The sequence below is a fragment of the Cronbergia sp. UHCC 0137 genome, assembly GCF_034932285.1.
GTDB lineage: Bacteria > Cyanobacteriota > Cyanobacteriia > Cyanobacteriales > Nostocaceae > Cronbergia.
Map to the genome: position 1 here is coordinate 1 of NZ_JAYGHC010000029.1, position 40,986 is coordinate 40,986.

The window sequence follows — 40,986 nt, forward strand, 5'->3', positions numbered from 1 at the left end:
GGATCATTGACTGGTGGAACTTGACTAGCATTGTCGTAGAAATTAACTGTTACCGCACTGAAACTCGGATCAACTGTATACGCTGCATCAGGTTGTAGAGTGTAAATTACGCTTTGTTCACCTTCTGGATTCCCATCTGCAAAAATAGGTACACTGACAGTCGCAACTTGGGATCTAATGTTAAAGTAGAAGCCTGTAAAATCAAAATCTCCTTGTGGAACATCTCCACCAGAGAAACTGATTGCAAATAAATCTAGTTGAGTTAAAGATTGTGCAATATTGCCTTTTAGATAAACTCTAATCCCTGCTGCTGGTGGCGCTTCACTTAACTCAAATCTGAACGTAAGTGTAGTACCTTCAGTCTCTATTAGGGTTGTAGTATTGGTGGTAAATTTGATTGTGGTCATAATTAATTAGTTTGTGACGAATGAGTTAATTTGAAGGTTGAATATTTAAAGTTGGGAACTTTCTGGAATTTTGGTATCTGGAATTAGATCTTCTACTTGTCGCAAAGTACGCCAGGTGTAACCAAAGATTCCTACTAAGACTGTGCAGAGGGTCATGCTGACAAATAGTAAGGTCATGCCTGCACCAGCCCCAGTCCCAAAGATATGTCCGAAAATCGGGGCTAAACTGCCCGTAGGACGCATGGCAGGTTCAAATACTCGATCTGCAAGGAAACCGGCAATTAAGGGGGTAATGGCGGCTACGGTTACGCCTATGAGTTGATCTGCGGCTAGGACTCGTCCTTGTAAGCCTGGGGGAATTTTGGCATACCATATAGCGTTGCTGGAACTGTAGAACAGGGGAATGAGTGTAGATGAGAGAAAGTGGGCTACCATCCACACTGGTACTGTTTGCCCTAGTCCGATCAGGCTTCGGAAAATACCGTGGCCGATGAAACCGAGTAACATTCCGTTAATGCGGCGATGGAAACCTCCCCAAATACCCAGGGTTAATGCCCCGATGACACCCCCAATACCCGCAGCCGTGGTGACAGTGCCGAGAATTTCTGAGTTGCCGCCTGTTCGGGCTAGAATCATGGGGCTATAAAGGACTTTACTGATATCGTTGGGGATGGCAAATAATGTGAAGGCGATCGCCATCGCGGTTAATGATGGATTTGCCCAAATATAACGAAATCCAAAGGTGAGTTTTTTCCACAGGTTCTCAGTATTATCATTGTGAATTTGAGCGATCGCTGGCTGGGGAATTTTGACGATTAGTAAGGTGATAAAGGCCGCCGCAAAGGTTGTTAAGTCAATCCAGAAGATACTTTGCATCCCTAAACGTGGATAGATAAACCCGGCTAGGGCGGGAGAAAATATCGCTGCACTGTAGTTAACCGCAGAACCTAAACTTTCTGCACGGGTGTATTGTTCTTTGGGAACTAATAAGGAAATGGAGGCGGAATAGGCGAGAACTTGTAATTGTCCAAAGCCACCGTACAGCATGACAATTATGTATAAATGCCACACCTGTAGTTGTTGGTTAAGATATAGGAGGGCGATCGCTAGAGTACACAACATGGCCACAACTTCTGCCAAAATCATCAGGAAGCGACGATTAAACCTATCTACTGCAATACCGGCAAAGGTGGTAATCAGTATTTTTGGCAGTTGGGCAAAGAAACCCACTAAGGCCAAAGCTGTCGCTGAACCAGTTTTGTCCCATACCCAAATTGTTAGGGCAAAAACTGTCATAAAGCTGCCGATGGTAGATACTATCTGTCCTATCCAGATGATTAAAAAGGTTCGCATTATGGCAATGTGTTTAGGGGGATTTTGTTTCACGCAGAGGCGCAGAGAACGCAGAGAGGTTTAAAATTCAACGGAGATGCTACCTGTTAAGGTGAAGGGCGCACCTGGAACTATCCGCACAATGTCCCGCGCACCTTCGTAGTAATTTTCGTCTAATAGGTTTTGAATGTTGATGGCGGCACGGAATTTATCACGACGGTAGAAGATGGACGCATCTGTGCGCCAGTAACTAGGTAAGGTGAAGGTGTTGCGTAAGTCTCCTTGCCGTTCTCCTTGGGTGAAGACACCTAAACCCATCCCTAAACCTTTGAGGTTTCCAGATTGCAGTTCGTAGGTACTCCACAAACCAAAGGCGTTTTTGGGAACGTTTTGTAATTGCTTACCATCAAATTCGGCGCGGCTATCTTCGGTAATTTCTGTGTCTGTATAGGCGTAACTGGCTGTCAAGTTCCAACCAGGGAGTATTTCACCAGCTACGTCTAGTTCTATACCTTGGCTGCGTTGTTTGCCGATTTGAATCTGCGATAGGGGTTCGCTTAATCCTTGGGCTGCAACGTTGGTTCGTTCTAGATTATAAAATGCTAAAGTGGTGGAGAGGCGATCGCCTAATAAATTTGCCTTCAATCCTATTTCATATTGAGTTCCTTTTTCTGGTTCAAAGGGTTCACCAACTGTCGTTATTCCTGTGTCTACATCTAATACCCTGGTTCTCCCAACAACGGGCGTAAATGATTTACTGTAACTACCATATAAAGAAAGGTTTTCACTAGGTTTGTAAACAAGACCGACACGAGGACTAAACACTGTATCGCTACGTTCATAACTTTCTGCTGACGATAACAAATCTTCATAGTTTTGGTTAGCAAAATCCAAACGTCCACCCAATACTAAAATAATATTCTTCGATAGGGAAATTTGGTCTTGAGCATAAATCCCAATAGAATTTTTCTGTGTATTAGTATTACCAAAAGGAATCGCAAATGATGAAACACTCTCAGGACGATAGACGGGATTGAAAATATCAATAGCACTGAGTTGTCTAAAATCCAATCTATCTTTCGTTTGCTCTGTAGCAACTTCCACACCAAACAATAAACTATGTTCAATGTTACCCGTCCTGAATTTACCTAAAAGGCTATTATTAAAGGTTAAACTGGTTGTACTAGAAGGATTTTCTATTAAAAAGCGTCGAATTGTACGACCATCTGCATTTAATCCATCTGATGTAGCAGTGTTAGAAATAGGCGTTACTCCAGTATTTTCAGGAATATCTAAAAAAGCTGTAGAAAGTTCGCTTTTTATTTTCCAAATATCATTCAACCGATGGTCTAATTGATAGCCTAAACGAGTGACTAAGGACTCACTTTTAGATAACGATGGTTCACCTAAGTTAGCATCCCGTGAAACTCTACCATTAGGGTTAGAAATAACTGTTCCAGAAGCTGGTAAATCCGGTGCTGTCTCAAAGCTGCGGTATTTTAGATATTCTAAACTAGCTATTAAGGTTGTATCTTTGTTACTAATTAATCTGACCACGGGAGCGATAAAGAAAGATTCACTATTCTCAAATTTTTTGAAGCTTTCAGCAGTTTGATAAGCAGCGTTTAAACGATAAGCAATACCATCTTGATCTAAGGGTCCAGAAAAGTCAAGTGTAGAACGATGTAACCCAAATTCACCTACTTTATATTCTAAGGCATAATATGGTGTATCTAAAGGTTGTTTGGTTACTAAGTTCACTACTCCACCCAAATCACCTTGTCCAAACAGTACGGAAGCTGGTCCTTTAAGAACTTCGACTCTTTCAACGTTACCAATTTCACTACTATAGCGTAAGCTATCATCCCGCAAACCGTTACGCAACAGGTTACGAGATTCAAACCCACGAATTACAGGAGTTAACGCTGGCGCTTGAGAAGAGGTACGTCCAGAGGATGCGCTGCTAGTGTTTTTTAGGACTTCTCCAAGACTTCGTACACCTTGATCTTTGATCACTTCTTGGGGTATGACTTGAATGGCTTGGGGTACGTCAATTAGTGGAGTATCGGTGCGAGTACCAACTGAGGAATTAGGAATTTGATAGGTTGGTCGAAATTGATCCCCGACAACAGTGATTTCGATGGGTTCATCTTCTTCTGGAGTTGGAGTTTCTGGAGTTGGGTTTTCTGAAGTTGTGGGAGGTGGAGTTTGACTAATAGTAGTTAAAGGAATACTAACAATAAATTCTTGTCCATCTTGACGGAGATCAGCTTTAGGAACTGTACTGACACCAGTGATCTCAATTTGAATCGTATTCGGGTCAGACTGTTCGATAAAAATTTCAGCAATACCAGGGATGGGATCATTGGCAATTATAGGCGATTTTCCTTGCACCAATTGAAGTTGAGCATTGGTAATAATGATAATTAGAGTATTCTCTTCAGTGGTGGTTTCAGTGTTGAGAGATATTCCCGGTGGGGTTTTTAAAACCACTTCTAAACCTTGATCTGTATCATAGAGTTCTATTGCTGTTACAGGAACAGGAGTAGCCCAAACCGGTTGGGATACTAAAACAGTGATGATACTAGCAACACTAATATAGGGTTGCCAAGAATTCCATGCCATAGATATAGATTTTCCTAATTTAACTGGTGGTGGACTTTAGGAGATAAAAGATATACATCCTAAAATTAAGTATGAAAGCATGAGGTTCAATTAAGGTTGCTCATTGCTATAAAATTATTGAGAAAGTTTATTGAAAATACTATAACTTAGATTAGAGTAGTTTTTTTGTAAAAAATTATGTTTTTATTTGCTGTAAGCAGATCATTTCCATAAAAAGGATTTGTGGACTGCTAGTAAAATCGTCGAAAATCAGTTACACTAACTGAAAGTGAAATAATCTCTACTTAGTCATAACTTGTGTAATTAGCTATCTTTTATACTGGTGATAACGGAGATTTGAACTTTTACAAGATTACGAAAACCCTATTTTGTAAGGGTTTAGCAGTGCTAAGACTCTATCTGTACAATCAGACGATTGATCTATTTTAAGTATAGAGTAGGTCAAAACTCTTGATCTTAGCGTCTTCCCTCTATTGCGAATTTGCGCTAAAACCAGTTCATACTTCAATATATATAACCTCATCAAGTGCAGTTCAAAAGTGCAAATTTTGTACAAACACTTTTAGTTAATTCCATTCCTCAAGGGGAATTAGTGCAGAATGATTAAACAACAACGAGAACTATTATCAATAAAATTAGTCCATCCTCTAACACTTGTGGATATTTTACGGGCATGGACGCAAGAACGCGGTGACTCTCTAGGGTTTTATTTTTTACAAGATAGCAAACAAGAGAATCTTACTTATGGAGATTTAGACCAGAAAGCACGCGCAATATCAATACATTTACAAGCAATGCACTGGCAAGGAGAGCGTATACTATTAATGTATCCGCCAGGTTTAGAATTGATTGCAGCGATCATGGGTTGCTTTTATGCTGGTGTCGTTGCAGTTCCCGTTTATCCGCCACGTCGTAATCAGAACATGACGAGACTGTTGGCAATTGCTAAAAATGCCCAGCCCAAGGGAATTTTAACCACAGTATTCTTAGAACAATCTTTGGCGGAGGTAGCTAAAAATACTACAATTGAAGCTCTGCCTAAAGTCGCTACAGATGCCATAATCTTATCTTTCGGTGAAGCTTGGCAAAATCCTCGACTCACAGCCGATAGTCTGGCTTTACTACAATATACTTCTGGTTCGACCGGCACACCCAAAGGCGTGATGCTGAGTCATGGTAATTTGCTGCATAATTTAGGGCAAATTTATCAACGTTTTGGACATTCTGCTCATACTCACGTTGTCAGTTGGTTGCCACCTTATCATGACATGGGTTTGATAGGGGGAATTTTGCAGCCTTTGTATGGTGGTTTCCCTGTCACCTTGATGTCTCCCGTCGCTTTTCTACAAAAACCCCTACGTTGGTTGCAAGCAATTTCTCAAACTCATGCTACCACTAGCGGCGCACCCAATTTCGCCTATGAAATGTGTGTCCGCAATATTCGTTTAGAGGAGTGTCAAGATTTGGATTTGAATAGTTGGGAGTTAGCGTTTACAGGTGCAGAACCAATTCGTCGGGATACACTGGAAAGATTTGCTACGGTTTTTTCTCCCTATGGATTTAATAAAGAAGCGTTTTATCCTTGCTACGGTTTAGCTGAGGCAACTTTATTCGTTACTGGTAAAACTAAGGAAGATACAGTATTAAATAAAACTACTAAAACTTTGGTCAGTTGTGGTTCTCCCAGTGACGACCAAACTGTAATTATAGTTGATCCCGAATCTCGAAAACCTTGTACAGCAGGGGAAGAAGGGGAAATTTGGATAAAAGGTGCAAGTGTCGCCCAGGGTTATTGGCAACGTACCGAGGAAACAGAAGCAACTTTTCAAGCTACTTTAGCATTGGGAGGTGGTAGTTTTTTACGCACGGGCGACTTGGGGTATTTACGCTCAGGTGAGTTGTTTGTCACGGGCAGAATTAAAGATGTAATCATCATTCGGGGGCAAAACTACTATCCTCACGATATTGAAGCAACTGTAGCTAAAAGTCATCCGGCTTTAAGTGCGTTCTGGGGTGCGGCGTTTACTGTGGAAGTGGACGGGGAGGAACGGTTGGTAGTTGTTCAGGAAGTTGAGCGTAGTAGTTGGCGTAAGCTCGATCAAGATGGTATAATTAGGGCGATTCGGGGGGCTATTTCCCTGGAGTTTGGTTTGCAGGTGTATGGGATATGTCTGTTGAAGCCTAGTAGTATTCCTAAGACTTCTAGTGGGAAGGTACAGCGTTACGTTTGTCGGGAGGGGTTTGTTGGTGGGGGGTTGGATGTGGTGTTTAGGTGGGAATTGGCTCACGCAGAGGCGCAGAGGCGCAGAGAGGAGAATTGTCAGCAATTTACACCACCAAGAATAGATTTACCAGCAGTTAATACATCCTCAGAAATTCAAACCTGGTTGAAAACTTGGATTTCTCAAAAACTGCAACAACCAATTTACACTATAGATGTAAATAAAGCCTTTGCTGAATACGGTTTGGATTCCGTCACAGCAATAGAACTAACCCAAGATTTACAAGAATGGTTAAATATTTCCCAACCCTTAGATGTCACTATCGCTTGGAATTTTCCCACCATTACCGCTTTAGCTAACTACCTGGGAGAACTTTCCATAGAAAATCCTGCACCTTCTCAAAATAGCAACTTAGATAATTTATCTACTACAGATATAGCACAACTATTAAGCCAAGAAATAGCGATCGCACGTCACCGAAAACCACACTCTTGATTTCTCTCCGCGCCTCTGCGTCTCTGCGTGAAAAAATAACCTTAATCATTGTTTATGATCAACTCACCCAACTACCAAACATTACTCAAAGACGCGCTTTTAGAAATGCGACAACTGCGAGCCGAAATAACCGCTTTAGAAGCACAACAAACTGAACCTATAGCTATTATTGGCATGGCTTGTCGTTTTCCTGGTAGTGCGAACAACCCGGAAGCATTTTGGCAATTATTACAGAATGGTGTGAATGCAGTTGCAGAAATTCCTTCCCAACGTTGGGATGTGTTAAATTACTATGATCAAAATCTCGATATACCAGGGAAAATGTACACCCGCTACGGTCATTTTATCGACAAAGTAGACGAATTTGATCCTCAATTTTTTGGGATTTCTCCCCGCGAAGCCGCAGCAATTGATCCCCAACAAAGGCTATTATTAGAAGTTAGTTACGAAGCCTTAGAACGAGCCGGACAATCAACCCAAAAACTCAAAGGTAGCAAGACATCAGTATATATTGGACTGTGTTTTGATGACTACGCCAAATATAGCGTTTCCCCTCCCACCCGCATTGATGCTTTCAGCAGTTTGGGTAACACTCGCAGCATTGCCGCCGGACGCATTGCCTATGTGTTAGGATTACAAGGTACGGTGATGCAGCTAGATACAACCTGTTCCTCCTCCTTGCTGGGGGTACATTTAGCTTGTCAAAGTTTGCGGAGTTGTGAGTCTGACATGGCTTTAGCGGGAGGGGTGAATTTAATTTTAGCCCCAGAACCGATGATAGGCCTTTGTAAATTGCAAGCTTTAGCAGTTGATGGACGTTGCAAAACCTTAGATGCGGCGGCGGATGGTTACGGAAGGGGAGAAGGATGTGGTATAGTGGTATTGAAAAAATTGCGGGATGCGATCGCTAATCATGACCCTATCTTAGCAGTGATTCGCGGTTCGGCAGTCAATCACGACGGTAGCAGCAACGGTTTAACAGCCCCCAACGGCACAGCACAAGAAGCCGTCATTCGTCAAGCTTTGCAAAATGCCCAAATAGAACCACAACAAGTCCAGTATAGCGAACTCCACGGTACAGGAACAGTTCTCGGCGACCCCATCGAAGTTTTAGCTTTAACAAAGGTATTAGGTGAAGGTAGAAATAAAAATCAACCCTTATCCATTGGTTCGGTGAAAACCAACATCGGACATTTAGAAAGTGCAGCCGGTGTTGCGGGCTTAATCAAAGTAATTTTAGCACTTCAACATCAACAAATTCCTGCCCATCTCCACTTTCAAAAACCAAACCCCTACATACCTTGGGAAAAATTATCTGTTCAAGTCCCCACTCAGTTAACTCCGTGGTATGGTGAAAATGGTAAACGAATTGCGGGTATTAGTTCCTTCGGGATGAGTGGGACGAATGTACATTTAATATTAGAAGATTTTACCCCTGTTCAAAATTACCAGAAATCAGAGAAATATAACTTACTAACCATATCTGCTAAAACCCCCCAAGCATTGCGGGGACTGGTAGAAGAATATATTAAATACTTTGGATCTGAACCAGAGAGTAACATTGCTGATATTTGTTTTACTTCTCATATTGGGCGATCGCACTTCGTTCATCGTTTAGCGATAGCTATCAATTCTGATTATACAGCTTATCAGCAATTATTGAATTATTCAAAATCAACCCCAGAAATATTTTCCAGTCCAGTAGTTATCCAAAATCAGCCCAAAATTGCCTTTCTCTTCACCGGACAAGGTAGCCAGTATCTTAACATGGGTAGGGAACTCTACGAAAACCAACCCTACTTTCACCAACAAGTTGATAAATGTTGTGAATTATTATATCCCTACTTGGGTTTAGATTTGCGTGCGATTTTATTTGCAGAAGAAGCGAATACTTCTTTAAACCAAACCATCTACACCCAACCGGCATTATTTGTTTTAGAATACGCATTAACTCAACTGTGGCTACATTGGGGAATTACACCGGACTTTCTCATAGGACATAGTTTAGGGGAATATGTAGCAGCTTGTATTGCAGGTGTTTTCAGTTTAGCAGACGCACTCAAATTAATTCCTAACCGCGCCCGTTTGATGCAACAATTGCCTGAAAATGGCAAAATGTTAGCTGTTGCTACATCAATTACAGAAATTAAAACATATCTCCAACAATATTCTCAAAAAATTGCCATTGCGGCTATCAATTCCCCAGATAATATAGTAATTTCCGGTGAACAGACAGCAATTGAACAACTTGCAGAAAATCTGCAAAATCAAGGAATCAAAACTACTCCCTTATCAGTTTTCCATGCTTTCCATTCTCCCTTAATGGAGACAATGGTAGAGGAATTTAGAGAAGTAGCTGAAAGTATTAATTTTTATCCACCAAAAACGCCGATAATTTCTAACATCACAGGTAAAGTTATTGATACAGAAATTGCAAACGCTGATTATTGGTGTAATCACATTTTACAACCCGTACAATTTGCGGTGGGTATAGAAACATTAACCAAAGAGAATTGCGAAATCTTTTTAGAAATTGGAGTCAAACCCACCTTATTAAATATAGCTAAAACCTGTGTAAACGAAACAGAAAATTATTCCTGGTTGCCCAGTTTACGTCCTGGACAAAGTGATATACAAACAATCTTATCTAGCCTCGCATCATTATATATGCAAGGTCTGGATATCAACTGGGAAAACTTCAACGACAACCAACCACATCAACGAGTAATTTTACCAACATATTCATTTCAACGCCAGAAATTTTGGGTAGATAAACTTGAATTTACCCCACACTCCCCAACTTCTAACCTACATCCTTTATTGGGACAAAAATTACAACTAGCAAAATCCGAGAAAATATATTTCCAAAGTCAAATCTCTCGAAATAACCCAGACTTCTTACAGCAACATCAAGTTTTTGATAAAATCATAATGCCAGCCGCAGGCTATATAGAAATAGCAATCGCAGCCGCAACACAAATATTTAAATCTGACTCCTACAACCTGCAAAACATCCAAATCATCCAACCCTTAACCACCACCAACGAAACCACCCTCCAACTAATCCTTACCCCATTAGAAAAACAAACCTACCAATTTGAAATCCTCTCTCTCTGCGCCTCTGCGCCTCTGCGTGAGACAACCCACGTCACCGGAACCATCCAAACATCCCCACCCCCTCCAGATTCCCCCCAAATCCCAACAACCTGCACCCAAAAAATCGACCCCACCACCTACTACCAAACCTGCGAAAAAGTAGGAATACAATACGGAAAATCCTTCCAAGCAATTCAACAACTTTGGCGAGGAGAAAACCAAGCATTAGGCGAAATCAAACTATCACCAGAAATTGACACAACACCTTATCAAATTCACCCCATAATACTAGACGCTTGCTTACAAGTAATGGGAGCAATTTTCCTCGACTCCCAACCACCAACAGCTTACCTACCCGTAGCCATAGAACAATTCCAATGGTATGGAGAAAAATATCAAACTCACCTTTGGAGTTATGTTAAATTGCGAGAAAAATATATCGCTGATATTCAAATATTCAATGCTGATAATAAACTAATCGGCACTATCAATGGCTTGAAAATTCAACCAGTCAAACAATTAAATAACTGGAATGATTGGTTATATAGTATTGAATGGCAAGAAAAACCTCTTATAAATAATCGCTTACTAATTCCTACTACAAACTCATCAATATTAAATCAGTCAGACTTATACCAATTCTGTATAAAGATGCGCTCAATTTCAAGAGAAACGAACCACAGAGACACAGAGGACACAGAGAAAGAAAAGACAAGGTTAGGAAATTCGGCGCGGCCTCATCAAGAAATGGTATTAGATAATTACATATCCCTATCATCCCAACTAGAAAAGCTGAGTGTTGCTTGCATCTTAGAGACATTTCAAACACTGCAAATACCATTACCAACTGATGAAAAATTGTCTATAAAAGAAACAATGGAAAAATTTGGTATAGTAACCCAGCATAAAAAACTATATCAACATTTACTGCAAATTCTCCAAACCCAAGAAAACAGAGAAACACCCCCCAGCTTTACCCAATTGCGTCAAACATATCCCAACACCACATCAGAATTAAACTTACTTGAACGCTGTACCAGTAATTTAACAGAAGTTTTGCAAGGAAAAACCGACCCATTACAATTATTGTTTCCCAATGGAGACTTCAGCGACTTAACGCACCTTTACCAAAATTCACCCATAGCCAAAATGATGAATACTTTGGTAAAACAAGCAATTACCACAGCCATAGCCGACATTCCACCAGAACAACCCCTGCGAATTTTGGAAATAGGTGCGGGAACTGGGGGAACAACCGCATATCTCTTACCAGAACTCGCACAGAGAAACATTGAATATTTCTTCACCGACATTTCATCACTATTTCTCAGCAAAGCACAACAACAATTTGCTGATTATTCCTGTGTGCGATATCAATTATTTGATGTCGAAAAACCCCCCGCAACTCAAGGTTTCACAGAAAATAGCTTTGATATCGTCATTGCTGCTAACGTTCTCCACGCCACCCAAGATTTACAGCAAACAGTAATTCACATTAAGCAACTTTTGTCAAGAGGTGGTTTACTAATCTTATTAGAAGGAGTGCAGCCTGTATGGTGGCTAGACTTAATATTTGGACTAACTGAAGGCTGGTGGCGTTTCCAAGATTATACTTTACGTCCCCATCATCCCTTGATTTCCAGCAAACAGTGGCAGAAATTATTAACACAAGAGGGTTTTGAATCTCCAACTCAGTTAAATGAAACCACAGGAAATCAAGCGTTAATTGTCGCTCAGACCCCGGTTATACCAGATAATTGGTTAATTTTAGCAGATAAACAAGGCGTAGGAGAAAAACTTGCCACTCATCTGCAAAACCAAGGTATAACCTGTGATCTAATTTTTGCGGACTCAGAACTTTCCAACCTTCCCACAGCAGCATCACATCTTATCAACCTTTGGGGTTTAGACGTACCCCCACCGGAAGAATTAACCACCGAAGAATTGATAAAACAACAACAGATTCTCTGCGAAAGCCTGTTATATTTGCTACAAAATAACGTGAACCTTTCCCAATGGTGGCTAGTGACTCAGGGTGCAGTAAACACAGGTAAAGATGCTTCTATCAAAGGACTTGCAGCCACAACATTGTGGGGAATTAGTAAAGTAATACAACTAGAACATCCAGAAATCAACTGTCGCTGTTTAGACCTAGACCCAACCCAAACCCCCACACAACAACTAGATATTCTCCTCAAAGAACTCCTAACAAACTCCCCAGAAACACAAATCGCCTGGCGCACCAAAACCCGATACACCGCAAGACTCTCTCCCACTCCTCTCTGCGCCTCTGCGTCTCTGCGTGAAAAAAATCATCGCCTAAGCATCCAACAAAGAGGAACATTAGAAAACCTATCCTTCCAAACAGTTAACCGTCTTTCCCCAAAAAAAGGAGAAATAGAAATCCGCATTCAAGCCACAGGCTTAAACTTCCGCGACATCTTAAACGCCTTAGACTTGTACCCAGGCGAACCAGGAATGTTAGGCTGTGAGTGCGTGGGCGAAATAGTAGCCATTGGTAGAGACGTAGAACATCTGCAAATTGGACAAAGAGTTATGGCTTTAGCCAGTGGTAGCTTTAGCCAGTATGTCACCGTCAAGGCAGACATAACAATCCCCCTACCCCAACACTTAAATATCATAGATGCTGCAACCATACCAGCCGCCTTTCTCACCGCCTTTTACACCCTACACCAACTAGCCAAAATTCGCCCTCGTGACAAAGTTCTCATTCATGTTGCTGCGGGTGGAGTCGGACAAGCAGCGGTTCAAATCGCCCAACAAGCAGGTGCAGAAATATTTGCTACCGCCAGTCCCCAGAAGTGGGAAACGCTGCAAAACTTAGGCGTAACCAATATTTTTAACTCTCGCACTTTAGATTTTACTGAAGAAATTCTCGCCCAAACTCAAGGAGAAGGTGTGGATATCGTCCTCAATTCTCTCCGTGGTGATTTTATCGCTGCGAGTTTAGCTGTTCTCAAACCCCAAGGAAGATTTGTAGAAATTGGCAAAATTGATGTTTGGACAGAGGAACAGGTAAAACAAGTTAAACCAGTTGCAGATTACTTTTTAGTAGATTTATTTGAATTTTGCCACCAACAACCCGAACTGATACAGAATATGTTACAGCAGTTAGTAGAGGAATTTGAGCAACATCGCTTAAAACCTCTAGCTGCAAAAGTATTCCCCATGACTCAAATAGTAGATGCTTTCCGGTATATGCAGCAAGGTAAGCATATTGGGAAAGTGGTAATAGAAGGCAGGAGGCAGGAGGCAGGAGGCAGGAGGAAAGAGTTAGAAGGTAGTAGGCAGGAGGTTGAAATTATTACTTCTGCTTCATCTTTATATCCTCTCAAAGAAAATTGTACTTATTTAATTACAGGCGGTTTGGGTGGTTTAGGTTTACTCGTAGCGGAATGGCTGGTGAAAATGGGGGCTTGTCATCTGCTGCTATTGGGACGAAATGCACCTACAGATGATGCAGTGTCAAGGATTCAGAAATTAGAAACTACAGGTGCGAGAATAGCGATCGCCCAAATAGATGTATCACAAAAAGCAGCATTAAGCAATATCTTGACAGAAATCGAAAACTCTGCATATCCCCTAGCCGGAATTATTCACGGGGCGGGAGTATTGGATGATGGTGCATTATTACAAATGAACTGGGAACGCTTTCAAAAAGTCATGGCGGCCAAAGTCATGGGGGCGTGGAATCTCCATACATTAACCCAACACCTACCTTTAGATTTCTTCGTTTTATTCTCCTCAGCCACCGCCTTATTTGGTTCACCGGGACAAGCAAATCACGTTGCTGCAAACACATTTCTCGATACCCTAGCCCATTATCGAACCAGCAAAGGCTTACCCGCAATGAGTATTAACTGGGGGATTTGGTCAGAAATTGGTTCAGCTATTCAAGCTACAAGCCAAATGGAAGAAAGAGGGATTTTAGCGATCGCACCTGCCGATGGTATTCAAATTTTACAACAACTCATGACCCAAAACTTCACCCAAATTGGAGTAGTACCCATTAATTGGCAAAAATTCCCCATTAACTCACCATTTTTCGAGAGATTTTACCCAACCAACAACCCAGAAACCAGCCAAACACCACCCCCCAAAACAAACTTACTAGAAAAACTATCTCAACTAGATAAACAAGGAGGTTACGAACTACTCGAAACCTATCTCCGGGAACAGATAGCCAAAGTCTTAGGTTTCCCACCCCATCAAATCAACCCAAAAACCGGATTTTTCGACTTAGGAATGGACTCACTCACAGCCATTGAATTTAAAAACCGCCTCCAAACCGACCTAAAAATCACACTTCCCTCAACAATAGCCTTCGACTATCCCAACATTGAAAAATTAGCCCACCACCTCAACAACGAACTACAACCAACCCCAGAACCCTCCACAGCCGAAATCGCCCAACTACTAGCCCAAGCACTCAACTCTTAAAACTCCTCCTCTCTGCGCCTCTGCGCCTCTGCGTGATAAAAAAACCATGACACAAGACTACCGCCCCCTAATGCAAAACGCCCTCAAGCAAATCCAAGACTTGCGGGAAAAACTAAAAGCCCAAACCGAACCCATAGCCATAGTTGGGATGGGCTGTCGCTTCCCTGGCAATGCAGACACCCCCGAAAAACTGTGGCAATTACTACAAAACGGTCACGATGCAATTACGGAAGTTCCGAGCGATCGCTGGAATCTAGAAACCTTCTACCACCACAACCCCGCCACCCCTGGCAAAATGTCCACCCGTTACGGCGGTTTTATTGGACACCTCAAAGAATTTGATGCAGACTTTTTTGGTATCGCCCCAAAAGAAGCCATTTCCCTAGATCCCCAACAACGACTATTATTAGAAGTCACTTGGGAAGCCTTAGAAAATGCCGGTATCTTACCCGAACAACTTACAGATAGCAAAACCGGAGTTTTCATTGGCATGAGTAGCAATGATTACACCACTCACTTATTAAAACGCCCAGTTACAGACATTGATGCTTATTTAGCCACAGGTAATTCCCACAGTACCGCAGCCGGTCGGATTTCCTACATCTTAGGATTCACAGGCCCCTCCCTAGCCGTAGACACCGCCTGTTCCTCCTCCCTAGTCGCCGTACATCTCGCCTGTCAAAGCCTCCGCCAAGGAGAATGTCAACTCGCTGTAGTCGGTGGTGTAAATCGCATCCTCTCCCCAGAATTTACCATTAACTTTTCCCAAGCGGGGATGTTAGCGGCGGACGGACGGTGCAAAACCTTTGATGCAAAAGCAGACGGCTTTGTACGCGCTGAAGGCTGCGGTGTAATTATTTTACAAAGACTATCTGATGCCTTAACGGGTAACAATCCTATATTAGCAGTAATCCGGGGTAGTGCGGTTAACCAAGATGGACGCAGTAGCGGCTTAACAGTTCCCAATGGTGTCTCACAACAGACTGTTATTAGACAAGCTTTAGAAAATGCAACTCTAAAACCAAGTGATATTACTTATATAGAAGCCCACGGAACAGGTACAGCCTTGGGAGATCCCATTGAAATTGGAGCTTTAGGGGCTGTATTTGGCGAAAGTCATCAAAAATCGCCTTTATTAGTAGGTTCACTCAAAACTAACATCGGACACTTAGAAGCTGCTGCGGGAATAGCTGGGTTAATGAAAGTAGTGCTGGCGTTGAAACATGGAGAAATTCCGCCTCATTTGCATTTTGAAAAGCCAAACCCCCATATTTCCTGGGAACAGTTCCCCATTCATATTCCCACCACTTGCACACCTTGGCATGGAAAAAAAATAGCTGGGGTAAGTTCTTTTGGTTTTAGTGGGACTAACGCTCATGTTATTTTAGAATATGCAGAAATTCCCAATCAAAAGAAAGAAAATAATATAGAACGTCCTCTACAAATTTTAACTTTATCAGCTAAAACTGAAACCGCATTAAAACAACTAGCCCAAAGCTATATCAACCATTTCAATGATAATGATTGGGGAGATATTTGTTATAATGCAAATATTGGAAGAAGTCAACTTGAATATCGTTTAGCTATCATTGCCGATTCTCTCACCACAGCCAAAGAAAAATTAAATTGTTTCATCAAAAATGAAGCAACCACAAACATATTTACAACTAAAGTAAATTCTCAACCACGCCCCAAAATTGCCTTCCTTTTTACAGGACAAGGTTCACAATATCAAAACATGGGTTTACAGCTATATCAAACTGAGGCATTTTTTCAAAAAACAATAGATAAATGCTGTAAATTATTATTAGCTAACTCCGGCTTGGACTTACATTCATTATTATTTCAAGAAGACAACGAAAATAATCACAAATTACTTTCCCAAACTCTCTACACTCAACCCGCATTATTCATCCTAGAATACGCACTTTCTCAACTGTGGTTATCCTGGGGAATTAAACCGGATTTCCTGATGGGACATAGCGTTGGTGAATATGTAGCCGCTTGTATTGCTGGAGTTTTCAGTTTAGAAGATGGTTTAAAACTAATTGCTACTCGTGGGCGTTTAATGCAGGAACTACCACCAGGTAAAATGGTAGCAGTAGCAGCCAGCGCATCTCAATTACAAAATCTTCTATTACCTTATAATCAACAAGTTTCCATTGCGGCAATTAACGCACCTAATAATACAGTAATTTCCGGTGAACCTGCTGCTATTGATCAAATTATTGCTGTTTTAACAGCTAAAAATATCCAAACGACACCTTTATCAGTTTCCCATGCTTTCCACTCACCAATGATGGCAGCCATGTTAGGAGAATTTGAGAAAATTGCCCATACTATTAATTTTAATTCTCCGCAATATCCCATTATATCTAATGTCATAGGTAGCTTAATCAATTCAGAAATTGCTACTCCTGAATATTGGTGTAACCACATTCGCCAACCAGTACAGTTCCTTGCTGGAGTTGAAACTCTAATTCAACAAAATTGTAGCATATTTTTGGAAATAGGGGCAAAGCCAACTTTACTAAAAATGGCACATTCTATTACATCCCAAGCAGAAAAATATTTGTGGCTAACAAGCCTAGAACCAAAACAACAAGATTGGCAGGTAATACTATCAAGTATAGCCGCACTTTATGGAAAAGGAGTAAAATTTGATTGGCATGGATTTGAGCAAAATTATCAACGTAACCGTTTAGACTTACCAAATTATCCTTTTCAAAGACAGCATTTTTGGGCAGATATTAAACCAACCAGTAGAAACTATTATTCATCTACAGATAACACAATTCATCCCTTATTAGGACAAAAAATAAACCTATCTAAATCTACTGATATATACTTTGAACAACAACTTGCTACCAATAAACCTGATTATCTGCAAGATCATCAAGTATTTAACCAAATCATCTTACCAGGAACAGCATATTTAGAAATGGCTTTGGCTGCTGGAAAGGAAATATTTAAAGATGATAGGATTTCTATAGAAACAGTTTCCTTCCAAGAAACTTGTATTTTAACTCCAGATATTTCAAAAGTTATACAATTTATTCTGAAGAATAATCATCAATTTGAAATTGTCAGTATAGAACTCACTCTACCCCAAGGAGAGGGAGTAGAAAATGATTGGATAACTCATGCTACCGGTAAAATCAAACTTCACAATAATATTCCTCAAAACCAGCAGATAAATCTTGGAGAATTGCAAAATCAATTTACCCAAATTACAGATATTACTGACTTTTATCAAATCCTGAAACAAGTAGGAATAGATTATGGTGAAACCTTCCAAGCTATTACCCAAATTTGGCATTATGAAAACCAAGCATTAGCAGAAATTCACCTACCATTAGCTTGTAATAGTCGAGATAATTATCAATTTCATCCCATTATTCTCGATGCTTGTTTGCAAACCATAGCAGCAATTTTTTACAGTCAACCTACACCCTCTGTTTACCTACCTATTGGTGTAGATAAATTAGAAATTTATCAACCCATAGAAGAAAGGGTTTGGAGTTTAGTTAAATTACGTCCTCAAGATAAAGCCTCACCTATTTTAATAGCAGATATTCAGGTTTTATCCCCAGCAGGACAAATAATTGCTGTAGTTGAAGGATTGCAACTTAAAAAAATCCAATCATCCAATATTAAAGATTGGCAAAATTGGTTATATGAAATTGAATGGAGAATGCAATCTGTAAATATTACCTCTAATACTTCCCTGACAAATCCAACAGAAATTGCTCAAAAATTAGCGCCTAAATTTACAGAACTATTAGCAACAGAAGAAATTCAAACTTATGCCCAATTTCTACCACAACTAGAAGCATTAAGTCTTTACTATATTTCCCAAGCCTTACAAAATATCGCAGCTTTATCACCAAAAATTACTCCGCAGCATCAGCGATTATATACATACTTACTTTCTCTCATTACAAATCAACGTGAATACGAAAAACCCCAACTTTCCCCAAGCCAACAGCCACAAATAACCGCCGAATTAACTCTAATAGAACGTTGTGGTACAAATTTAGCTAAGGTGTTGCAAGGAGAATGTAATCCTATAGATTTGTTATTTCCCAAGGGAGACTTATCAACCCTTACCCAACTTTATCAAAATTCTCCTGGTGCAAAGGTAATGAATACGTTAGTAGAAAAAGCAATAAATTCAGCTTTAGAAAAATTACCTCCAGGGGAAAAAGTAAGAATTTTAGAAATTGGTGCAGGTACTGGTGGAACAACAGCTTATGTTTTACCTGAACTCGTCAACAAATCTGTAGAATATGTATTCACAGATATTTCACCTGTATTTTTAGCAAAAGCACGTCAGCAATTTTCAGAGTATAACTTCGTTAATTACCAAACTCTAAATATTGAACAACCTTTAAAAAATCAAGATATTAACCTTCAGAGTTTTGATATAGTAATTGCAGCTAACGTTCTACACGCAACTGAAAATTTAAGTCACACAATCACTAATGTTAAATCATTAATCAAAAATCAGGGTTTATTTATTCTTTTAGAAGGGACAGTTCCCAGTATTTGGATAGATTTAATTTTCGGTTTAACTGAAGGTTGGTGGCGTTTTCAAGATCATGATTTACGTCCATATCATCCCCTGATTTCTACTGGTACTTGGCAAAGTTTATTAAAACAACATGGTTTTACCAGCGTTGTGAATATTACTCCTGATTCAGTTCTTCCAGAAGCATTAGCCCAACAAAGTGTAATTGTGGCACAAAATCACACCCCACCCCAACCCTCCCCTTATAAAGGGGAGGGAGAAGAATGCTTGATTATTACAGATTTACCAGAATGGGGAGAAGCTATAATTCAACAATTACCATTTCCATCTTTTACCATCAAACATTCAAATAATATTCAAGAAGTTGTTCATAAATCTATCAAACACATCATTTATATTGCTGGTTGTGAAGACAGTATCAATGAATGTAATAAGATTCTTCACTTAGTCCAAACCTTAATTAAAACCCAACATTACCCCATTAATCTTTGGTTAGTAACTCAAGGCGCTGTTAGTCCCCACACCACCACAGGTTTAAATCAATCTTCTATTTGGGGTATGGGTAAAGTTATTCGTCTAGAACACCCAGAATTAAATTGTCGCTGTGTTGATTTAGATCCCACACAAGAACTATTTACCCAAGTTGAAAACCTTGTTACTGAAATTAACTGTCCTGGAGAAGAAACGCAAATTGCTTTACATAAATCTGGACGCAAAGTAGCTAGACTAACTCGCTGTTCTCTGCAAATTATTCCAGATGAACCTTATCATTTAACTATTACTAAACGTGGTGTGATCACATCTTTAAAATGGCAACCTTCCCCCCGTCGTCAACCCCAATCGGGAGAGGTGGAAATTCAGGTAAAAGCCACCGGATTAAATTTTATTGATGTTCTCGATTCTTTAGGATTACTACCTTTTGAACGTGATTGGTTTGGTGTGGAATGTGCTGGTGAAGTTGTCGCTGTTGGTGAAGGTGTCACACATTTAAATGTAGGTGATGCTGTGGTGGCTTTGGCTGCTGATAGTTTCAGTCAATATGTGACGACTAACGCTAATTATGTAATCAAAAAACCAGATTCTTTAAGTTTTGCTGCTGCTGCGACAATTCCCGCCAATTTCCTAACTGCTGCTTATGCTTTGCGGGAAGTTGCCAAAATTCAACCGGGAAAACGTATCCTCATTCATGCAGCAACTGGGGGAACAGGAATGGCGGCTTTACAAATCGCCCAACAAGCGGGTTTAGAAGTCTTTGCTACAGCTAGTTCTGGAAAATGGGAGACTTTACGCGCTTTAGGTGTGGAATATATTTTTAATTCTCGTACCTTGGATTTTGCCGAGGAAATTCTCGAAATAACTCAGGGGGAAGGGGTGGATATTGTCTTTAATTCCCTGTCTGGTGAATTTATCCCGGCTAGTTTATCGGTACTTAAACCCCAAGGAAAGTTTATCGAAATTGGTAAACGGGGAGTTTGGAATGCACAACAAGTTGCTCAAGTCAAGCCCCAAGTTGCTTATTATTTAGTGGATTTGATGAGTGTTGCTCAACAACAACCCCAAATAATCCAAACTTTGTTACATTGTCTCATGGAAGAGTTCCAAAATGGACAATTATTATCGCTTCCTCAAACCATTTTCTCCACCACTAAAATCGTCGAAGCGTTACAAATGATGCAGCAAGCCCGACATATCGGCAAAATCGTGATTACCCACACACCCACTGAGTCAGTACATCCCCATGCAACCTACTTAATTACAGGGGGAATGGGCGGTTTAGGTTTGCGTGTGGCGCGTTGGTTGGTAGAAAAAGGTTCGAAATATCTTGTACTTTTGGGACGTAACCAGCCAGATATCAGCGCACAGCAACAAATTGAAGCCTTAGAAGCAATAGGGGCTAAAATTATCATAAATCAGGCAGATATTAGCCAAAAAGACCAATTAGCAGCAGTTTTGACAGATATTCAGGATAACCATCCGCCTTTGCGGGGAGTGATACACGCCGCCGGAATTTTAGATGATGGAATTTTACAACAATTAACTCCAGAGCGATCGCACCGGGTCATGAATCCTAAAGTCACAGGTGCTTGGAATCTCCACCAATTAACCAAAAACATCCCCCTAGATTATTTCATCATGTTTTCCTCGGCAGCTTCCCTACTAGGTTCTCCAGGACAAGGGAATCACGTAGCTGCAAATACCTTTCTCGATGCTTTAGCCCAATATCGCCACCATCAGGGATTACCTGCATTGAGTATAAATTGGGGTGTATGGTCTGATATTGGTGCAGCCGCAAAAAGACAAGTTTCTCATCAAATGAGTTCACGGGGTATTGGTGAAATTATTCCCGACCAAGGTATAGATATTTTAGAATTTCTCCTCACCCAATCTTCTCCACAAGTAGGGGTAATTCCTATCAATTGGTCAGAACTTCTCAAGCAAAAATTATCCTCACCTTTCTTTGCAGATTTTTACAACCAAACTTCTGTAACCACTAATGAAAATCAAACTTCCCAATTAATACAGCAAATTCAATCTTTAGGAATAAAAGAACGGATTTCATATTTAAGAACTTACCTACAAACAGAAGTTAGTCGAGTTTTGGGTTCTTTGTCTTCTCAACTTCCAGATGTACAGTTAGGATTTTTTGATATGGGTATGGATTCACTAATGATGGTGGAGTTGCGGAGTCGTCTCGAAACAGGTTTACAGCAAACAATTCCTTCTACAATATTGTTTGAACATCCCACTATCAACGCCTTAGCCGAGTATATTGCTACTGAATTATTATCACCTGTAACTGTCATTCCCACCATAACTGAACAGCAGGATCTTACTTCTGAACAGGGAATTGAAATGTCGATTACAGCAGAATTAACAGCCTTAGAAATTTTGCTGATGTCATAATGAAAGTTGACACCTATTTTAGGACTTGGTGATAGCGTCTTGATCAGATTTAATACTATTATTCTCTTCTTCTAATCTTCCTCCTGACTCCTGACTCCTGACTCCTGACTCCTAGCCCTAACCAAAAGACTTTTTCCTCAAATCATATATTAGTTCTTTTATTTCCGGTTGTTTGAGAAATACACAACTCTGGCATCTAATTTACGCGATCGCAATACTATTTCCAACCTTTTAGCGGTAGCATAATCTTTAAATGCACCAACATGAATATAAGTACCTAAACGATTTCGGGAAATAAAGGCATCGGGTACACATTTCCGTACAGTCTTAAATTTTTTTTCCTCATTTCCTGGAATTACAACAACATAAGGATAACCGGATCTTTGTCCTAAAATAATTACTTTTCCCTGTTGAACCGTGTTGAAGTTTGATGACTTGGAAAATGGGAAACAATCATCTGCATAAGCAGTCATGACCATCAATCCCCAAGCAATTCCTGTAGCTATAAAAACAGACCAATTCATTTTTGCTAATATCGTCAATATATTACCCAGTGGAAAAATAAATCCCTTTCTCCTTTTACCAACATGAACCAAGTAGATTATCTACGGGTTAGTTTAACAGATCGCTGTAATTTTCGCTGCCAATACTGTATGCCAGAAGGCGCGGAACTTAATTATCTCATCAAACCACAATTGTTGAACGATGAGGAACTTTTGACCTTGATTAAAGAGGTGTTTATACCTGTTGGCTTTACCCGCTTTCGTTTGACTGGTGGTGAACCTTTATTGCGTCCCGGTGTGGTAGATTTGGTGAGAGCGATCGCTTCTTTACCCCAAACCCAAGACATCGCTATGACTACCAATGGGTTTTTACTAGCACCAATCGCCCAAAACCTCTATGATGCTGGTCTGAAACGCATTAATATTAGCCTAGATTCCCTTGATTCTCAAATTTTTGACGCAATCATTGGTAATCGTGGTAAAGGGCTTTGGCAGCAAGTTTGGCAGGGGATTCAAGCAGCTTATTCTGTGGGATTTGACCCGTTAAAATTAAATGTGGTAGTGATTCCCGGTGTGAATGACCATGAAATTCTAGATTTAGCTGCACTAACAATTGAGAAACAATGGCACGTCCGGTTTATTGAGTTTATGCCCATTGGGAATGGAGAATTATTTAGCGATCGCGGTTGGGTTGCTTCTGCCCAATTACGTCAAACTATTAGCGATCGCTGGGGTTTAACAGAATCGCAAATTCCTGGCAATGGACCTGCGGATATATTTCAAATTCCTGGTGCTAAAGGAACATTAGGATTTATTAGTCAGATGTCGGAATGTTTTTGCGATCGCTGTAACCGAATGCGTCTTTCTGCTGATGGTTGGTTACGTCCCTGTTTATTAAATGAAACTGGTCAAATTGATTTAAAAACTTCTCTCCGTGACGGTGTTAGTACCTCCCAACTCCAAGAACAAGTTAAGCAACTACTAACAATTAAACCAGAAATTAACTTTAAACAAAGGGACTCTGGTACAATTAATTCTTATAGTCGCACAATGTCCCAAATTGGCGGTTAAAAGTCATAGATAATAACTTGCTCAGAAAGTGTTCATCTGCGTTCAATTATTCTAAACATTGTATGCACTGATTCTCATAAACAATAATGAATCTACCAACAGAACTATCAATTTCAGTAATCATTCCCGTTCATAATGGTGGAGAAGCTTTCCGTCAATGTTTATCAAGTCTGAACATGGTTAAATCAATCATAACAGAAGTGATTGTAGTCGCTGATGGGGAAGCAGATAACTCTTGGCAAATAGCAGCAGAATGGGGAGCAAAGGTAATTCGAGTTCAGGAGAAAAGTGGACCAGCAAAAGCCAGAAATTTAGGGGCAAAATTGGCCAAAGGAGAGATATTTTTCTTTGTAGATGCTGATGTAGCGATCGCACCAAATACAATTAATCAAGTAAAATTAAATTTTCAAGAAAATGCCAATTTAGCCGCTTTAATTGGTTCTTATGACGATGCTCCAGGAGCGAGTAATTTTCTGTCTCAATACAAAAATCTGTTCCATCATTATACCCATCAAAATGCTAACGAAGACGCTTTCACTTTTTGGGGGGCTTGCGGTGCAATTCGCCGGGATATATTCTTAATTATGGGAGGGTTTGATGAAAACTATCGTCGTCCCTGTGTGGAAGATATTGAGTTAGGCTATCGGCTCAAAAATTCAGGTTACAAAATTAAATTAGACAAAACTTTGCAAGTCAAACATTTAAAACGATGGGAAATCATATCTTTAATTAAAGCAGAAGTGAGCGATCGCGCCTTACCTTGGACTCAATTAATTCTCCGTCAAGGAAAAATGCCCTCTGATCTAAATCTCGGTTGGTCAACCCGACTGAGTATAATTCTAGTCTACTCGCTTTTAATTACTTTAATTGCTTCTTGGTGGCAATGGCAGTTACTTTTAATCACCGTGCCTATCTGTATATTACTGCTCATAATTAACGCTCCCGTCTACCGCTTCTTTGTTTATAAACGTGGTTTTTTATTTGCTTTACAAGTTTTACCTTGGCACTGGTTTTACTACTTTTATAGTGGTTTAGCATTTATTCTCGGTATATTCTTCTTTAAATTTTCTAGTTATGCTGTACAGTAATATAAATATTTGATCCTAGTCAAAAAAAGAATTACGGGTATTGGTATTTATGCAAAATCAGACTGTACTAATAATTGGTGCTGGACCAGCAGGATTAACATCTGCATACGAATTAATTAAACAAGACATTCAACCAACCATCATAGAACAAGCGGACTGTGTAGGAGGAATTTCTCGTACAGAAACCTATAAAGGCTATCGCTTTGATATTGGTGGTCATAGATTTTATACTAAAGTTAGCGAAATTCAACAGCTTTGGGTAGAAGTATTAGGAAATGACCTACTCAAAGTTCCTCGTCTATCTCGCATCTATTACAAAAGTAAATTTTTCAACTATCCCTTAGAACTAAATAACGCCTTATTCACTCTGGGAATTATTAACAGTTTATTAATATTATACAGTTATCTGCAATCTAAAATTAAACCATATCCAAAAGAAGAAAACTTTGAAGAGTGGGTTTCTAATAGATTTGGCAAACGTTTATATCAGACATTCTTTAAAACCTATACTGAAAAAGTCTGGGGCATTTCTTGTACAGAAATTCGAGCAGACTGGGCAGCGCAACGCATTCAAGGGATGTCATTAAAAAGAGCAATTCTTAATAGCCTATTTAAAGATAACCGAACTAAATCATTGATTAAGGAATTTCTATATCCAGAACTTGGTCCGGGGATGATGTGGGAGAAATTTCAAGAAATTATTACCAATCAAGGGGCTAAAATTCATCTCAACACCAAAGTCAATCAGATTTATCATCAAAATAATCAGATTCAATCCATTAGTGTGGAACAGAAAAATAAAACTGCTTATTTCCCAGCCGATCATTTTATTTCTAGTATGCCATTGACAACTTTAATCCTACGACTAGAACCACCAGCACCACCAGCAGTTTTGCAAGCAGCACGCAGTCTGAAATATCGAGATTTCTTAATTGTAGCTTTAATCATTGATCAAGCAGATTTATTTCCTGATCAATGGATTTATATCCACAGTCCTGAATTTAAAGTAGGACGGATTCAGAACTTTAAAAATTGGAGTGCAGCAATGATTCCAGATAATCAAAAGACTTGTCTGGGAATGGAGTATTTTTCTTCCCAAGGGGACGATATTTGGTCAATGTCTGATAGCCAGTTAATTAGACTTGCTAGTAATGAAATTGTCGATTTAAAATTACTCTCAAATATTAAAAAAATTGAAGATGCTACAGTGATTAGACAAAAAAAAGCTTATCCTGTTTATGATCAGGAATATCGTCAGCATTTACAAGTTATTCAAGATTATTTACAGAATTTTGATAATTTACAAACCATTGGACGTAATGGAATGCACCGTTATAATAATCAAGATCATTCCATGTTAACGGGATTATTAGCAGCAAAAAATTTAATGGGAGAAAAACATGATTTGTGGAAAGTAAATACAGAACGCTCCTACTATGAAGAGTTTATCAAAAAAGACGTGAGAAATCTAAATGTTAACCTTAATGAAAATTTTGCTAATTAATGATTTTGTCTTTGCGAGATGGGTTAAAACAGCGAGGACATGATGCTCTTTGTTTTGCCATTTCTGCTCAATCTAGTGATTTAAACTGAACAGCGCTTTGTTGACCAATTCATTAAAATATACCAAAGAATGATTTGAACAAATTAGCTTTGGATTAGAATTGTTGATATTGCAAATCATATCAGGAGAAAATTAAGATGAGAATATTAGTAACAGGTGCATCAGGATTTATTGGTGGTTATTTAACTAAAATGCTAGTGGAAGCAGGACATAATGTTAAAACTCTTGTTCGTTGCCATAGTGATATTACACGATTAAAAGACTTAGATGTTGAGATTATATCAGGAGATATTAGGAACATTGAAGACTTAGAAAAAATAATGAAAGGCTGTGAACAAGTCTATCATGGAGCAGCACAAAGGACACAGCCAAAAATCCCCAAAAAAGATTATTATTCAGTCAATGTAGATGGTAGTAGAAATATAGCCCAAACTGCGATCAAAACAGATGTCAAAAGGTTAGTTTATTTAAGTACAGCCGGTGTGTATGGGACTATTAAACAAGTTAAAGTAGATGAAAATACACCATGCTATCCAAATACCTATTATCGGACAACAAAATGGTTAGGAGAAAAAGTGTTGTTAAGTTATTATCAACAACATAATTTACCTGTAGTCATAGCAAGATTGTCAGGAGTTTGTGGTGCAGGTTCTTTAAATTGGTTGGGGCTAGTTAAAGCGATCGCTACTCCAAATTTTCGTTTAATTGGTACAGGAAATAACGAGTATCACCTAACAGATATTCAAGATATTATCACAGGGTTAAAATTGTGTGCAGACAAACCCAATATTGAAGGTAAAACCTATAATATTGCAGCAAAAGAATCAATGAAAGTCAAAAATATTGTTAATCTAATTGCTGAAAATTTGAACATAGTTCAACCAAGCCAACATTTACCCTCTTTACCTTATCATACTTTTAGTACAATGACTGAATGGTTTTATACAACCTTTAAACGACAACTTCCTGGTCATCATCGTTATGATATGTTTGTTGGTAATCGTAGTCTGAATATTTCTAAAGCCATAGCTGAGTTAGATTATTCTCCCCAAATTTTACCACCAGCAGCAATTAAGATTTTAATTAATTGGTATCAGGAAAAAGACTATGTTTAAAATTCTCGTAGTTGTAATCATCAAGATTATTTTTTTTAACCCTGATCTATGACATTTCCTTTTTTTTCAATTATTATTCCTACTTATGCTCGTCCACAACAGTTGTCAAGCTGTTTACAAGCATTATCTAAACTCAATTATCCTGATGATAAGTTTGAAGTAATTATTGTCGATGATGGTAGTCCTATATCCTTAAATCAAATCATTTCCGAGTGGCAATCTCAACTTAACATCACTCTACTAAAACAACCTAATCAAGGACCATCTATAGCGCGAAATTTAGGAGCTAGTTATGCAAAAGGAGAATTTTTAGCCTTTACTGATGATGACTGTATTCCTGCTGCTGCTTGGTTAGAAGAATTTGCTAGTCAGTTGCTTAAAACTCCCAACTGTTTGATAGGTGGACAAATAGTTAATGCTTTGGTTGAAAATATTTATGCTACTAGCAGTCAACTATTAATTGATTACCTTTACGAATACTATAACAAACAAAATACTAAAACTCGTCAGACTAGCTTTTTCACCTCCAATAACTTTGCTATTTCTAGAGAAATATTTAATAGTCTTGGGGGTTTTGGTAAATTCAGATTAGCTGCGGCCGAAGATCGGGAATTGTGCGATCGCGCTTTACAATTAGGCTATGAAATGGTATATATTCCTGAAGCATTAGTTTATCATGCCCATCACCTAAACCTAGTTCAATTCTGGCAACAGCATTTTAACTATGGCCGTGGTGCTATCCATTTCAATCAAGCGCGAGCAAACCGGGGGTTAGGAAAAATTCAACCAGAACCATCCCCTTTTTACACAAACCTATTCCTTTATCCCTTTCGTCAAGGATTTTTCTATCGCGCTCCTTTGATCTCAGGATTACTATTACTATCACAAATAGCCCATAGCACAGGCTGTTTTTGGGAAAGACGTACAGCATATAAAAAATAATTACACATTCATAAAAACTTTGATGAAAAACCCTATTCTTGCCATTGGATTAGACGCAACCGATCCCGTATTTTTAGAAAAATGGATGGATCAAGGTTATTTAAAAAACTTAAATCAACTGCGATCGCAAGGCATCTATGGTCGTCTTCATAATACTATTGAATATAACAGAGATAAAACTGAAAAAATTACCAATACCGAATGCCTATGGACAGTTTTTAACACAGGATGCCTACCCAATAAAACCGGATATTGGAGTCCTGTTAAATACTCCCAAGAGAACTATACAGCCACCTACGATTCCATATATGGAGGCTATAACTATCAAGAATACCTCCCCTTTTACGCTTTACCAAAGAACAAACGAATTGGGATTTTTGATGTACCATTAACAACTTTGTGCCACCAAGTCCAAGGGTTACAAGTTCTGGGTTGGGGAGGACATAATTTTTTTACTCCCAGGCATTCTCTCCCCTCCGAACTTTTTGCAGAATTAGCTCAAAAACACAGTCAGGATTTAATTTATCAAAAAGATACAGGCATTTGGTGGGATAAGAAATACCAAAAATGGCTACCAGAAGCATTAAAAACTAATATTGCTAGACGTTCGGCCATTTGTCAAGACTTACTAAGTCGGGAATCTTGGGATTTATTTCTCACAGTTTTTACCGAAACTCATACAGCCGGCCATGATTTGTATAATCGTAGTCAACCTGATCACCCTTTATATTCAACCTCAAAACAAGATTATGGTTCATCAGATGTCATGTTAGAAGTTTATCAGCAAATTGACCATGAGATTGGAGAAATAATCAGTCAAGTTTCAGAAAACACTCATATTCTGATCTTTTCTGTTCACGGTATGGAAATCAATAATGATGATTTATTTGGAATGTTATTTCTACCGGAATTAATGTATCGCTTGAGTTTTCCTGGAAAAACTGCGATCGCTCCCGGTCATATTAACACACCACCACCTGCTATGATCACTCATCCTGTCAGACATTCTTGGTTAGGGGAAGTTTGGGCTAGAAATACACCCGAAAACTGGGCGCAAAAATTATTTGGTTCATGGACTCCTACTAACTTTCTTCATAATCCTAAAAATGGCTTAGATTGTCCATTTTCTTTATTAGAAGAAGAAGATAGTCTGGCCTGGATGCCAACACGTTGGTATCAACCATTGTGGCATCAAATGAAAGCCTTTGCTCTACCAGTATTTACTGGTGGAGATATTCGTTTAAACCTGAAAGGCAGGGAAAGTCAGGGAATAGTTGAACTACGGGAATATGATCAACTTTGTAACCAAATTACCCAATATCTCTTTGATCTTCGAGATGGGAGAACAGGCAAACCAATTGTTAAAGATGTGATTCGCACTCGTCCATCACCAATGGACAATGATACTAAAATATCTGATGGAGATCTGGCTGTAATTTGGCACGAATTAGCCACGGATGTGATTGATAGTCCTGATTTTGGACGGATAGGACCAGTTCCTTATTTTCGACCGGGGGGACATACAGCAAGAGGCTTTTTGATGGCAAAGGGTCCTGGTATTACTCCTAATTCCACTTTAGAAAAAGGAAGTACGGTGGATTTAAGTGCAACTATTTTAAATTTGATGAATGTGCCAATTCCAGACTATTTTGATGGTAAACCTCTGTTAAATTTAAATCTATGACTAATTTAATCGGGACAACTTCAATCCTAAACAAACAACAAGGAAGACTACCAAATTTGATTATAATTGGTGGTATGAAATGTGGAACAACCAGTTTACATTATTACCTTAATTGCCATCCTCAAATTTCTATGTCAAGAGAGAAGGAACTAAACTTTTTTATTGAAGAAAGAAATTGGCATAAAGGAATAGAATGGTATAAATCTCAGTTTAGAGGTAACGCCAAAATTTATGGAGAAACATCCCCCAATTATACTATATATCCTCATTACCAAGGAATATCCCAACGAATGTATGAAACTATTCCTAATACAAAATTAATTTATATTATCAGAGATCCTATCGAACGAATTATTTCTGAATATGTCCATAAATATAGTGATGGACGGGAAGACAGGACAATTACAGAAGCTTTGGCAGATATTGAAGATAATTTTTATGTATCTCGTAGTCAATATTATCGACAGTTAAAACAATATTTATTGTATTTTGCAAAGTCTAATATTCTAGTTTTAACAACAGAAGAACTATTTAATTTTCCGCAAATAACACTTCAAAAAATCTGTAGATTTTTAGGTGTAACTGATAATGTTGATATGATTAAATATAATAAAAAATTACATCTATCTATCCATAAATCCAAAAAAAATAATATAGGAAAATATATTTCTAAACTTCCTGTTATTAACCAGATTAATCGGTTGCCTTCCAATATTAGATTCCATATAAACAGAATTATTTATTTTCCATTTTCCAGTCCAGTAGAAAAACCTGTATTAAATCAGGAGTTAAGAATCCGATTGAACAACTACCTAAAAGATGATATTAAATGTTTACGAGAATACACAGGAAGAGATTTTGAAGAATGGAGTCTTTAAAATTATGAAAAATAATCAATTTAAGGAAAATATTGCAAAATTATTAGATGCTATCCAGCTTTATTTTCCTGCTGCTTATGGTGGTTTCATCAATCGAGTCCTTTGGAAAGATATCAAAACATACTGCTTATTTATTGGTTATCCAAGAAGTGGACATAGTTTAATTGGTGCATTATTAAATGCCCATCCTAACATGATTATTGCCCATGAATTAGGAGACTTAAAGTATGCTTATTTAGGATTTAGACGATGGCAACTTTATTATCTGTTAATGAAAAAAGCGCAATGGGCATCTAAGAAAGATATAACTTTAGGTGGATATAATTATTACGTTCCTAGTCAATGGCAAGGAAAAGTTAACCAATTACAAGTCATTGGAGATAAACAGGGAGAAGGAACTATCTTAAGAATTTCAGCCAATTGTGGACATTTGCAACAGTTACGTCAGATAATTAATGTTCAAATCAAATTTATCCATATTATGAGAAACCCCTATGATAATATTAGCACGATATCTAGAAAGACCGCAAAACTGAATTTTGATTTAACCGTGCTGAAATAGTTTTTAAATCCCCACAAAAAAGCCGTCATAGTATATATTGGACACCTGAATTAATTGCTTATGTAAAAATGAAAATTGAAAAGTATCCATTTTTAGAGGGTTATACTTATGAAAATTAGAGGTTTCAAATTCTATTTGATCAGAGCAAAAAATTGTTTGACTAGAAGATGAATATTAAAAATACCTGAATATTTTGACGGAAAACCCTTATTTTAATTTAACCAAACTTCTATGAGTCGAGAATTAACCGCCCGATTTTTAACCGAAAGTGAGTATGAAAAATGGACAAAATTTGTCTCAGATTCTCCCACTGGAAATATTTATAGTTTGCCTGACTATTTAGATGTCTTATGTCAAATAACGGGAGATAGTTTTCGAGTATTAGGAGTTTTTCAAGGAACAGAATTAGTGGGAGGCATTGCCCTTTATGAAACTTGGTCTCCTTTTTCCCTGGTAGCAGTAGCATCACCTCGATCGCTCTTATCCCTTCACAGTCCAATTTTGAAATATTATCCTAGTCAGTATCCTAGTAAAATTAGAGCTAAATATGTTGCTATTTTAGAAACTTTAATTAACAAATTATTAGAATTACCTTATGTTTATTTAAACCTGAGTATTTCTCATTTAATTAATGATCTAAGACCTTTTTTAAAAGTGAAATGGCAAGTTTTTCCTAACTATAGTTATATCATTAACCTTGAAGATATAGGGAAAGTTTGGCAAAAAATAGAGCAAAATTTACGGCGTTTAGTCGAACGAGGCATAAAAAATAATTTAAAATTTACCCATGACGATGATTTTGACAGTTTTTACAAATTACATTCAGAAACATATCAAAGAAAAGGACTTAAATTATATTTGTCAGAAAATCAGTATCGAAAATATTATCAACTTTTGCAAGAAAAAAACCTTTGTCAACTTCATCAAGTCCGTTTAAGTAATGGGCAATCTATCGGAGCTTTTTTGGTACTAACAGACTATAATTCTCATAGTTATACTGTTTGCGCTGGTAGTGATGATAATTACTTAAATCTTGGTAGTTCTCCTTTTCTACGGTGGAAATCATTTGAAAAATTAGCCGAGCTTGGTTATCAAAGTAATGATTTAAGAGGTGCTTCTTTGAGTACAGTTAATAATTTTAAAAATCAATTAGGTGGTGAACTAATTACAAATTGGATAGTAATAAAACCGCCACATTTTAGTTATATTATATATCGAAAATTGACTTTTAAACATTAAGGTAAAAACTTAAAAAATAAGCTCAATTGAGCAAGTCCAAACAAAGATTAATCAATATTCATTCCTATCAGGTTATACTTATGATAGTTAAAAACATCAAATGAACATTAAAAGCAAAACTATTCAGGGAGTTTTCTGGTCGGGGATTCAAAATTGGGGAAGTCAAGCTGGCTCATTTATTGTCTTTTTAATTTTAGCCCGTTTATTAAGCCCTAAAGATTTTGGTCTAGTAGCATTAGCCAATGTTTTTATTAACTTTATGCAAATCTTCTTGAATCAAGGTTTTGCTCATGCTTTAATTCAAAAACAGAACTTAGAAGAAAAAGATATCAATACAGCTTTTTGGACACAGGTTTTTGTGGGTTTTTTCCTAACTACTCTCACTTTGAGTAGTGCTAATTTTATTGCTTTTACCTTTAATCAACCTCGTTTAACTCTGACAATTCAAGTTCTTTCTATACTATTTATTATCGCTTCACTTAGGCAAACTCAAGTGACTTTATTGAACCGTGAGTTTAAATTTAAAGTCATGGCTACCTGTTCTTTATTAGGCATTTTCTTCGCTGGAATAGTAGGAATTTTAATGGCTTTTTGGGGTTATGGTGTTTGGAGTTTAGTAGGACAACAGTTAACCTATGAAATCATGGAGGTCATTGTTTTATGGACAGCTAGTACATGGCGACCTAAATTCCAATTTTCTTGGCAAGCCTTATCCCAATTATATAGGTTTAGTCTTAATCTTTTAGCATACAAATTATTAGAATTTTTTAATCAAAGGACAGATAATCTATTAATTGGTTATTTTTTAGGAGAAGTGGCACTAGGCTATTATGCAATTTCCCATCGAATTTTACAAGTTCTAACTCAATTATTAATTGGAACTTTAAATCAAGTTGCTTTACCGACTTTTTCTCGCTTACAGGATAACCCCAAACAGTTTCTATCTGCTTTTTATCAAGCTACTCAATTTACCAGTTTAATTGCGTTTCCCATCTTTTCTGCGATTATTCTTCTCAGTCCACAATTAGTAATAACTCTATTTGGTGAACACTGGAGAAGTGCTATTCCTATCCTACAAATTCTTCCCTTAACGGGAATTATTCGAGCCGTTTCTTTCTTTCAACGCTCTGCTTTTATTGCAATGGGTCAACCTTCAATACAGATGAAATTAGGCTTGCTGAATGCTATTGTTAATGTCATTGCTTGTTTGATAGCTTTACATTGGGGAATCTTAGCTGTTGCATCTGCTTATGTCATTAGTGATTATCTGGTTTTTCCTTTAGGACAATGGCTTTTAAGCAAATTAATTTCTCTGTCTTGTAAAACCTATTTATCTCAATTTTTAGCCCCAGTTACCAGTACAATAATCATGGTTTCAGTTATCTTTATCATTCAACAATCTCTCACCTCTATTCTTAGTCTTCAACTCAATTTAATCATTTGCTGTAGCATAGGATTTATTGTGTATACTCTTTCGATAAAATTGCTTTTTCCTGAGTTATTTTCCCATGTTTTTACGCTGGTCGCCTTATTACGATCTTCTCCTCAAACCAACTCCTAATAAAACGTATTACAACCATAGCGATGCTCACTTTTTCCATTATTATTCCTACCTATAATCGTCCTGAAAGATTAAAGACTTGCTTAGATTCCTTAACTCGTCTCAATTACCCATGCGATCGCTTTGAAGTTATTATTGTCGATGATGGTAGCGATCGCCCTCTTGATATCCTGGTGAAATCCTATGATAACGAAATTGAACTCAATTTAATTCGACAAGCTAATGCTGGTCCTGCTACAGCGAGAAATACAGGCGCTAAGGTGGCCAAAGGTCAATATTTAGCATTTACTGATGATGATTGTACCCCTGAACCAAATTGGCTATTAGCCCTCGAAAATGGCTTCTTGGAGACTCCAAATGGCCTCTTAGGGGGAAAAACTATAAATGCTCTACCAAACAATCTCTACTCCACTGCTAGTCAATTACTTATTGATTATCTCTACAACTATTACAATATAGATTCTTATGAAGCTAAGTTCTTCGCTTCTAATAATTTTGCGGTTTCTAGAGAATTATTTAACCAAGTAGGACAATTTGATATTACTTTTCCTTTAGCAGCCGGGGAAGATCGGGAATTTTGCCATCGCTGGTTATACCAAGATAACAAAATGATTTATATTCCAGAAGTTACTATTTATCATGCTCACAAACTGACATTAAAAACCTTTTGCCTTCAGCACTTCAATTATGGTCGCGGTGCTTTTTGTTTTCACCAAACTAGAATTACAGGTACTAATGAACCCATCAAAGTTGAGCCACTCAAGTTTTATTTAAATTTGCTAAACTATCCCTTTATGCAACAGTCAACCCAACCAGGGATGTTAATTACAATATTATTTTTGATATCACAGATAGCAAATGTAGTTGGTTTTTTTTGGGAACAGTGGCATCAATCAGCAAAGCGGTTTTAGTCAAATTTATATTGGGTTGACATCAGACAACCCAACTTACAAGCGATCGCTCTTAATTCTTCTTTATTTTGCTTAATGTTCTTTTCACAAGGCACAAAGTGCCTAAACTGAATAAACCAGATGTTGGGGAAAATTCAAAAGGAACAGGTGTAGCAGTAGTTGACTCAATTATGGCACTGACTAACGCAAGGCGATCGCACAAATTATTAGAGTTCTTGCAAAAGTCTTGATTTTCAAATTCTTTTGGATCATTACTTACTTTGACGCTGTTCTCCTTCTCTTTCCTCCAAAGTGTCTGTGAGAGGTTTTACTACTTTAGCGATCGCTTCCTTAACAAACACTTTAATAAACTCATCTTTGCGATTAATTTGAAACTGCTGTTGAACCACTTCCGTCATCCCCCCATCACCCCAATCTTGATCATGGCGAAAATATTCAATAAAACTTTTACCAGCAATTCTCGTTAAATAAGCTGCTGTCACACCTTGGATAGCCCTACCAATAATAAAAGTCGCAACATGAAGCTGTAGCGCAGTAGAAAATAACTCAATTGCTCCCTTCACTATACCTAAACCAGCAATAGTTTTTCCTAAAGATAGGGCTAACTCCCGTCCCCTTTCCATATTCAATTCACAACCATAAACCCTGCCAATTTCCACCACCATTTGAGCATTAACGGCGGCTGTTGCTAATAAATCTACCACAGGTAAAGGCGTAACCGACACCACCCCCGCACCAATCCATTGAAAACGTTCAACAATTTTATCAGCTTGACGACGACGTTGGGCATCAATTAGTTTTCGTGCTTCTTCCCCCAATCGCAGAGATTGTAAAAGAATGTTATCTGCAACTAAATCTTCACCTTCAGCCCGTAAAACAGAGGCCATGCGACGTAACAAAGGGATAATATCTGGTTCTGGTTGAAAAATTTCCCCCGTTTCCAATTGTGCTGGTTGGGGATTAGCAGCGATCGCTACCACATCATTAAAAGCAATAAAATCGCCCACCCGTTGACGCAACTTAGCCAAAATCGTCTCTTTATCTTCTTCAGTATATAAATCCGTCTTATTGAGAACCAAGAGCGATCGCTTGCCAATTTCCGCCAAACCCTTCAACGGCTCATATTCCGAACGCCTTAAATCATTATCCACCACAAACAACAACAAATCCGCTTCCGTCGCCAAAGCCCTCGCTAACTGTTCCCGTTCCGTTCCCGCAACCCCCGCTTCCAAAATCCCCGGTGTATCCGTAATTAAAATTTTCCGTTCCAACCCCTTCAACCGCAAACAATAGGTTTCTCCCACCTGAGTTGTCCCCATTGGTGCATCAACCCTACCCACCATTCGCCCCATTATCGCATTCACCAGCGAACTCTTCCCCGCACTCCCCGTCCCAAACACAATTACTTGAATTTCCCCCCGTGCTAAATTCGTCTCAATTTCCCGTGTCCGACTCAATAAAGCTTGACGTGTCACTTCATCTTGAATTTGCGCCACCTGTTGACGCACAGCATTAAGAGTAGAAGAAGCTGCATCAGACTTAGCTGCGGGGATTTGAGCCGCAGTTACTCGTCTCGGACTACGGCGTTGTTGCTCTCCTGATTGTAGTATAAACACATAATAAATAAAACCCCCAACCAAGCCCCCAATCAGTATAATTAACAGTAAAAGCAGTAAATTTCCCAGCAAAGGAGAATAAGATAACTGCCAATAAAGCCTAGTCAGGGAATCAATTAGCCATAGGGTTAAACCCAAAATGACAATCAGACCAACAATCAGTGTAACTAAGCGTGACAGAGGCATGAATGGCAAAGGTAAATGGGTATTAAATAGGGCTTGCTGAAAAAGTCTTTCCGTTAGGGCTAGGAGTCAGGAGTCAGGAGTCAGGAGTCAGGAGGAAGAATTAGAAGCAGATCAACAAGCCCTAAATACTATTAAAAATCACGGATTTAAAAGATTAACAGGATTTAGAATTTATCTTAATCTTGAGCCTGGTTATTCTCAACTGTCAGAATCAGGATTTACAGGATTAAAAGATTAACAGGATTAATTTTGGATTTCGGATTGTATTTAATGCTTCCGTAAGGGATACACTACTACACAAGCCTAGTCCACCTGCGTGGACTAATGAACAATCAAAGGTTTGAAACCCACGGAGGTGGGTTTTGTCTGTGTAGCCGCGACTTCTAGTCGCCAGGGCTTCTCCCATTCTTCCCCTTCTTACTCCTGACTCCTGACTCCTGACTCCTTCTAATATTTTAGCCTAACCATCTAGCTGCATCCTTCGCATGATAGGTCAAAATCAAATCAGCGCCAGCCCGTTTAAACCCAGTCAAAGTTTCCATCACCACACGCTGTTCATCAATCCAACCATTTAAAGCCGCAGCCTTAACCATCGCATACTCACCAGAGACATTGTAAGCAGCCACAGGTAGATTACTCGCTTCCTTCACCCGCCAAATAATATCCATATATGCTAAAGCTGGCTTCACCATCAGCATATCAGCACCTTCAGCAATATCTAATTCAATTTCTTTAATCGCTTCACGGGCGTTACCGGGGTCCATTTGGTAGGTTCTTCTGTCGCCAAATTGCGGTGTAGAGTCCGCAGCATCCCGAAAAGGCCCATAATAAGCCGAAGCATATTTAGCAGCATACGACATAATCGGCGTATCTGCAAATCCTGCCTCATCCAAACCCGCCCGAATAGCCTGTACAAAGCCATCCATCATTCCTGAAGGGGCGATAATATCAGCACCGGCTTTAGCTTGAGAAACTGCTGTTTTTTTCAGTAATTCCAAAGTAGGATCATTTAACACTTTTCCTGTCAAATCACCAACTTGTAAATAACCACAATGACCATGATTTGTATATTCACACAAACAAGTATCAACGATCACGATTAAATCGGGAACTGCTTCTTTAACTGCGGTTGCTGCTTTTTGGACAATTCCACAATCATGCCACGCACCAGTAGCATCTACATCTTTATCTTCAGGAATTCCAAATAAAATAATCGCCGGAATACCTAAATCATAAACCTCTTTAGCTTCGTCTACAATTTTATCTACTGAAAGTTGAAATACTCCCGGCATAGATTTCACTTCTTTAGCAACACTTTCACCGGGAACGGCAAATAATGGGTAAATTAAATCATTGGTTGTTAAAACGGTTTCGCGTACCATGCGGCGTAATTGAGGATGGGTACGTAACCGACGGGGACGATGGATAGGAAACATAAATTTTTATCAAGAAAAAAAAAGGCAATGTACACAAAATAAAGCGTCACAAAGGCAAGGTTTTAATCTATAACCTTCAGACACACTACAAGCAGTGCTTAACTGTCTTTTGCCCTACTGTTGATGAAGCTGTGGGGCAATTTCGTATTTTACAACTTGGATGACATATATCGCCAAAAGTGCCGAAAAAAATAATCTTAAAACTTCAACCAAGTTAATTTTTGGGATATTGTGTGAGCGGAAGTTGCTAAAAAACTCGGAAAATCAAGGGATAGCGACATGGTGTATCAGAATATGTTAACACCTGAGCGATCGCCCAAATTGTCAATCCCCAGTGTACCAGATATCCCAACCCTGCTAGTGGTAATAATACCACCAATGGCAACACTAACCAACCGGTCAGAAAAAATAGTGTTCCTAAAATTGCACCATAAAGCCAAACGTTAAAATGGAAATTAATTGATTCTTTGGCGTTCTCTTTCACTACTGAATCATCAGATACTAATAATAGAGCGATCGGTACACCAACGGAAACAATTGTCGTGCTGAAAAAAATCGCCCCGTGACACAAGGCTGATAAGAGTTTACGTTTATCGCTGTCGTACATTGTTTGTTCCTACTCGGTTCTGGTTAATTATTATATCAAGAATAAAGACACGATTCCAGACGACAACACCCCCAATTTTTCTAATAAGTCGGAGATATGAGAAAGATTGATGATATAATTCTTACAATATATTAAATTAATTCGGCAGTATCTACTATAAAAGGTATGATCATTTGGCAACCAATTCAACCTTTGGGTAGTGGTGGTTTTGGTATCACCTACAAAGCCAAAGAACCCAGCATAGGTAAATTATACGCCATCAAAACCCTAAACCACATAATGCAAAAACGGGATGATTTTGCAGAACAACAGGTTAAGTTTATTAACGAAGCCTTGACAATTAAAGGTTTTGACCATTTCCATATTCTCAAAGTCTATCAAGTCCTCAAAAAAGGTGATCTTTTTGGAGTGGTGATGGAATATGCTGAAGAACTTACTCCGAACTTGTTAAAGTTTCGGGAAGATTTGGTTTGGTGGTTCAACAACCTATTAATTTTAATATTCAACAACCCATAAATGTAGAGACGTTCCAACCTGCAAACCAAGAGGTACAATTAAAAATTTACCATCAAATTAATATTCAAAACATCAGACTTAAAACCAAAATCTTGTAAATCCTTAAATCCTGGATATCCTGATTCTGACAGTAATATAATATAGATATAATTTCTACTAAAAACCTATGCAATCCCTGAATATCACACTACCAGATACATTAGCAAATGCTCTCAATAGTTATATCGAAGATCAGAAAAATCCGTTACCTACTAATGATATTGTTGAAAATGCCATTATCGAATTTCTGAGTCAACGTGGTTATTTACCTCCAAAAAAACCAATCAACTTTACTCATACAACTAAGGGAAGTGGATTTTTGGATACATCGGTAAATCACGATCAAATTCTTGCTGAACAAATATACTCACAATCATTACCACCAAACACACCTTGAGAGCTATAATTGCCGATACTGGACCCCTTTATGCTGCTATAGATGTAGATGATCAATATCATCAGCGTTCCCAAATCCAAATACAAAGAATTAATGCAGAAAACTTAACAATTTTAGTCCCCTTTCCCGTTTATCTAGAAACATATAATCTTTTGCTGTATCGTTTGGGAACTGAACAAGCAATTAAATTTGCTAGAGATTGTATAGAATCAGTGTATTTTATTAACCCTTCCCAAGAGCAATATATAGCAGCAGCAGAAAAAGCTGCTCGTTTTCCAGATCAGAAAATTACTCTTTGTGATGCTGTTACTGCTATTTTATCTGAAGACATGAAATTACAAGTATGGACTTATGACTATCATTTTGATATTATGAAGGTGCAGGTATGGCGTTGAAATTCATTTCATCCTGATAAATCCTTAAATCCCGGATATCCTGATTCTGACAAAAATAAAAATTTATAATAAATACAAAACATTATGACTAAATCACCAATTCAAAATCTTTATCAAACAGACTTCGCGCTGTGGGTTCAAAACACAGTCAGCAAATTAAAATCTCAAAATTATAGTCATGTAGACTGGGAAAATTTAATTGAGGAGATAGAAGCTTTGGGGGGGAGAGATAGAAGAGAATTAGAAAGTCGATTAACTACCTTATTGGAACATTTACTCAAACGACGTTATGTAAAATTACCCGAATGTTATCGTGGTTGGGAAGTAACTATTAGCCGTACCCAACAGGAACTAAAACGGATTTTTAGAGATTCTCCCAGCTTGCGTAATTATTATTTAACCATCACCGATGAATGTTATCAAGATGCAATGAAAAACATGAGTAAGGAATATGATACCCAATTTCCTGAAGATTGTCCTTTCCCAAAAGATGTAGATAGTTTATTAACTGATAACTTTGATCATCTTTAAACTTTTTTGGGTTGTGCTGTCCCTTAACCACAACTATCTACCACAATCAGCATTTACAAGATAAATCTAAGG

Annotated in this window: 25 protein-coding genes and 1 pseudogene; 19 read left to right on the top strand and 7 right to left on the bottom strand. The window is 38.4% G+C overall.

Going from position 1 to position 40,986, the window contains the following annotated elements; all coding sequences use genetic code 11:
• From VB711_RS15890 to VB711_RS15900, 3 genes and pseudogenes are all read right to left on the bottom strand, one after another.
• Nucleotides 1–407, bottom strand: a pseudogene (locus VB711_RS15890) (hypothetical protein); the annotation flags it as partial.
• 45 nt (nucleotides 408–452) lie between these two features.
• On the bottom strand, nucleotides 453–1,760 hold the full coding sequence (locus VB711_RS15895) for an MFS transporter (RefSeq protein WP_323287117.1): 1,308 nt from the start codon (nucleotides 1,758–1,760) through the stop codon (nucleotides 453–455).
• A 60-nt stretch (nucleotides 1,761–1,820) separates the two neighbouring features.
• Nucleotides 1,821–4,364, bottom strand: a complete 2,544-nt coding sequence (locus VB711_RS15900) for a TonB-dependent siderophore receptor (RefSeq protein ID WP_323287118.1) — start codon at nucleotides 4,362–4,364, stop codon at nucleotides 1,821–1,823.
• Between the two features lie 599 nt (nucleotides 4,365–4,963).
• On the opposite strand from VB711_RS15900, the gene VB711_RS15905 reads away from it, so the two are divergent.
• From VB711_RS15905 to VB711_RS15915, 3 genes are read left to right on the top strand one after another with little or no spacing between them, the layout of a single operon-like run.
• Nucleotides 4,964–7,081, top strand: coding sequence for an AMP-binding protein (locus tag VB711_RS15905; RefSeq protein WP_323287119.1), 2,118 nt, complete (start codon nucleotides 4,964–4,966; stop codon nucleotides 7,079–7,081).
• Between the two features lie 54 nt (nucleotides 7,082–7,135).
• Entirely contained in the window at nucleotides 7,136–14,638 is a 7,503-nt protein-coding gene (locus VB711_RS15910; RefSeq protein ID WP_323287121.1) for an SDR family NAD(P)-dependent oxidoreductase, read from the top strand.
• Nucleotides 14,639–14,684: 46 nt separating this feature from the next.
• Nucleotides 14,685–22,073 (top strand): SDR family NAD(P)-dependent oxidoreductase, encoded by a 7,389-nt coding sequence (locus VB711_RS15915; RefSeq protein WP_323287122.1) that lies wholly within the window; start codon nucleotides 14,685–14,687, stop codon nucleotides 22,071–22,073.
• 158 nt (nucleotides 22,074–22,231) lie between these two features.
• Here VB711_RS15915 and VB711_RS15920 read toward each other — a convergent pair whose 3' ends face one another.
• Nucleotides 22,232–22,597 (bottom strand): hypothetical protein, encoded by a 366-nt coding sequence (locus VB711_RS15920; RefSeq protein ID WP_323287123.1) that lies wholly within the window; start codon nucleotides 22,595–22,597, stop codon nucleotides 22,232–22,234.
• Between the two features lie 63 nt (nucleotides 22,598–22,660).
• Between VB711_RS15920 and moaA the strand changes: the two genes are divergently transcribed.
• The 12 genes from moaA (at nucleotide 22,661) to VB711_RS15980 (ending at nucleotide 35,421) form a co-directional block, all read left to right on the top strand.
• A complete protein-coding gene (gene moaA, locus VB711_RS15925; protein WP_323287124.1) occupies nucleotides 22,661–23,647 on the top strand; it encodes a GTP 3',8-cyclase MoaA in 987 nt (328 codons plus the stop codon).
• An 86-nt stretch (nucleotides 23,648–23,733) separates the two neighbouring features.
• Nucleotides 23,734–24,735 (top strand): glycosyltransferase family 2 protein, encoded by a 1,002-nt coding sequence (locus VB711_RS15930; protein ID WP_323287126.1) that lies wholly within the window; start codon nucleotides 23,734–23,736, stop codon nucleotides 24,733–24,735.
• A gap of 49 nt (nucleotides 24,736–24,784) precedes the next feature.
• Nucleotides 24,785–26,239 carry an NAD(P)/FAD-dependent oxidoreductase gene (locus VB711_RS15935; protein ID WP_323287127.1) on the top strand — a complete coding sequence of 485 codons (1,455 nt, stop codon included), beginning with the start codon at nucleotides 24,785–24,787 and terminating at the stop codon, nucleotides 26,237–26,239.
• A gap of 197 nt (nucleotides 26,240–26,436) precedes the next feature.
• Complete coding sequence (locus VB711_RS15940; protein WP_323287128.1) at nucleotides 26,437–27,414, top strand: NAD(P)-dependent oxidoreductase; 978 nt, start codon at nucleotides 26,437–26,439, stop codon at nucleotides 27,412–27,414.
• Nucleotides 27,415–27,462: 48 nt separating this feature from the next.
• Nucleotides 27,463–28,356, top strand: a complete 894-nt coding sequence (locus tag VB711_RS15945) for a glycosyltransferase (protein ID WP_323287129.1) — start codon at nucleotides 27,463–27,465, stop codon at nucleotides 28,354–28,356.
• 22 nt (nucleotides 28,357–28,378) lie between these two features.
• Nucleotides 28,379–30,040 carry an alkaline phosphatase family protein gene (locus VB711_RS15950; protein WP_323287130.1) on the top strand — a complete coding sequence of 554 codons (1,662 nt, stop codon included), beginning with the start codon at nucleotides 28,379–28,381 and terminating at the stop codon, nucleotides 30,038–30,040.
• Entirely contained in the window at nucleotides 30,037–30,918 is an 882-nt protein-coding gene (locus VB711_RS15955; protein ID WP_323287131.1) for a sulfotransferase, read from the top strand. The genes VB711_RS15950 and VB711_RS15955 overlap by 4 nt, the downstream gene beginning before the upstream one ends.
• Complete coding sequence (locus tag VB711_RS15960; RefSeq protein ID WP_323287132.1) at nucleotides 30,899–31,480, top strand: hypothetical protein; 582 nt, start codon at nucleotides 30,899–30,901, stop codon at nucleotides 31,478–31,480. Before VB711_RS15955 ends, VB711_RS15960 begins: the two co-directional genes overlap by 20 nt.
• A 231-nt stretch (nucleotides 31,481–31,711) precedes the next feature.
• Nucleotides 31,712–32,719, top strand: a complete 1,008-nt coding sequence (locus tag VB711_RS15965; RefSeq protein WP_323287133.1) for a GNAT family N-acetyltransferase — start codon at nucleotides 31,712–31,714, stop codon at nucleotides 32,717–32,719.
• A gap of 100 nt (nucleotides 32,720–32,819) precedes the next feature.
• Nucleotides 32,820–34,280, top strand: a complete 1,461-nt coding sequence (locus VB711_RS15970) for a lipopolysaccharide biosynthesis protein (protein ID WP_323287134.1) — start codon at nucleotides 32,820–32,822, stop codon at nucleotides 34,278–34,280.
• 23 nt (nucleotides 34,281–34,303) lie between these two features.
• On the top strand, nucleotides 34,304–35,191 hold the full coding sequence (locus tag VB711_RS15975) for a glycosyltransferase family 2 protein (RefSeq protein WP_323287135.1): 888 nt from the start codon (nucleotides 34,304–34,306) through the stop codon (nucleotides 35,189–35,191).
• Nucleotides 35,192–35,289: 98 nt separating this feature from the next.
• Nucleotides 35,290–35,421 (top strand): hypothetical protein, encoded by a 132-nt coding sequence (locus tag VB711_RS15980; protein WP_323287136.1) that lies wholly within the window; start codon nucleotides 35,290–35,292, stop codon nucleotides 35,419–35,421.
• Nucleotides 35,422–35,442: 21 nt separating this feature from the next.
• Here the strand turns inward: VB711_RS15980 and VB711_RS15985 are convergent, their stop codons facing one another.
• The 3 genes from VB711_RS15985 to VB711_RS15995 all read right to left on the bottom strand — a co-directional run bounded on the left by VB711_RS15985 (nucleotide 35,443) and on the right by VB711_RS15995 (nucleotide 39,036).
• Complete coding sequence (locus VB711_RS15985) at nucleotides 35,443–36,993, bottom strand: GTP-binding protein (protein WP_323287137.1); 1,551 nt, start codon at nucleotides 36,991–36,993, stop codon at nucleotides 35,443–35,445.
• A 455-nt stretch (nucleotides 36,994–37,448) separates the two neighbouring features.
• On the bottom strand, nucleotides 37,449–38,429 hold the full coding sequence (hemB, locus tag VB711_RS15990; RefSeq protein ID WP_323287138.1) for a porphobilinogen synthase: 981 nt from the start codon (nucleotides 38,427–38,429) through the stop codon (nucleotides 37,449–37,451).
• Nucleotides 38,430–38,676: 247 nt separating this feature from the next.
• Nucleotides 38,677–39,036, bottom strand: coding sequence for a DUF4870 domain-containing protein (locus VB711_RS15995; RefSeq protein WP_323287139.1), 360 nt, complete (start codon nucleotides 39,034–39,036; stop codon nucleotides 38,677–38,679).
• 165 nt (nucleotides 39,037–39,201) lie between these two features.
• On the opposite strand from VB711_RS15995, the gene VB711_RS16000 reads away from it, so the two are divergent.
• The 4 genes from VB711_RS16000 to VB711_RS16015 all read left to right on the top strand — a co-directional run bounded on the left by VB711_RS16000 (nucleotide 39,202) and on the right by VB711_RS16015 (nucleotide 40,914).
• Nucleotides 39,202–39,552 carry a protein kinase domain-containing protein gene (locus VB711_RS16000; protein ID WP_323287140.1) on the top strand — a complete coding sequence of 117 codons (351 nt, stop codon included), beginning with the start codon at nucleotides 39,202–39,204 and terminating at the stop codon, nucleotides 39,550–39,552.
• Between the two features lie 166 nt (nucleotides 39,553–39,718).
• Nucleotides 39,719–39,988, top strand: a complete 270-nt coding sequence (locus VB711_RS16005; RefSeq protein WP_323287141.1) for a hypothetical protein — start codon at nucleotides 39,719–39,721, stop codon at nucleotides 39,986–39,988.
• The gene (locus tag VB711_RS16010) at nucleotides 39,985–40,383 is read left to right on the top strand and encodes a type II toxin-antitoxin system VapC family toxin (protein WP_323287142.1); all 399 of its coding nucleotides are present in this window, start codon (nucleotides 39,985–39,987) and stop codon (nucleotides 40,381–40,383) included. The genes VB711_RS16005 and VB711_RS16010 overlap by 4 nt, the downstream gene beginning before the upstream one ends.
• An 84-nt stretch (nucleotides 40,384–40,467) precedes the next feature.
• A complete protein-coding gene (locus VB711_RS16015) occupies nucleotides 40,468–40,914 on the top strand; it encodes a DUF29 domain-containing protein (RefSeq protein ID WP_323287143.1) in 447 nt (148 codons plus the stop codon).
• Nucleotides 40,915–40,986: the final 72 nt, after the last annotated feature.

Excerpts from the sequence above, each read along its gene's own strand:
- VB711_RS15895 (WP_323287117.1), bottom strand. The coding sequence starts at position 1,760 with ATGCGAACCTTTTTAATCATCTGGATAGGACAGATAGTATCTACCATC.
- VB711_RS15900 (WP_323287118.1), bottom strand. The coding sequence starts at position 4,364 with ATGGCATGGAATTCTTGGCAACCCTATATTAGTGTTGCTAGTATCATC.
- VB711_RS15905 (WP_323287119.1), top strand. The coding sequence starts at position 4,964 with ATGATTAAACAACAACGAGAACTATTATCAATAAAATTAGTCCATCCT.
- VB711_RS15910 (WP_323287121.1), top strand. The coding sequence starts at position 7,136 with ATGATCAACTCACCCAACTACCAAACATTACTCAAAGACGCGCTTTTA.
- VB711_RS15915 (WP_323287122.1), top strand. The coding sequence starts at position 14,685 with ATGACACAAGACTACCGCCCCCTAATGCAAAACGCCCTCAAGCAAATC.
- VB711_RS15920 (WP_323287123.1), bottom strand. The coding sequence starts at position 22,597 with ATGAATTGGTCTGTTTTTATAGCTACAGGAATTGCTTGGGGATTGATG.
- moaA (WP_323287124.1), top strand. The coding sequence starts at position 22,661 with ATGAACCAAGTAGATTATCTACGGGTTAGTTTAACAGATCGCTGTAAT.
- VB711_RS15930 (WP_323287126.1), top strand. The coding sequence starts at position 23,734 with ATGAATCTACCAACAGAACTATCAATTTCAGTAATCATTCCCGTTCAT.
- VB711_RS15935 (WP_323287127.1), top strand. The coding sequence starts at position 24,785 with ATGCAAAATCAGACTGTACTAATAATTGGTGCTGGACCAGCAGGATTA.
- VB711_RS15940 (WP_323287128.1), top strand. The coding sequence starts at position 26,437 with ATGAGAATATTAGTAACAGGTGCATCAGGATTTATTGGTGGTTATTTA.
- VB711_RS15945 (WP_323287129.1), top strand. The coding sequence starts at position 27,463 with ATGACATTTCCTTTTTTTTCAATTATTATTCCTACTTATGCTCGTCCA.
- VB711_RS15950 (WP_323287130.1), top strand. The coding sequence starts at position 28,379 with ATGAAAAACCCTATTCTTGCCATTGGATTAGACGCAACCGATCCCGTA.
- VB711_RS15955 (WP_323287131.1), top strand. The coding sequence starts at position 30,037 with ATGACTAATTTAATCGGGACAACTTCAATCCTAAACAAACAACAAGGA.
- VB711_RS15965 (WP_323287133.1), top strand. The coding sequence starts at position 31,712 with ATGAGTCGAGAATTAACCGCCCGATTTTTAACCGAAAGTGAGTATGAA.
- VB711_RS15970 (WP_323287134.1), top strand. The coding sequence starts at position 32,820 with ATGAACATTAAAAGCAAAACTATTCAGGGAGTTTTCTGGTCGGGGATT.
- VB711_RS15975 (WP_323287135.1), top strand. The coding sequence starts at position 34,304 with ATGCTCACTTTTTCCATTATTATTCCTACCTATAATCGTCCTGAAAGA.
- VB711_RS15985 (WP_323287137.1), bottom strand. The coding sequence starts at position 36,993 with ATGCCTCTGTCACGCTTAGTTACACTGATTGTTGGTCTGATTGTCATT.
- hemB (WP_323287138.1), bottom strand. The coding sequence starts at position 38,429 with ATGTTTCCTATCCATCGTCCCCGTCGGTTACGTACCCATCCTCAATTA.
- VB711_RS15995 (WP_323287139.1), bottom strand. The coding sequence starts at position 39,036 with ATGTACGACAGCGATAAACGTAAACTCTTATCAGCCTTGTGTCACGGG.
- VB711_RS16000 (WP_323287140.1), top strand. The coding sequence starts at position 39,202 with ATGATCATTTGGCAACCAATTCAACCTTTGGGTAGTGGTGGTTTTGGT.
- VB711_RS16005 (WP_323287141.1), top strand. The coding sequence starts at position 39,719 with ATGCAATCCCTGAATATCACACTACCAGATACATTAGCAAATGCTCTC.
- VB711_RS16015 (WP_323287143.1), top strand. The coding sequence starts at position 40,468 with ATGACTAAATCACCAATTCAAAATCTTTATCAAACAGACTTCGCGCTG.